This is a genomic window from Streptomyces nidicola, assembly GCF_050106155.1.
Lineage (GTDB): Bacteria > Actinomycetota > Actinomycetes > Streptomycetales > Streptomycetaceae > Streptomyces.
This window is the reverse complement of the sequence record NZ_JBNBPI010000001.1, coordinates 7,485,455-7,543,125: the sequence shown is the minus strand read 5'-3', so window position 1 is coordinate 7,543,125 and position 57,671 is coordinate 7,485,455. Positions and strand designations below refer to the sequence as shown.

The window sequence follows — 57,671 nt, the reverse complement described above, 5'->3', positions numbered from 1 at the left end:
TCGTGACCTGACTACGTACGTACGCGAAGAGGCGCCCCGCACCTTTCGTACGGGACGCCTCTTCCGCGCTCTGTGGCCTGTCCGGGCCCGCACGGGGCTCAGTCCTCGTCGGCGAGGATCAGGTACAGCTTCTTGCGCGCGTCGGTAATGACGGAGAGCGCCTTCTCGCGCTGCTCCTTGCTGCCGGTCTTCCAGACCTGGCCGAACGCCTCCATCAGGCCGAAACCGGCCTGCCGGATCTCGTTCATGGCCTCCCAGTCGACGCCGCGACCGGCCTCCTCCCAAGGGGCTTCGGGCCCCTCTTCGGCGGCGGTACGGCCGTCGTCGGTGAGCGAGAAGAGCTTCTTGCCACCCTCGCTCGCGCTGGCGATCAGACCCTCGTCCTCGAGCAGCTGCAGCGTCGGGTAGACCGAGCCGGGGCTCGGCTTCCACGCGCCGCCGCTGCGCTCGGCGATCTCCTGGATCATCTCGTAGCCGTGCATCGGGCGGTCCTTCAGCAGGGCCAGGATCGAGGCGCGCACGTCACCGCGCCGCGCCCGTCCGCGGGGCCCGCCACCGCGGCCGCCGCGCCCCCAGGGGCCGGGACCGCCGGGGCCGCCGAAGCCGGGCCCGAAAGGCCCGAACGCCGCACGCCGGCCCTCGAAGCCGCCGCGCTCGAATCCGCCCCTGCCGCGCTGGCCGGGGCCGAAGTCGCCATGTCCGTGTTCGTGTCCGTGGTTACGCATGGGAATCAGTCCTTTCACAACTGATCGCGGGTTTCATGGAACGCGATCATCAACCGATCGCGATGCCTCAACGATATATCGTGACTGTTCGGATGGCAAGCCCCCGGCGGCAAGCCCGGCGACAAGCCCGATGGCAAGCTCCGACGGCTCCCGGAAAACAGGCCAGCCACCCCGGATTGGCCTTGGGCCGTTGTCAGTGGGGGCAACTACCGTCTCTGACATGCGTATTCGTATCGTCGACGCCTTCACCGACCGGCCCTTCGGCGGCAACCCCGCCGGCGTCCTGCTCCTGGACGCCTTCCCCGACGACACCTGGCTTCAGAACGTCGCCCTGGAGGTCAATCACGCCGAGACCGCCTTCGCGCACCCGCTGCCCGAGGGCGGCGATGCCGACTGGGCGCTGCGCTGGTTCACGCCCGCCACCGAGGTCGACATGTGCGGGCACGCGACCCTGGCCACCGCCCACGTACTGCACTCCACCGGGGTGACCCGCGGCCCCGTGCGGTTCGCGACGCGCAGCGGCGTGCTCGTGGCGACGCCCGGCGAGGACGGTTCGCTCACGCTCGACTTCCCGACGGCGCCGCTCACCGAGGAGCCCGCCCCCGCGGGGCTCGCCGAGGCCCTCGGCGCCGAGCCGCTCTCCGTGCACGACACGGGCCCGTCCGTCGGCGACCTGGTCGTGGAGCTCGCCGACGAGAAGGCCGTGCGGGCGCTCACCCCCGACCACAAGGCGCTCGTGGGCCTCTCCCGGCGCGGCATCATCGCCACGGCCCGCGCAGAGGCCCCCTCCCGGAGCTACGACTTCGTGTCGCGCTGCTTTTTCCCGGGCGTCGGCATCGACGAGGACCCGGTGACCGGGAGCGCGCACACGGCGCTCGCCCCGTTCTGGGCGGCGCGCCTTGGCCGCGAGGAGCTGGCCGGACTGCAGGCCTCCGCCCGCAGCGGTCTCGTACGTGTCGCCCTGCGCGGCGAGCGCACACTCCTGATCGGCCGCGCGGTCACGACCATCGAAGGCGAACTGCACGCATGACCCGGGCTACGCGGTCGGCAGCCAGCCCACCTTGCCCGCCAGCACCGCGTATCCGACGAACGCACCGATGTCCAACAGGGAATGGGCCACCACCAGTGGCCCGACCCGCCCCCACCGCCGGTACAGGAAGGCGAAGACGACGCCCATCGCGAGGTTCCCGAAGAACCCACCGATGCCCTGGTACAGGTGGTACGAGCCGCGCAGTACGGACGACGCGACGAGTGCCGTACCCGGCGTCCATCCCAACTGCCCGAGCCTGCGCAGCAGATACCCGACGACGATGACCTCTTCCAGTACGGCGTTCTGCACCGCAGAGAGGATCAGCACCGGGTACTTCCACCACACGTCGGGCAGCGCCTCCGGCACCACCGTCAGGTTGAAGCCGAGGCCCCGTGCGGCGAGGTAGAAGGCGATCCCCGTGCTGCCGATGACGGCGGCGACCGCGGCGCCCCGGCCCGTGTCGAACCACGGCCGCCTGCGGTCGAAGCCGATCGTGCGCATCCCCTCGCCCTCCCTGAGCAGGAAGTGCGCGACGAGCGCGACCGGCACGAGGGCGCTCGCGATGCCGAACAGCTGCCAGGCGAGGTCGAGCCACGGACGGCCGGGCGCCGCCGAGGCGTTCAGGGTCGCCGCCTGGTCCTTGAGGCCGCCGGGTTTCGTGACGGAGCCGACGAAGCTGATGAGCGCGGACACACCGCTCGCACCGAGCGAAAGCCCCAGAACGAGCAGCGTCTCGTCCCGCAAGAAGCGCCGTGAGAGCCGCCCTTCGGGAGAAGAACCGGGCGTCGGTTCCGCCTCCACCTGCACACCTGCCTCCAGTTGATGAATCCAGCCGCATCCGTCACAGCGTCCCGCTAGGGTCTCGAATGCAGGTACGAAGATCGCGTGCGACAGGCCGAGGGGGCCAGGGCGACGCAATTCGGCGCACCGCTCCCCTCCACTGCTCCACCGCTTATACCGCAACTGCCTTTGTGGCTCAGGGAGGGGCTCCACCGCCATGGGACGTCACAGCAGCATGCCCGACGAGTACGGGACGGCCGCCGCCGCACCCCGTCCCCGCTCGCGCGGGCGCACCGTGGCCATCGCGACCGCCCTCGTCCTGGTCGTCGCCGCCGGCACGGCCGCCGTGTTCCGCCCCGAGCTGCTCGGCCTCGGCGGCGGATGCGAGGACGAGGTCCATCTCGACGTGGTCGCCTCCCCCGACATGGCCCCTGCGCTGCGGGAAGCGGCGGAGCACGCCCGCCGCGAGAAGCTCACCTCCGACGGCAACTGCCTCGATGTGGCCGTCACCGCCCGCGACGCGTACAAGGTCGCCGACTCCCTGCGCGCGGGCAAGGGCGCGGCGGACTACCAGGTCTGGGTGCCGGACTCGGACGTCTGGGTGCAGCGCGTCACCACGGGCACCGGGGACACCAAGGTCACGCCCGCCGGCAACGTCGCCTCTTCACCGATCGGCGTCGGCATGGTTCCCACGGCCGCGAAGTCCTTCGGCTGGCCACGGAAGACGTACACCTGGACCCAGTTGACGGGCGCCGCCATGCAGGACGACAAGCTGCGCCTGGGCGCCGCCGACCCCGCCCGCAGCGCCAGCGGACTGCTGGCGCTCACGAAGCTGGCGGCCGCGTCCGCGAAGGGGGACGGCACGCAGGCCGCCGCCATGGCCAAGACCCTCTCGCAGCGCACGTCCGACAGCGACGCACAGCTCATGGACACGGTGCCGCGCGACACCTCCGGCACCGAGCAGGGCAACCCGCGGCGCAACGAGGCGCTGATCCTGTCCGAGCAGGCCGCATACGCCCACAACAAGGAGGCGGGGGACGCGGGTTCGGTCGATCTCTTCTATCCGAAGGACGGCTCGCCCGCCCTCGACTACCCGTTCTCGCTGGTCGGCGAGGACAGGCTGAGCACCGACGAGAGCCGCGCGGCCGTCCGCTTCATGACGCTGCTCGGCGCGCCCGAGGGCCGCTCGATCCTGGAGCGGCACGGCTTCCGCACGGACAGCGGCCGCTCCCCCGCGACGGTCGTCTCACGGGCCGGCGGCCGCTCCCCGCAGCCGTACGCGCGCGTGGCGGCCAAGGCGCCCACCGAGGAGCAGCTCGAGGAGACCCTCGGCATGTGGACGATCACGGTGCAGAGCGCCCGGATCACGACGGTCGTGGACGCGTCGGCCTCGATGGGGAACATCGTGCCCAGCCGCGGCGAGTCCCGCATGGAGGTGACGAAGGCGTCGATGCTGGCGGCCCTCTCCACGTTCACGCCGGAGGACGAGATCGGCCTGTGGGAGTTCGCCACGTTCCTCGACGGCGACCGCGACTACAAGAAGCTCGTGCCGACCGAACGCCTCGGCGACCGTGTCGGCTCGGGCACCCGGCGCGACCGCCTGTCGGCCGCGTTCACCGGGCTGCAGCCGGTGCCCGGCGGGGCGACGGGCCTGTACGACACGACGCTCGCGGCCTACAAGGAGGCCACGTCCTCGTACAAGAGCGGCAGGTTCAACGCCGTCGTGGTGGTCACGGACGGTGTGAACGAGGACCCGGGGTCGATCTCCCGCGAGAACCTCATCAAGAAGCTGGGCGATCTCACCGACCGCGACCACCCCGTCCCGCTGATCGCCATCGCCGTGGGGCCCGACACCGACAAGCGGGAGGTCGAGCAGATCGCCGAGGCGACGGGCGGATCGGGACACCAGGTCAGCGACCCGGCGGACATCCAGAAAGTCATCCTGAAGGCCATCATCGAAGCGGGCGCCACAGGCAACTGAGTCGGCCGGGCCCCTCAGCCCAGCGGAACGGCCGGCTCCGGGAGCCCGACGGGCCAGCTGTGCACCGGCTCGCCCCCGTGCATCAGCTCGCAGTACCGGCGCGTGGTCGCCGCGAGCGCCGCGTCCCGCGCCAGACCGCTCTCCAGCGCCCGGTGATACGTCGCCGACTGCCACGCCGCGCCGTTCATCCGCAGCCGGCACCGCTCCTCGATCACCCCCAGGTACAGGTCCCGGTCGGCCGGCGCCACGCCCCACGCGTCGAGCCCGGCCGCCGCGAGCGGCAACAGCTCGTCCCGTACGAGGTTCACGGCCGGCACCCGCTCCGTGCCGCCGAACCGGCCCCTGCGCGGCCACTCCAGGCGCGCGTCGATGCCGTAGCGGCAGGCGGTGTCGAAGTTGCGGGCCGCCGCGGCGAAGGGGAGCCGCGACCACACCGGCCGGGACTCCTCGGCCAGGGCGCGGACGACGCCGTAGTAGAACGCGGTGTTGGCGATGACGTCCGTGACGGTGGGGCCCGCGGGCAGCACCCGGTTCTCGACGCGCAGGTGCGGCACGCCGTCCGCGACGCCGTACACGGGGCGGTTCCAGCGGTACACCGTGCCGTTGTGCAGGACGAGTTCGGCGAGGCGCGGGGTGCCGCCCTCGGCGATGACGTCGAGCGGCCGCTCGTCGTCGAGGATCGGCAGCAGCGGCGGGAAGTACTTCAGGTTCTCCTCGAAAAGGTCGTGCGCGGAATCGATCCAGCGCTCCCCGAACCAGGTGCGCGGCCGCACGCCCTGCGCCGCGAGCTCCGGCGGCCGGGTGTCGGTGGACTGCTGGAACAGCGGAGGCCGCGACTCGCGCCACAGCTCACGGCCGAACAGGAAGGGCGAGTTGGCGCCGAGGGCTGTCTGCACGGCGGCCACCGCCTGCGCCGCGTTCCACACATCGGCGAAGCGCCCCGGCGTCACCTGGAGGTGCAACTGCACGGACGTGCACGCGGCTTCGGGCGCTATGGAGGAGGACGTGCAGGTCAGCCGCTCGACACCGGCGATGTCGAGCGCGAAGTCCTCGCCCCGCGCGGCCACGATGCGGTCGTTGAGAAGGGTGTAGCGGTCGACGTCCGACAGGTTCGCCGAGACCAGGTCGTCCGCGCCGAGCGTCGGCAGAATGCCGATCATCACGATGCCCGCGTCGACCTCGTTCGCCTTCCGGTGCGCATATCCGAGCCCCGTGCGCAGTTCCTCGGCTAGCTGGTCGAGAACGCGGCCGCCGAGCCGGTGCGGGGCAATGTTCACTTCGAGATTGAACATCGCGAGTTCGGTCTGGAAATCGCGGCTCGCGATGCGCTCCAGAACTTCCGCATTCATCATTCTCGGCAGCCCGTCGGGCCCCGCGAGATTCAGCTCGATCTCCAGCCCCATGAGATTCTTCGGACGATCGAAGCGCTTCTCTTCCAGCAGTCGCCCGAACCCCTCCAGGCACTCCTTGAGCTTCTCCCGATAGCGCCGCGGATCGGCAAGACCGACCGTCCCCGCAACGACCTTCTCCCCCATGGAAGCGTCCCTCCTCGCACGGGCGACCCGTTGATGCTCCGTCACGGCCGCGTGTCACGGTGGATGATGCCCCGGCAATGTGATCCGTAACGCCCCCGCGCGCGACCACGGAGCAGTACGCTCAGGGCGGTTACCCGCAGGCACATTCCTCAGGCATGCGGCCGCCCGCAGATTCCGTCACTTGCGGCCCTGGTGAAAAACGCCGACAAGAACAAGCCGACCGCTCGACCGAAGGGCGTCGAGGTCACACACGGCGGCCCCAGCGGAAATGGGGAGGATAGCCACAAAACCGCAGGGGAACCGCGCCCGAATAGCACCTTGCGAAATCCGGGCGGCATGCTAGGTGAAACACTGCGTGAACACGCATCGTATAAACTCCGCTGGCGAGACAGGGAGTTGGCGCCCGCGGCCCGGATTCGGACCGGACCCCCGCCCTTTCCGTCCCGTGTACCCCTGTGCACCCGCAGCAGACAGCGCCGTCCGCTCGTCCCGCACCGCCCTCGCATCACATGCCTGTCGAATGAGAGGCGACCCACCATGCCGCTGCACGTCCCACCGGCTCCCGCGCCTGCCCTGCGCAGCGTTCTCACGGCCCTCGGTTCCCCCACCGCCGTCCGCGAGGCACGCACCCCGTCCCTGCGCTCCGCACAGGGACCCGCCACACCCGAACTCCCGCTGCCGCTCCATGTGTTGGACCACATCAACGGAACCACCGGGCCATCCAGGGCCCGTCTCACCGGCTGGCGCTTCCTGATCCGCTGCGGGGAGCGAGCGGTGGCAGCGGCCGACACCATGCTCACACCCGACGGCTGGGCCTTCTCGCACTTCTTCGAGGGCCCCTACATCAGGTCCACCGAACGGGCCCTCCGCCAGGCGGAGTCACTGCCCCAGGCCTACCAGCCGCGGCTGCTCTCGGTGCCCGAGCTCTATATGCTCACGCTGTGGCTGCACGGCGAGCGCACCGCCGACCCGGCGAGCGGCCAACCCGCGGCCGACGACATCCTCGTCCCGCTGGCACCCGCACCGCCCGGTATCGCCCCGCACCGCCCGCACCGGGTGGCGGAGCTCCTGCCGGTCCTCACGCACCGCCTGACGCCGACCCCGGCCACCGCCGGCCTGCTCGCCTGACCGACCGGGGCCCGCCGACGGCCCCTGTCGCGCACGCCTGTGCCCCGCACCGTCCGCCGTCCGGTCGCGGGGCACAGCCCTGCCCGGGCGGACTAGCCCGTACCGACCACTCCTAACCACCCGAAGGGAGAGTCGAGTTGAACTGAACCGTCCGCACGGGTGATGCGTCTGACACCCATAAGGACCGCTGCAAGGAAATCCCTGCGGATTGACGCCCACAGGGCAACACTGGGTTCCAGAAACTCACGAAATCGGGGGGCGGCCATGAACAAGCCTTCAAGCCGCAGCACGACAGGCACCACCAGCACAGCCCACGTCATCGAGATCACTTCGCAGCGAAAGATCCCATCCATGTGCCAGCACCAGCCACTCTGCCCGACAGCGGAATCCGAGGACAGGGAAGCAGCACTCCCTGTGGCTCACCACCCCGAGCAGGGGTGGAGCCTCCTCTGCAACGGGGTCCTGCTCTTCGAGGACACCGGCGAGCTGCTGCCCAGTGGCAGGATCATCGCCCCGCACCGCCCACTGGGCACGGTGGTGACGGCGGCGTAGGGATCAGCTGAGCAGGACTGCGCGACCGACGGCCGCGCAGTCCCGAGTGGATCAGCCCTCGTAGGCGTCGAGCGGCGGGCAGGAACACACCAGGTTCCGGTCGCCGAACGCCTGGTCGATACGCCGCACCGGCGGCCAGTACTTGTCCGAAGCGACCACCCCGGCCGGGAAGACACCTTCTTCCCGGCGGTACGCGTGCTCCCAGTCACCGCCGAGCATCCCGGCCGTGTGCGGAGCGTTCCGCAGCGGGTTGTCGTCGGCGGCCCACTCGCCGGAGGCGACCCGCTCGATCTCGCCGCGAATCGCGATCATCGCGTCACAGAACCGGTCGAGCTCCTCGATGTCCTCGCTCTCGGTGGGCTCGATCATGAACGTCCCGGCGACCGGGAACGACATGGTCGGCGCGTGGAACCCGTAGTCGATGAGCCGCTTGGCGACGTCGTCGATGCTCACGCCCGTCGCCTTGCTGAGCGGCCGCAGGTCGATGATGCACTCGTGCGCGACGAGCCCGCCCGGGCCGTTGTAGAGCACCGGGAAGTGCGGCTCGAGCCGCTTGGCGATGTAGTTCGCGGAGAGCACGGCGACCTGCGTGGCCCGCTTCAGCCCCTCGCCGCCCATGAGCCGTACGTACGCCCAGGAGATCGGCAGGATCCCGGCGGAGCCCCACGGCGCCGCGGAGATCGGGCCGACGCCCGTCTCGGGGCCCGCGGCCGGCTGCAGCGGGTGGTTCGGCAGGTACGGCGCCAGATGCTCGCGCACACCCACCGGGCCGACGCCGGGACCACCGCCGCCGTGCGGGATGCAGAACGTCTTGTGCAGGTTCAGGTGCGAGACGTCGCCGCCGAAGCGGCCCGGCTTGGCGAGGCCCACAAGCGCGTTGAGGTTGGCGCCGTCGACGTAGACCTGACCGCCCGCGTCGTGCACGGCGGCGCAGATGTCGGCGACGTGCTCCTCGAAGACACCGTGCGTCGACGGGTACGTGATCATGAGGACGGACAGCTGGTCGGCGTACTGCTCGATCTTGGCGCGCAGGTCCTCGATGTCGACCTCGCCGTCGTCGGCGGTCTTCACGACGACGACCTTCATGCCGGCCATCACGGCGCTCGCCGCGTTCGTGCCGTGCGCGGAGGACGGGATGAGGCAGACGGTGCGCTGCTCGTCCCCGTTGGCCCGGTGGTAGCCGCGGACGGCGAGCAGACCGGCGAGCTCACCCTGCGAGCCGGCGTTCGGCTGCAGCGACACCTTGTCGTAGCCGGTGACCTCGGCGAGCCGCTCCTCCAGCTCACGGATGAGCGTCAGGTAGCCCTGCGCCTGCTCGGCGGGGGCGAAGGGGTGCAGCTGGCCGAACTCGGGCCAGGTGACCGGCTCCATCTCCGTCGTCGCATTGAGCTTCATCGTGCAGGAGCCCAGCGGGATCATGCCGCGATCCAGCGCGTAGTCGCGGTCGGCGAGCGTCCGCAGGTAACGCAGCATCGCCGTCTCGGAGCGGTGCTGGTGGAAGACGGGGTGCGTCAGGTAGTCGTCCTCGCGCAGCAGCCCGCCCGGCAGCGTGTCCGCCGCCTCGGCGTCCAGCGCCTCGACGTCCCCCTCGACACCGAACGCGCTCCACACGGCGCCCAGTTGGGCCCGTGTGGTGGTCTCGTCACAGGAGAGCGAGACGTGATCGGCGTCCACGAGACGCAGGTTGACGCCGGCCTCGCGCGCCGCGGAGACGACCTCGGCGGCCCGGCTCGGCACCCGCACGGTGAGGGTGTCGAAGTACGCGCCGTGCACGACCTCGACGCCGCCCGCAGTGAGCCCCGCGGCGAGCACGGTGGCGTAGCGGTGGGTGCGCCGGGCGATGGACTTCAGGCCCTCGGGCCCGTGGTACACGGCGTACATGCCGGCCATGACGGCGAGCAGCACCTGCGCGGTACAGATGTTGCTGGTCGCCTTCTCGCGGCGGATGTGCTGCTCACGGGTCTGCAGGGCGAGGCGGTACGCCTTGTTCCCGTCGGCGTCGACGGACACACCGACCAGGCGGCCCGGCAGCGAGCGCGCGAACTTCTCGCGCACGGCCATGTATCCGGCGTGCGGACCACCGAAGCCCATCGGGACACCGAAGCGCTGCGTCGTACCGACGGCGATGTCCGCGCCGAGGTCACCGGGCGAGGTCAGCAACGTAAGAGCAAGAAGATCGGCGGCGACGGTGACGATGGCGCCCAGCTCGTGCGCCTGGTCGATCACGGGCTTGATGTCCCGCACGACACCCGAGGCACCGGGGTACTGCACGAGCACGCCCACGACACCGCGCTCGGCGACCTCGGCGGGAATCCCCTCGCTCAGGTCGGCGACGACGATCTCGACGCCGGTCGGCTCGGCACGCGTCTCGATGACGGCGATGGTCTGCGGAAGGGCGTCGGCGTCGACGACGTAGACGCCGTTCTTGACCTTGCCGACGCGGCGCGACAGCGCCATGGCCTCCGCGGCGGCCGTGCCCTCGTCGAGCAGCGAGGCGCCGGAGGTCGGCAGTCCTGTCAGCTCGGCGACCATGGTCTGGAAGTTGAGCAGCGCCTCGAGACGGCCCTGCGAGATCTCCGGCTGGTAGGGCGTGTACGCCGTGTACCAGGACGGGTTCTCCATCACATTGCGCAGGATGACGGGCGGCGTGAACGTCCCGTAGTAGCCGAGGCCGATCATCGAGCCGAGCACCTGGTTGCGCTCGGCGAGCGACTTCAGCTCGGCGAGCACCTCGGCCTCGCTGCGGGCGGCCGGAAGGTCGAGCGCCTCGGCGCTCTTGATCACATCGGGCACCGCGGCCGCGGTCAGCTCGTCCAGCGAGCCGTAGCCGACCTGCGCGAGCATCTTGGCCTGAGCGGCGTCATCGGGGCCGATGTGGCGCTGCTCGAAGGGGATTCCTCGCTCCAGCTGCGAGAGCGGAATACGGTTGGCGGTCATTGGCGGAGGCCTCCTGGTCATTGCGACCTACGAGGGGCACCACGGCGCGGGTACCCGGACGGCCTCCCCCTCTGTCATCTCAACCTGAGAGCTTCACCGGCCCACCCCGCGAGAACACGGAACACACCGGCTTGCACCGTCGGTGAGAGCGGAAACCGTGCACCCCGCCCTGCTTTCCAGAGTGACCTCGTCCGTGCGGTACAGGGGCCTGAGAGATTCCGGGGAGGATTTGCTCCTTCGGCGCCCCCGACTACTGTCGGAAGACTCTCCCGCACGGGGTCAGCAGCCACTCGCCAGCCTACCAGCGGCTACTTGGCCGCAGCCCCCGAGTGGCCGCCTTCCGCAATGTGCTCTTTCGTAGTGCTTACAGACGAGTTGCGATCATCGCGATCAGTTGGAGGGCCCGTGCAGACCGATGTTGATCCGCGCAATCTGATCGGCCGCAAGGCGTTCGACCGCAACGGAGCCAAGATCGGCACCATCGACGAGGTGTACCTCGACGACGCCACGGGCGTGCCGGAGTGGGCCGCGATACGAACCGGCCTGTTCAGCCGCGATGCCTTCGTCCCACTCGAACCCAGCGACTTCACGGACGGCACACTGCACGTGCCCTTCGAGCGCTCCCTGATCAAGGACTCCCCCGACTTCGGCGTCGGCCGCCACCTCTCCCCCGAGCAGGAGCTCCAGCTCTACGACCACTACGGTCTGGACATCACGGCCCCTCAGTCCCCCGACGTCACGTTCGGCAAGGTCGCGGGAGCGGAGGACGACCCGACCTGAACCTCGGCGCCCTCCACCAGCGGCAGCGGGTCCGCCGACTCCAGCTCGGGATCATCGACCCGGAAGGTCCGCACCCGCCCCGGCACCACCGCATACGGCGTCTCGAACCGCACGGTCACCCGCCCCAACCCGCTCCCCTGCACCCACCCGGGCCCGAACTCGGCATGCCGCACATCGTGCCCGGCCAGCCATCGCCGCTCGATGGGCTCGGCGGCCTCCACGGGCTCGGCCGCGACCGCATCCCCCTCCGGCTCCTCGGCCGCCGCCTCCTCCGCGGCCGCTTCCTCGGCGGCGGCGAACTGCGCGAACAGGTCCTCCTGCGTGAAGTCGGCGAGCCCGCTGACGCCGACCCCCAGCAATCGCACGCCGCCGGTCGTGTCCACGCTCTCCAGCAACCGCGCCGCGGCCTCCCGCACCACCCCGGGATCGTCCGTCGGCCCCCGCAGCGTCTCTGAGCGCGTCAGCGTCGAGAAGTCGTAGCGCCGCACCTTGAGCACCACGGTCCGCCCCGAGCGCTCGGCCGCTCTCAGCCGCTCCACGCACCGGCCGGCGAGCCTGCGCACCTCCATCCGGACCCGCACCCGGTCATGGATGTCCACGTCGTACGTGTCCTCGACCGATACCGACTTGGAGTCCCGCTCGGCGACGACCGGCCGCTCGTCACGGGCCAGCGCCATCTCGTACAGATGGCTGCCGTGCGCCTTCCCGAGGAGACGCACCAGCTCGTCCTCGCCGGCCCCCGCGATCTCCTCCACGGTCAGGATCCCGGCCCGCCGCAGGTGATCCGCCGTCGCGGGCCCGACGCCGGGCAGGATCCGCACGGACCGCGGCCCGAGCAGCGCCCGCTCGGTACCGGGGCGTATGAGCACGAGCCCGTCCGGCTTCGCCTCCTCCGAGCCGATCTTCGCGAGCATCTTGGACGCGGCGAGCCCCACCGACCCGGTCAGTCCGGTCACACGCCGGATGTCTGCCCGCAGCCGATGCCCCACGGCCTCCGCCGAAGCGGCGTCCCAGGCCGCCTCACCGGCCTCCAGATCGACGAACGCCTCGTCCAGGCTCAGCGGCTCCACGAGCGGCGAAAGGGCGGCCAGGAGCCCCATCACCTGCTCGCTGATCTCCCGGTAGAGCCGGAAGCGCGGCACAAGATAGGCGGCATGCGGGGCGAGCCTGCGCGCCTGCCCCATCGGCATCGCCGAGTGCACCCCGAACTTCCGCGCCTCGTACGACGCCGTGGCCACGACACCACGCGGACCGAGCCCGCCCACGACGACCGCTTTCCCGCGCAGGCTCGGCTTCGCCGCCTGCTCCGCAGAGGCGTAGAAGGCATCCATGTCGAGATGCAGGATGGTGGGCGCGGTTCTCACATCACTGATGCTGCCCTACGCCACTGACAACGCGGCCGTACGGACCTCACACGGCCCTGCCCCGCCGCCTCGCGAGCTCGTCCGTGGGGTTCGGCGGCACGATGGTCTCGCCGGTGTCCACGCGCTCACCGTGCAGCTGCGAGAGCGCGGCCTCCACGTCCCGCCAGACCACGCCCACGGCGATCCCGAAGACCCCCTGGCCGCCCTGGAGCAGATCGTGCACCTCGTCCGGCGACGTGCACTCGTACACGGTCGCGCCGTCGCTCATGAGCGTCATCCGCTCCAGGTCCCGGAAGCCGCTCTCGCGCAGGTGCTGCACGGCCGTCCGGATGTTCTGCAAGGAGACGCCCGTGTCCAGGAACCGCTTGACGACCTTGAGGACGACGACGTCCCGGAAGCTGTAGAGCCGCTGTGTCCCCGATCCGTACGCGGAGCGCACACTGGGTTCGACAAGGCCGGTCCTGGCCCAGTAGTCGAGCTGCCGGTAGGTGATGCCGGCCGCCGCACATGCCGTCGGCCCCCGGTATCCCACCTGCTCGGAAGCGGCCTCGCCGCTGTTCCCCGCCACCACAGGCACGGCCTGCGGGCGCTGCGGAGTGTGATCGGCCGCGCTGCCGTGAAACAAGTACGGACCGCCCGTCGCCGTACCGTCGCCGCTGCTTCTCACGCCGACCTCCTCATTGACCTGCCTTGTCGACGGTAGGCAGTCACAGGGGGTGCGTCAACGAACGCCACACTAGGCACGCCGAGTGATAATCACCCTAAGAGTGGTTTCCCGTGACCCACCGCCGGGAAAGGCTAGCCGAATGTCCCGAGGGCGCCGCCGGTCGTCGGCCGGGCCCGGCCCTCGGCCGGACGGTCACTGGCTGTTGGTGCCGAAGTCCTCGGGAGAGATCTGGTCGAGGAACTCGCGGAACTTCTCCACCTCGTCCTCCTGCTCGTCGGGGATCGCGATCCCCGCATCGTCCAGGACCCCGTCACTGCCGTAGATCGGCGTGCCGGTGCGCAGCGCGAGGGCTATGGCGTCCGACGGGCGGGCGCTGACCTCGACCCCGCTCGCGAACACCAGCTCCGCGTAGAAGACGCCTTCGCGCAGGTCCGTGATGCGCACTTCCGTGAGCTCCTGGCCGACCGCCTCAAGGACATCCTTGAAAAGGTCGTGCGTCAGCGGACGCGCGGGCGCCATGCCCTGCTGGGCGAAGGCGATCGCGGTCGCCTCCCCCGGTCCGATCCAGATGGGGAGGTACCGGTCGCCTCCCACTTCACGCAGGAGCACGATCGGCTGGTTGGAGGGCATTTCGACCCGGACACCTACGACGTCGAGCTCGTTCACACAGCAACCCTAGGACGTGCCCGGTCGGTTTGGGTAGTCGGGCATCCACCGAGGACCGGGCCATCGGTGCTCACCCGCGCCCACGATCAGGGCAGACGCACCCCGAGCGCGGTCTGCACAAGTGCCGAGTGCAGCTTCACGGTGAGGCCGGCGAGCTCCTTGGCACGGGCCTCGGCATGCGCCCGCGTCTGCGGGTTGCGGTGCACCTTCAGGGGGGCCACCACCTGGTCCACCAGGCCGGCCTCCCGGTCCGCGGCCGCCCGCATGACCCGCAGGTGCCGCGGACCGATCCCGAACCGGGCCAGCTCACCGATGAGCTCGGCGACCGACACGGCGGACGCGTCGTAGCCCCCGTCGGGCAGCGGCGTGAGGAGCCCGTACGACTCCCATTCGTCGAGCTCGTGCTCCTCGACGCCTACGGCGGCCAGCAATTCGTCCCGGCCGACCCGCGCGGCCGTCGGCACGTCGCTGCCGTCCTCCGCGTCGCCGGGGCGTCCCGGCGCGGGCACGGGCAGCGTCTCGCCCGGCTCCAGGGCGTCGAGCTGCTCCTTGATGACCTTCAGCGGCAGGTAGTGGTCCCGCTGCATGCGCAGCACATGGGCGAGCCGCTCGACGTCGTCCGGGCTGAACTTCCGGTAGCCCGAGGGCGTGCGCCGGGGCTCGACGAGGCCCTCGGACTCCAGGAACCTGATCTTGGAGATGGTGACTTCGGGAAACTCTTCTCGGAGCACGTTCAGTACGGTGCCGATGCTCATCAGCCGACTGTCCGTGGTGGCGGTGCCCCCGGGGGCACCGCCACTCGTCGTGTGCAGCATGGACCTTCCTGAAGGGTCGCGGACGGTTCAGATACCGCGCTGGCTCGCGTAGAACACCAGCCGGTACTTGCCGATCTGCACCTCGTCCCCGTTGTTCAGCGTCACCGAGTCGATGCGCTCACGGTTCACATACGTGCCGTTGAGGCTGCCGACATCGGCGACGGTGAACGAGCCGTCCTGCAGGCGACGGAACTCCACGTGGCGGCGCGACACGGTCACGTCGTCCAGGAAGATGTCGCTCTGCGGGTGGCGCCCCGCGGTGGTCAGTTCGCCGTCCAGGAGGAAGCGGCTGCCCGAGTTCGGACCGCGCCGCACCACCAGGAGCGCCGAGCCCAGCGGCAGCGCGTCGACCGCCGCCTGCGCCTCGGGAGAGAGGGCCGGAAGCTGCGTCTGGCCCGTCGCCTCCGGGTCGTAGGACTCGAGGCCGGAGATGGAGATTGTGGACGTCGTCTCGGACGGCCCCTCCGGCGCCGCACCGCCGCGCAGCGGCGCACCGCAGTTGGAGCAGAACCGGCTGTTCTCCCCGTTCCGGTTTCCGCACCTCGTACACACCAGGGCCGACATGGACGGATCCTCCTGCCGCGGCTGCCCCGCGGGGGCGTGGGACGCGTACGGGTCGGGGGCAAACTCTCCACCCGTACTTGAGGTTGACGGTTCTCCGAAACCTATGCGGCCGGAACCGGCAGGGTCAACAGACGACGCGCCCTGTCCGCCCGAATTGTCTCCGGCGACCTGGTCCCGGAACAGGGGGCGCTCGCCCACCTGCGTCTCCGGCACGTCTCCTTGCCGCGGCGCACGGTGACGCGCGTCCTCACGGCTCTTGCCGAACAACTTCGCAAACAACTTCACGGGCGATTCCCCTTGACCGAAACAGACCCGCCCGTGGGGCAGGACGAACCCTGACTGCACACATCGGCGTACATCGCGTACATCAATGACACGGACACCCTCACAACGTCCGTATCCGCCAAACAGTTTCCACCACGCGCACCACCCTTGCTGCGGCGACCCCCCGCAACCTCATGCCCTCGCACGGTATCCACCATGCACCCCCGGCTTCACTCCGAGGACGACCGAGCGTAATCAGGCCGTTGCGCCGATCGCAAGGCATCCACGACGATCTTGTTCGAGCGGCTCACGGCCACCGTGGCCTGCTCCTTCTCCAGCGTCTGCACCACACCCCCGGGGATGTTCAGGGCCGGCTCCAGGTCCTGCGGCTTGCCGATGACCTTGAACCGGTAGGGGCGGCCGATCTCGTGCCCGTCCACGCTGATCCCCTTCCCTCCACTGCCGTCCGTCAGATACGTGTTGGCCACGATGCGGACATCATTCACCTGGATCGCCTCCGCGCCGGCGGCGCGCAGCTCCTGGACCGCGTCGAGCAGCATGTCCGCCTCCACGGCCCCCTTCGTGTCGGTGACGGTCATGGTGATCCCGGGGCCCTGCGCGGCCGTCGTGCCCGCCAGAATGCCGAGCTGCTTCTGCTTCTCGGCCGTCTGCTTGCGGGCCTCGTCGGCCTGGTCCGAACTGTTCTCCAACTCGGTGCGCTGGTCCACGAGACCTTGCTTCTCATCCTCAAGACGCTGAGTTCGATCATCCAGTTCATCGAGAATGCGAACGAGATCTTCCTGACGCGCACCGCGCAGCGCGCTGTTGTCGCTGGTGGACCGCACCTGGATGGCGAGCCCGAGCCCCAGGACGAACAGCAGCACGGCCATGATGAGTTGGGCACGTGACGCGCGCGGCGGCCACAGACCCTTCACGAGCCGCTGCCGCCCGGTCAGTTCGGGCTCGACGACGCCCGGACCAGCGTCCGGACCGGCGTCCGGGCGGTCATCCGGGCCGGCCGGCTCCGGTTCGGGCGCCCGGGGTTCCGGCGCCTCGGGTTCGGCCGCACCCGCCTCCGCCTCGCGCTCCGCCGCACGGTTCGCCGGCGGCACCTCGGGGGGCAGCTCCTTGGAGGGCTCCTTGCGCAACTGGCCGGCCCCGCCGTCCGGTTGCACGCCCCGCGGGTTCTCGCGGTTCTCGCGGTTCTCTGCGGTCTCTTCGTTCTCGTTCTGACTCATCGGCCTCACGCCCGGAACACATGCCGCCGGATCGCGGCCGCGTTGGAGAAGATGCGGATGCCGAGCACCACGACGACACCGGTCGACAGCTGCGCGCCGACGCCCAACTTGTCGCCCAGGAAGACGATCAGCGCGGCCACGACGACGTTCGACAGGAACGAGACGACGAACACCTTGTCGTCGAAGATCCCGTCCAACATGGCGCGCAGCGCCCCGAACACCGCGTCCAGCGCCGCGACGACGGCGATGGGGAGGTAAGGCTCGACGACCGCCGGAACCTCGGGCCGGACGAAAAGACCGACCACGACTCCCACGACGAGGCCCAGTACGGCGATCACGATGTGCCCTTCTGCTCTGCTCTCGGCTGTGCTGTACGTACGATCACGCTGGGTGCGGCGGGAAGCTCGATGTCGTCCTGAGCCGAAATACTGGTCCTGACCCCGAAGTTCTCCTGCAGCGCGTGCAGATAGAGGCCGTCGGGGCTGTTCTGGAACCGGGTGCTCAGCCGTTGCCCGTCCCCCACCGCGAGCACCGTGTACGGCGGCACCAGCGGCTTGTTGTCGACCAGTATCGCGTCACCCGCGGCCCTGATCGCGGACAGCGAGGTGAGGCGCTGCCCGTTGATGCTGATGGCCTCGGCGCCGGACTGCCAGAGACCGTTCATGACGCGCTGCATGTCCCGGTCGCGTACGCGGCCCGTGTCGGAGAAACCGTTGCTCTCGCGCGGACCGCTGCCGTCGCCCGTGGTGGCCGACTTGGCGTCGTCGACGACGAGCTTCACGCCGGGGCCGTGCACGGCGACGGCGCCGGAGAGCACTCCCGCCAACTCGGCCTGCTCACCACCGTGCTTCTTCAACGCCTCGCGCTGCATCTCCCCCACGCGCCCGCGCAGCGAGTCGACCTGCCCCTCCAGTTGGTCGGCGGACTCGGTCTCCTTGTCGATGCGGTCGATGAGCTCCTCGCGCTCCTTGGCCACCACCGGCGCGGTGACACGGGCCTGCGCCGCTCCCACCGTCACCACGAGCGCGGCGAGCACAAGTCCCGCCGCGAGCCCCAGCTTCGCCCGCAGCGTCTTCGGCAAACCGCTCTGCCCCAGCGCCTCTTTGCGCGCGGTGGCCTCCGCATACCCGTCGTCAAGGCTGTGATCCATGACGTTGGTCAGCAGCGACATGGAGGCGTCGGGGCGCGAGGGGCGCTCTGGGGTGCTCCGTTCGGGGGGCTGCTGCGGCATGCCGCACATCGTCGCACGTCGCGGCCACTGTCACCCAACGACCCCACTGCCCTGCTGCCCGACGCCCGAAATGGGCGCCGGGCAGCAGGGATCCGGGTCAGCGCCCGGCGCTGTCCACGACGGCCGACCACTCGTCGAGCAACTGCTGCGCCGAGGCGTCGTCCGGCCCCTCGGCCCACAGGTGGGTGACCGCCTCGGCCGGGTCGGGCAGCACCATCACCCAGCGCCCGTCGGCCTCCACGACCCGCACGCCGTCGGTCGTGTCCACGGACCGCTCGCCCGCCTCCTCCACGACACGGCGCATGACGAGGCCCTTGACGGCCCACGGCGTCGCCAGATCCCGCTTGAGCACATGCGCCCGCGGAATCCGCGCGTCGATCTGGCTGAGGGTCAACTGCGTACGGGCGACGAGTCCGATGAGCCGCACGAACGCCGCGGCCCCGTCGAAAACGCTGCTGAACTCGGGAATGATGAACCCGGCCCGCCCGTCCCCACCGAAGATCGTCCCGTCCTCACGCCCCACGCGCGTCAGGTCGTCGGGAGACGTGGTCGTCCACTCGACCTGCGTCCCGTGATACGCGGCGACCTGCTCAGCGATCCGGGTCGTGGTCACGGGCAGCGCCACCCGCCCGCTCCTGCGCTCCGCGGCGACAAGGTCGAGCATCACCAGCAACGCCCGGTCGTCCTCGACGATCCGCCCCTTCTCGTCGACCAGCGAAAGGCGCTCGCCGACCGGGTCGAACCGCACGCCGAACGCGGCCCGCGCCGAGGCCACGATCTCCCCCAGCCGTACGAGCCCGGACCTGCGGGCGTCCGCGGTCTCCGTGGGCCGCGACTCGTCGAGCCCGGGATTGATTGTCAGCGAGTCGACACCGAGCCGCCCGAGAAGGCTGGGCAGCACGAGCCCGGCGCTTCCGTTCGACGCGTCGACGACCACCTTGAGCCCGGCCTCCGCGACCCCCGTCGTATCGACGTTCCGCAGCAGGGACCCCGTGTACGAGTCGAAGACGCTCGACGGGAAGTGCAGATCACCGATCTCCCCGGGGAACGCCCTGCGGTACTCCTGCCGTGCGTACACCCGGTCCAACTTGCGCTGGCTGCCCTGCGACAGATCGGCCCCGCGCTCGTCGAAGAACATGATGTCGACGGAGTCCGGCACCCCGGGCGTCGTACGGATCATGATCCCGCCGGCACTGCCCCGAGCCGTCTGCTGCCGCGCCACGGGCAACGGCACGTTCTCCAGATCCCTTACGTCCATGGCGCTGGCCTGGAGCGCGGAGATGACCGCCCTCTTGAGCGCACGCGCACCACGGGAGTGGTCACGCGCCGTCGTGACGGTCGACCCCTTCTTGAGCGTCGTCGCGTACGCCCCCGCGAGCCGCACGGCCAGTTCGGGCGTGATCTCGACATTCAGGATCCCGGAGACGCCCCTCGCCCCGAACAGATGGGCCTGCCCGCGCGACTCCCAGATGACCGACGTGTTGACGAAGGCGCCGGCCTCGACGGTCTTGAACGGGTAGACCCGCACATTGCCCTGGACAATCGATTCCTCACCGACGAGACACTCGTCGCCGATGACGGCGCCGTCCTCGATCCGCGCGGCCCGCATGATGTCGGTGTTCTTGCCGACCACACAGCCCCGCAGATTGCAGTGCTCCCCGATGTAGACGTTGTCGTGCACGACGGCCTTGTGCAGGAAGGCCCCGCTCTTCACGACGACGTTCGAACCGACGACCGTGTGCTCCCGGATCTCCACGTCCGCTTCGACCTTGGCGTAGTCGCCGATGTAGAGCGGCCCACGCAGCACTGCGTCCGGGTGCACCTCGGCACCTTCGGCCACCCAGACACCGGGCGAGATCTCGAACCCGTCGAGTTCGACGTCGACTTTCCCTTCGAGGACGTCGGCCTGGGCCTTCACATAGCTCTCGTGTGTGCCGACGTCCTCCCAGTAGCCCTCGGCGACATAGCCGTAGATGGGCTTGCCTTCCTTCATCAGCTGCGGGAAGACATCCCCGGACCAGTCCACCGGGACATCGGCCTCGACGTAGTCGAAGACTTCGGGCTCCATCACGTAGATGCCCGTGTTCACCGTGTCCGAGAAGACCTGCCCCCAGGTCGGCTTCTCGAGGAAGCGCTCGACCTTCCCCTCCTCGTCCACGATGGTGATACCGAATTCCAGCGGATTGGGCACACGCGTCAGACAGACGGTGACGAGCGCACCCTTTTCCTTGTGGAATTCGATGAGCTCGGTGAGGTCGAAATCGGTGAGGGCGTCACCCGAGATGACAAGGAAAGAGTCATCCTTCAGCGCTTCCTCAGCGTTTTTCACGCTGCCGGCAGTGCCGAGTGGCTTCTCCTCATTGGCATAGGTGAGCTCCATTCCAAGCTCTTCGCCGTCCCCGAAGTAGTTCTTGACGAGTGAAGCCAAGAACTGCACGGTGACCACGGTCTCGCTGAGCCCATGCCGCTTGAGCAACCTGAGCACATGCTCCATGATCGGCCGATTGGCCACTGGCAGGAGCGGCTTGGGCATACTCGAGGTCATGGGGCGAAGGCGTGTGCCTTCGCCTCCGGCCATCACGACGGCCTTCATGTCGGAAGCGTCCTCCTTGAAGAGACGACGGTCTAGCCGACTTCACCCGCCCTGAATGGCCCGCACTTCTCGCGGCGGGCCATCTGGCCTCTGCCAACGCGCAATGGCGAGTTCAATCGGCCATGGAGTCCGCCCGGACAAGCCGGCGGACTTGAACCACGTAGAGGATCCCTGCCCACCAGTACAGCGTCGTACCCCATCCGGCGAACGCCCATCCGAAAATAGCAGCGAGTTCGTGGATCCAGCCCGTTCCGTCACTCAGAAGCAGCAAGGGGAACGCGTACATCAGGTTGAAGGTCGCTGCCTTCCCGAGGAAGTTCACCTGGGGCGGCGGATAGCCGTGGCGCCTGAGGATCCCCACCATCACCAGGAGAAGCAGTTCACGCGCCAAAAGTACGGCGGTCAACCAAATGGGCAGAATGTCACGCCAGGTCAAACCCACCAACGTGGACAAAATGTAGAGCCGGTCGGCGGCCGGGTCGAGCAGCCGGCCGAGGCTGCTGATCTGATTCCAGCGGCGCGCGAGCTTCCCGTCGAGATAGTCGCTGATGCCGCTGAGCGCCAGCACGAGCAGTGCCCAGCCGTCACTCTTGGGGCCCCCGAACTCAGGGCGCAGGATGAGCCACAGGAAGAGGGGCACGCCGACGAGACGCGCCATGCTGAGGATGTTCGGGATGGTGAGGACCCTGTCCGTCTGAACACGGGTCTCCTGGACCTCCACCCGGGGGCCTCCTGTGGGGAACGAACCAACGATGCCCCCTGACTTTACCCTCAGTGTCGGGAGGCCTGAGCTATGGGGGCGTCGTAACGCAGTACACGCCCACACCCTAAACGCAGAAAAGCCCGGGCCGTATCCCGGCCCGGGCTTTTCCATAAAAGGAGTTCGGCGGCGTCCTACTCTCCCACAGGGTCCCCCCTGCAGTACCATCGGCGCTGTGAGGCTTAGCTTCCGGGTTCGGAATGTAACCGGGCGTTTCCCTCACGCTATGACCACCGAAACACTATGAAACTGTCAACCGCACCGCAGTCGTGGCCCGACATACGGGGTTGTTCGTGGTTTCAGAACCAACACAGTGGACGCGAGCAACTGAGGACAAGCCCTCGGCCTATTAGTACCGGTCACCTCCACACCTTACGGTGCTTCCAGATCCGGCCTATCAACCCAGTCGTCTACTGGGAGCCTTAACCCCTCAAAGGGGGTGGGAATACTCATCTCGAAGCAGGCTTCCCGCTTAGATGCTTTCAGCGGTTATCCTTTCCGAACGTAGCCAACCAGCCATGCCCTTGGCAGGACAACTGGCACACCAGAGGTTCGTCCGTCCCGGTCCTCTCGTACTAGGGACAGCCCTTCTCAATATTCCTACGCGCACAGAGGATAGGGACCGAACTGTCTCACGACGTTCTAAACCCAGCTCGCGTACCGCTTTAATGGGCGAACAGCCCAACCCTTGGGACCGACTCCAGCCCCAGGATGCGACGAGCCGACATCGAGGTGCCAAACCATCCCGTCGATATGGACTCTTGGGGAAGATCAGCCTGTTATCCCCGGGGTACCTTTTATCCGTTGAGCGACGGCGCTTCCACAAGCCACCGCCGGATCACTAGTCCCGACTTTCGTCCCTGCTCGACCCGTCGGTCTCACAGTCAAGCTCCCTTGTGCACTTACACTCAACACCTGATTACCAACCAGGCTGAGGGAACCTTTGGGCGCCTCCGTTACTCTTTGGGAGGCAACCGCCCCAGTTAAACTACCCATCAGACACTGTCCCTGATCCGGATCACGGACCCAGGTTAGACATCCAGCACGACCAGAGTGGTATTTCAACGACGACTCCACAACCACTGGCGTGGCCGCTTCAAAGTCTCCCACCTATCCTACACAAGCCGAACCGAACACCAATATCAAACTGTAGTAAAGGTCCCGGGGTCTTTCCGTCCTTCTGCGCGAAACGAGCATCTTTACTCGTAGTGCAATTTCACCGGGCCTATGGTTGAGACAGTCGAGAAGTCGTTACGCCATTCGTGCAGGTCGGAACTTACCCGACAAGGAATTTCGCTACCTTAGGATGGTTATAGTTACCACCGCCGTTTACTGGCGCTTAAGTTCTCAGCTTCGCCACACCGAAATGTGACTAACCGGTCCCCTTAACGTTCCAGCACCGGGCAGGCGTCAGTCCGTATACATCGCCTTACGGCTTCGCACGGACCTGTGTTTTTAGTAAACAGTCGCTTCTCGCTGGTCTCTGCGGCCACCCCCAGCTCATGGAGCAAGTCCAATCACCAGTGATGGCCCCCCTTCTCCCGAAGTTACGGGGGCATTTTGCCGAGTTCCTTAACCATAGTTCACCCGAACGCCTCGGTATTCTCTACCTGACCACCTGAGTCGGTTTAGGGTACGGGCCGCCATGAAACTCGCTAGAGGCTTTTCTCGACAGCATAGGATCATCCACTTCACCACAATCGGCTCGGCATCAGGTCTCACCCTCATGTCTCCCGGATTTACCTGGAAGACGGGCTACACCCTTACCCCGGGACTACCATCGCCCGGGCTGGACTACCTTCCTGCGTCACCCCATCGCTCACCTACTACCAGCTTGGGCCGGCGGCTCCACCACTTTCCATTCCCCGAAGGGTCCGGAACGGCTTCACGGCCTTAGCATCACTGGATTCGATGTCTTTCGCGTCACAGCGGGTACCGGAATATCAACCGGTTATCCATCGACTACGCCTGTCGGCCTCGCCTTAGGTCCCGACTTACCCTGGGCAGATCAGCTTGACCCAGGAACCCTTAGTCAATCGGCGCACACGTTTCTCACGTGTGTATCGCTACTCATGCCTGCATTCTCACTCGTGAACCGTCCACAACTACCTTCCGGTGCTGCTTCACCCGGCACACGACGCTCCCCTACCCATCCATACAGGCGTTGGCCCTGTTGTATGAATGACACGACTTCGGCGGTACGCTTGAGCCCCGCTACATTGTCGGCGCGGAATCACTTGACCAGTGAGCTATTACGCACTCTTTCAAGGGTGGCTGCTTCTAAGCCAACCTCCTGGTTGTCTCTGCGACTCCACATCCTTTCCCACTTAGCGTACGCTTAGGGGCCTTAGTCGATGCTCTGGGCTGTTTCCCTCTCGACCATGGAGCTTATCCCCCACAGTCTCACTGCCGTGCTCTCACTTACCGGCATTCGGAGTTTGGCTAAGGTCAGTAACCCGGTAGGGCCCATCGCCTATCCAGTGCTCTACCTCCGGCAAGAAACACACGACGCTGCACCTAAATGCATTTCGGGGAGAACCAGCTATCACGGAGTTTGATTGGCCTTTCACCCCTAACCACAGGTCATCCCCCAGGTTTTCAACCCTGGTGGGTTCGGTCCTCCACGAAGTCTTACCTCCGCTTCAACCTGCCCATGGCTAGATCACTCCGCTTCGGGTCTTGAGCGCGCTACTAAATCGCCCTATTCGGACTCGCTTTCGCTACGGATTCCCCACACGGGTTAACCTCGCAACACACCGCAAACTCGCAGGCTCATTCTTCAAAAGGCACGCAGTCACGACGCAAGGAACAAGTTCCTTGCGCGACGCTCCCACGGCTTGTAGGCACACGGTTTCAGGTACTATTTCACTCCGCTCCCGCGGTACTTTTCACCATTCCCTCACGGTACTATCCGCTATCGGTCACCAGGGAATATTTAGGCTTAACGGGTGGTCCCGCCAGATTCACACAGGATTTCTCGGGCCCCGTGCTACTTGGGTGTCTCTCAAACGAGCCGCTGATGTTTCGACTACGGGGGTCTTACCCTCTACGCCGGACCTTTCGCATGTCCTTCGCCTACATCAACGGTTTCTTACTCGTCTTACGGCCGGCAGACCGTAAAAGAGAGATCCCACAACCCCGTACACGCAACCCCTGCCGGGTCTCACACGTATACGGTTTAGCCTCATCCAGTTTCGCTCGCCACTACTCCCGGAATCACGGTTGTTTTCTCTTCCTGCGGGTACTGAGATGTTTCACTTCCCCGCGTTCCCTCCACACTGCCTATATATTCAGCAGCGGGTGACAGCCCATGACGACTGCCGGGTTTCCCCATTCGGAAACCCCCGGATCAAAGCCTGGTTGACGACTCCCCGGGGACTATCGTGGCCTCCCACGTCCTTCATCGGTTCCTGGTGCCAAGGCATCCACCGTGCGCCCTTAAAAACTTGGCCACAGATGCTCGCGTCCACTGTGCAGTTCTCAAACAACGACCAACCACCCATCACCCCGAACCCTTCGGTTCGAGTGCACTGGGGCCGGCACTGAAGGCGACCATCACGGCCGTACCTTCAGATACCCAACAGCGTGCCCGACACGTTCAGTTGAAGCTCTGTGTTCCACGCCGAAGCAGTACTAACAGTCCTCATCCTGATCGTGCCGAATAATCAACGTTCCACCCATGAGCAACCACCGTCGAACGTTTGCCGACGTAGTGGCCTCTGACCGTGTCCCGAAGGACTCGGTAAGAAGTGCTCCTTAGAAAGGAGGTGATCCAGCCGCACCTTCCGGTACGGCTACCTTGTTACGACTTCGTCCCAATCGCCAGTCCCACCTTCGACAGCTCCCTCCCACAAGGGGTTGGGCCACCGGCTTCGGGTGTTACCGACTTTCGTGACGTGACGGGCGGTGTGTACAAGGCCCGGGAACGTATTCACCGCAGCAATGCTGATCTGCGATTACTAGCAACTCCAACTTCATGGGGTCGAGTTGCAGACCCCAATCCGAACTGAGACCGACTTTTTGAGATTCGCTCCACCTTGCGGTATCGCAGCTCATTGTATCGGCCATTGTAGCACGTGTGCAGCCCAAGACATAAGGGGCATGATGACTTGACGTCGTCCCCACCTTCCTCCGAGTTGACCCCGGCGGTCTCCTGTGAGTCCCCATCACCCCGAAGGGCATGCTGGCAACACAGAACAAGGGTTGCGCTCGTTGCGGGACTTAACCCAACATCTCACGACACGAGCTGACGACAGCCATGCACCACCTGTACACCGACCACAAGGGGGCGCCCATCTCTGGACGTTTCCGGTGTATGTCAAGCCTTGGTAAGGTTCTTCGCGTTGCGTCGAATTAAGCCACATGCTCCGCTGCTTGTGCGGGCCCCCGTCAATTCCTTTGAGTTTTAGCCTTGCGGCCGTACTCCCCAGGCGGGGCACTTAATGCGTTAGCTGCGGCGCGGACAACGTGGAATGTTGCCCACACCTAGTGCCCACCGTTTACGGCGTGGACTACCAGGGTATCTAATCCTGTTCGCTCCCCACGCTTTCGCTCCTCAGCGTCAGTAATGGCCCAGAGATCCGCCTTCGCCACCGGTGTTCCTCCTGATATCTGCGCATTTCACCGCTACACCAGGAATTCCGATCTCCCCTACCACACTCTAGCTAGCCCGTATCGACTGCAGACTCGGGGTTAAGCCCCGAGCTTTCACAATCGACGTGACAAGCCGCCTACGAGCTCTTTACGCCCAATAATTCCGGACAACGCTTGCGCCCTACGTATTACCGCGGCTGCTGGCACGTAGTTAGCCGGCGCTTCTTCTGCAGGTACCGTCACTTTCGCTTCTTCCCTGCTGAAAGAGGTTTACAACCCGAAGGCCGTCATCCCTCACGCGGCGTCGCTGCATCAGGCTTTCGCCCATTGTGCAATATTCCCCACTGCTGCCTCCCGTAGGAGTCTGGGCCGTGTCTCAGTCCCAGTGTGGCCGGTCGCCCTCTCAGGCCGGCTACCCGTCGTCGCCTTGGTGAGCCATTACCTCACCAACAAGCTGATAGGCCGCGGGCTCATCCTTCACCGCCGGAGCTTTTAACCCCCATCCAGGAGAATGGGAGTGTTATCCGGTATTAGACCTCGTTTCCAAGGCTTGTCCCAGAGTGAAGGGCAGATTGCCCACGTGTTACTCACCCGTTCGCCACTAATCCACCCCGAAGGGCTTCATCGTTCGACTTGCATGTGTTAAGCACGCCGCCAGCGTTCGTCCTGAGCCAGGATCAAACTCTCCGTGAATGTTTCCCCGTCATCGGGGTGACACCACGAGAGCGGAACCAGGAGAGGAATAATCTCCCGGTTCACAGCGTCCTCGCTGTGCGCCTGCCGACCCGAAGGCCTGCAGGACTTTTCAAAGGAACCTCGCCCCAGCAGATGCTGGAGACGGGGTATCAACATATCTGGCGTTGATTTTTGGCACGCTGTTGAGTTCTCAAGGAACGGACGCTTCCTTTGTACTCACCCTCTCGGGCTTTCCTCCGGGCGCTTCCCTTCGGTCTTGCTGTTTTGCGTTTCTGACTCTATCAGACCGTTTCACCGGCCGATTTCCTCGGATTGACGTCCGCCTTATAGGAAGTCCGCTTTCGCGGCCCTTTCGGCGAGGTCAAACACTATCAGTCTTTTTTCGACCCGCTTGCCATGCCTCTGCAGACATGCAGAAATACGGTTCGCAATGCGACTTAGGACTTGATAGATGCTGCCGGGGTGTTGGACGCTCGATGGCGTCGCTTGCCTCCCTGGCAGGTGTACGACGGTACAACGGGCCCGAGCTTCGACGCAAATCGTTTGCCCGCGGCCCCTACGTCCGCCAACCGGTACCTGTCGTAGGGAACCGGGACTTTTTATGACTTACGCTTCTGAACAGTACGCCGTCCAGGACAGGCAGTGACGGCGACCCTGAATCTCCGCCCCCTGGGAGGCTTGCCATGACCAGTGTGACGTCCCCGCTCACCGGACGCGCCATCGGGCTCTCCGCCGTTCCTGACCCGGTGTTCTCCGGTGCGATGGTCGGCCCCGGCTCCGCCATTGACCCCGCGCGCGAGGCGTCCGACGCCGTGGCCCCGGTGGACGGCATCGTGGTGTCCCTTCACCCGCACGCCTTCGTCGTCGTGGATGAGGAAGGCCACGGTGTGCTGACGCACCTGGGCATCGACACCGTCCAGCTCAACGGCGAGGGCTTCGAGCTGCTCGTCAACAAGGGCGACACTGTGCAGCGCGGGCAGTCCGTGGTCCGCTGGGACCCGGCTGCCGTCGAGGCTGCCGGCAAGTCGCCGATCTGCCCGGTCGTCGCCCTCGAGGCCACGGCCGAGTCCCTTTCCGGTGTCGTCGAGGACGGGGACATCAAGGCCGGCGACGCGCTGTTCGGCTGGAAGTGACGCACCCCGTCACTGACGGTCGGCAAGAAACCAACGCGGCGGCTGCGCTCGCCGCACTATCGGAGACGGGTGAGATGGAGACAACGCTGCGAGGCGTCGGCGTGAGCCACGGTGTGGCGATCGGCGAGGTTCGGCACATGGGGACGGCGGTGCTTGAGCCGCCGGCCAAGCAGATTCCGGCTGAGGATGCCGAGCGCGAACAGGGGCGCGCCCGCCAGGCCGTCGAAGCTGTCGCTGCCGACCTGATGGCGCGCGGCAATCTGGCCGGTGGCGAGGCCCAGGCGGTGCTCGAGGCTCAGGCCATGATCGCCCAGGACCCCGAGCTGATGGCCGACGTCGACCGTCGTGTCGCCGTCGGGAGCACGGCCGAGCGCGGTATCTACGACGCGTTCTCGCACTATCGCGAGCTCCTCGCCGGTGCTGGTGAGTACATGGCGGGCCGCGTCGCGGACCTCGACGACGTACGGAACCGCATCGTGGCCCGGCTCCTCGGCGTGCCCATGCCCGGCGTTCCGGACAGCGACAAGCCCTACGTGCTCATCGCCCGTGACCTTGCGCCCGCGGACACCGCGCTCCTGGACCCGGCGCTCGTGCTCGGTTTCGTCACCGAGGAGGGCGGGCCGACCAGCCACAGCGCGATCCTGGCCCGCGCCCTGGGGGTGCCGGCCGTGGTGGCGCTTCCCGGTGCGGGTGAGCTCGCCGAGGGCACCGTGGTCGCCGTCGACGGCAGCACCGGTGAGATCTTCGTGGACCCGAGTGCGGAGAAGCGGGCCGCGATGGAGGCCGCTGCCGCCGAGCGCAAGGCGGCGCTGGCCGCCTCGACCGGTCCCGGTGCCACCTCTGACGGGCACAAGGTGCCGCTGCTCGCCAACATCGGCGGCCCGGCGGACGTGCCCGCGGCGGTCGAGGCGGGTGCCGAGGGTGTCGGTCTCTTCCGTACCGAGTTCCTCTTCCTGGACGACAGCAAGAACGCTCCGTCCGAGGAGAAGCAGGTCGAGGCGTACCGGCAGGTGCTCGAGGCGTTCCCCGAGGGCCGTGTCGTGGTGCGGGTGCTCGACGCCGGCGCCGACAAGCCGCTGGACTTCCTGACGCCCGGCGACGAGCCCAACCCGGCTCTGGGCGTGCGCGGTCTGCGGACGCTGCTGGACCACCCGGAGGTGCTGCGCACGCAGCTGACCGCGCTGGCGAAGGCGTCCGAGGGCCTCCCGGTCTACCTCGAGGTCATGGCGCCGATGGTGGCCGACCGTGCCGACGCCAAGGCGTTCGCCGATGCCTGCCGTGAGGCCGGTCTGCAGGCGAAGTTCGGTGCGATGGTGGAGATTCCGTCCGCCGCGCTGCGTGCCCGGTCGGTGTTGCAGGAGGTCGAGTTCCTGTCGCTCGGCACCAACGACCTGGCCCAGTACACGTTCGCCGCGGACCGTCAGGTCGGCGCCGTCTCGCGTCTGCAGGACCCGTGGCAGCCCGCGCTGCTCGACCTGGTCTCGCTGTCCGCCGAGGCGGCGAAGGCCGAGGGCAAGAGCTGCGGCGTCTGCGGTGAGGCCGCGTCCGACCCGCTGCTCGCGTGCGTCCTGACCGGTCTGGGGGTCACCTCCCTCTCCATGGGTGCCGCTTCGATTCCGTACGTGCGGGCGACGCTCGGCAAGTACACGCTGGCCCAGTGCGAGCGCGCGGCCGCTGCCGCGCGTGCCGCGGAGTCGGCGGAGGAAGCGCGCAACGCCGCTCAGGCCGTGCTGTCCGGCGAGTAACCGAGCTCGGCCGGTGCATTACCGGTGCCTTTTGGAGGGCGCTCCGCCTTTGGGCGGGGCGCCCTTCGCGCTTGTCCGCAGGGATCAGCGGCTCGCGGCGATCAGTGCAGATGCCTGCCTTCCGGTTTCGCGTCGTCCACCTTTGGTGCGGTGCAGTAGTTCACGCCGGGTTCCGGAGCGGACAGGTCGCCGGAGTCCGCGTCGGTGCAGTAGGCGTCGAAGACTCGTCCCCCGGGGATCGGCTGGAAGCCCTCGTCCTTCAGGTGCCAGCCGCAGACGCGGTCTTCCTCGCCGGGGACCGTACTGCGCACGATGACCGCGCAGGCGCGCCGGCTGACGATCGCCAGCGCCAGTACGGCCGTGACCTCCATGGCCGCGGACTCATCGACCTTGACCGTGTCGGGTTCCGTGGCGTCCACGTGCAGGACGGCATGCAGCGACTCCCTGTCGGTGAGCACACTGCAAACCCAGTGGTGGGCTCCCTCGCCGAGCGCGTCGATCACTCGGGAGACCAGGTAGGAGGCCCTGGCGAAGGCCATGCGTCCGACGTCCTGTCCGCACACGGCACAGGCCCCTGTCCTGGACAGGACGGATGTCGCGAACTCCCAGGTCGCTTGGCGGACAGCCTCCTCCACGAGTTCGGGGACGAGGTCGGCCATGGGCTGTCCCTCGTAGGCGATCGCGGGGCCCGACGCGGCGAGTTCCGCGGTGAATCGGGTACGGCTGATGGCGCTGTCCGGGTCGAGGCCCTCCGCACGGCAGAATTCCGTGAACTCGGCCGGGTCGAAGAGCGTGACCGTGGTGTACCCGCCGGCCGCAGCCTGGGATTTGAGCAGTCCTTCCACTTGGCGCAGGTACGTCGTGTGGTCGTCGAAGGTGAAGCTGCGGTAGAGCCGCATCGCCTCGAAGTCCTGCTCATCGGCCAACAGGCCGATGGTTCCCGCCACTTCACGGCGCAAGCCGCGCCGGGCGCCGACCGTCCGGCTTTGTTGAGTGTGCCCCATGATTCCCCCTGAGTGCGCTTGAACGATGCTCACTCAGAGTAATCGGGGGCACTGACAACGCCACGTTCGGTGACGGACCACCATCGGTTTAGGGCGGTCGGTCAGGCTCGCTTGCGGGCGATCTCCTCGTAGAACTTGAGGAGTTCGAGGTTGTCGATCGAGCCGGGGTTGACCGCCTTCTCCAGCGGCGTGCCCGCGAGCAGGCGCTTGACGGGCACCTCGATGCGCTTGCCGGTGAGGGTGTGCGGGACGCCGGGGGCTTCGATGATCTCGTCGGGCACGTGGCGCGGCGAGAGCTGTTCGCGGATGACCTGCTTGATGCGGGAGCGGAGCGCGTCGTCGAGGGCGGCGCCCGGCGCGAGGTGGACGAAGAGGGGCATCCAGTAGCCGCCGTCGGGCTGTTCCAGGCCGATGACGAGCGATTCGCGGATCTCGGGGAGGCGCTCCACGGCCTCGTAGATGTCCGCCGATCCCATCCGGACGCCCTGGCGGTTGAGGGTGGAGTCGGAGCGGCCGTGGATGACGACGGAGCCGCGCGAGGTCAGCGTGATCCAGTCGCCGTGGCGCCAGACGCCGGGGTAGGTGTCGAAGTAGCTGTCGTGGTACCTGGTGCCGTCGGGGTCGTTCCAGAAGCGGATCGGCATGGACGGCATCGGGTTGGTGACGACGAGCTCGCCGACCTCGTCGGTCAGGGGTTCGCCCGCCGGGTCCCATGCCTGCAGGTCCGTGCCGAGGCTGGGTGCCTGGAGCTCGCCGATGTGGACGGGCAGCGTCGGCACGGCTCCGGCGAAACAGGAGCAGACGTCGGTGCCGCCGCTGACGGAGGCGATCCACAGGTCGTCCCGCACCTCGTCGTGGAGCCAGCGGAAGCCGTCCGGCGGGAGCGGGGAGCCCGTGGTGGCGACGCACTTGACGCGCGAGAGGTCGTGGTCGCGCGCCGGGTGCACGTCGGCCTTGCGACAGGCCATGACGTATGCGGCGGAGGTGCCGAAGAGGGTCGCGCCGGTGCGTTCGGCGATCGCCCACTGGGCGCCGGTCTCGGGGTATCCGGGGCTGCCGTCGTAGGTGACGATCGTGGTGCCGGTGAGCAGGCCGCCGACGAGGAAGTTCCACATCATCCAGCCGGTGGACGTGTACCAGAAGAAGCGGTCGTCGGGGCCGAGGTCGCAGTGCAGGCCGATCTGCTTGAGGTGCTCGACGAGGATGCCACCCTGCGACTGCACGATGGCCTTGGGCAGGCCTGTGGTGCCGGAGGAGTAGAGCACCCACAGAGGATGGTCGAAGGGCACTTCTTCGTAGACGGGTGTGACGTCCGCGGAGGTGAGGGCCGACCATTCCAGGGCGCCTTCGGGTGCCTCGGTCCCCAGGAGCGGGATGTGCACCACCGCGCGCAGGGACGGCAGTTCGTTGCGGAGTTCCTGGACGGTGTCGCGGCGGTCGTGCTCCTTGCCGCCGTAGCGGTAGCCGTCGACCGTGAACAGGACGACGGGCTCCACCTGCTGGAAGCGGTCCAGGACGCTGCGCGCGCCGAAGTCGGGGGCGCAGGACGTCCACACGGCTCCTACGGCCGCCGTGGCGAGGAGGGCGGCGACGGCCTCGGGGATGTTGGGCAGATAGCCGCTGACGCGGTCGCCGGGGCGTACTCCGAGGGCGCGCAGTTCCGCGGCGAGGGAGCCGACCTGGCCGCGCAGCTCGGACCAGGTGACGGGACGGGGTTCGTGTGTCTCGTCGACGTGGAGGATCGCGGGGGTGTCCGCGCGCGTGGGGTCGTCCGCCGTGCGCAGGGCGTGGGCGGCGTAGTTGAGCGTGGCACCGGGGAACCACTCGGCGCCGGGCATGTCACGGTTGCCGAGCACGCGCGTGTACGGGTGCGTGAAGCGCACGTCGAACCACTCGGTGACGGCCTTCCAGAAGGTTTCGAGTTCGGTGACCGACCAGCGGTGCAGCGCCTCGTAGCCGCCGTCGGCGGGCGCGCCGTGCTGTTCGGCCGCCCAGGCCTGGAACCGTGTGATCTGCGCGTCGGCGATCTGCTGCCGATCGGGCTGCCAGAGCGGTGACGGGTTCACGGTGGGCATGATGCGGCTCCAGGAAGTGCGTGCGCGGCGTGTGCGTCCTCGGCGCGCTCCGCGGAGTGTGCGCCTGACGCGGCTCACTGGACGATGCCACGTGATCGACTTCGACACCAGGGTGTATCCCACATAGTCGGCCCGGCGAAGATGTGCTGGCACCACGGATGAACGGCAGTTGAACGCGGCACGCACGCGTGCGCCTCGGTGGCAGGGTGAGCAGCATGGATGGTCGTGACCTGGTGCGCTTGGCGAAGGCGATTTCGTCCGTGGGGTCGGCCCATGGGCTGCGCTCGGTTCGGGCGTCGTGGCGGCATCGTCGCGCGGACTCCGTTGGCCTGCCCCGGCGGGGAAGCGAGCGGGCCCGGGTCCCGGGCTCGGTGGTCGGTGTGACGCCCGAGCCGGGTGGTGGCCTGGTGCGGTTCACGCGGTCCCGGTTGCGCATCGTCGTCACCGTGAGCGGTGCTCTCTTCTGGGGCTGGGACGGGGCCGAACCCGAGCCTTCGTACGCGTTGGCCGGGCACTGCCCGGAGGCGGACCCGCGGGCGGTCCTCGAGCCGGACAAGGACGGCGGCTGGCGGGTGGTGTCCGAGCGGGTGACCGCGGTGGTCTCGCGGCATGGCGCCGTGGAGGTGCGTACGCCGGGCGGGGTGTTGCTGCGCCGCGATCTGCCGCCCCGGTGGTGGGAGCCCGAGGGTGGCGGTGAGGCGCGCTGGGCGCAGCGGAGCGAGGTCTCGGCCGACGCGCGCTTCTTCGGTCTCGGAGGCCGTGCGTCGGGCCCGCGGTTGCGTGACGCGACGTACCGGTTGTGGAACACGGATCCCGGCGGTTCGTTCGGCCGGCAGGACGATCCGTTGTCGCTCACGATGCCGGTGCAGGTGGTGGTCGCGGATGCGGGCACGCACCTGGTGTTCCACGACAACACGTGGGACGGCACCGTCAGTCTTCGTGAGGGCAGCGAGGGTGCGGGCTCCGGGCATGACCACGCCGGGACGTCCGAACTGCGCATGGAGGGTGGCCCGTTGCGCTGTTGGGTGGTGGTGGGCACACCCGCGCGCGTGCTCCACGTCTGGTCCCAGCTGACCGGCGCTCCGGCCGTGCCGCCGGGCTGGGCGCTGGGCCACCAGCACGCGCGTCGGGGTTTCGAGAGCGAGCAGGAGGTGCGTCGTGTCGTCGCGGGCTACAGGGAGCGCGAGTTGCCCCTGGAGGCGGTCCATCTGGGCATCGATCACTTCACGGCGGGACAGGCCTTCACCGTCGATCGCGAGCGGTTTCCGTCCTTGCCGCGGCTGGCCGAACAGTTGCGCGGTGAGGGCGTCAGGCTGGTGTCGATCGTCGGCCCTGCGGTCAAGGCCCAGCGTGGCAACGCCCAGTACGACGGTGGGCAGGCGATCGACGCCTTCGTGCGGGACGCGGCGGGCCGGCCCGTGCGCGGGGTCGTGTGGCCGGGTGAGTCGATGTATCCGGACTTCACCGCGGAGCGGGTGCGCAAGTGGTGGGGCGGCCTGTACGAGGAGCGTCTCGAGCAGGGTTTCTCGGGGTTCTGGCACGACATGAACGAGCCGGTGTCCTTCGCCGCCTTCGGTGAGCCCACGCTCCCCCGTTCGTCCCGTCACGCGGTCGAGGGACGGGGCGGCGACCATCGGGAGGCGCACAACGTGTACGCGCTGTGCATGGCGCGGGCCGGCTACGAGGGGCTGCGCGAACTGCAGCCGCAGGAACGGCCCTTCCTGTTCTCCCGGTCCGGCTGGGTGGGTCTGCAGCGCTACGGAGGGACGTGGTCCGGTGACGTCGCCACCGGGTGGGCCGGCCTTCACTCCTCGCTCTCGTTGGTGATGGGGCTCGGCTTGTGCGGGGTGCCGTATTCCGGACCTGATGTGGGCGGGTTCGACGGGAAGCCGTCACCGGAACTGTTCTTGCGCTGGTTCCAACTGGGCGCCCATATGCCGCTGTTCCGTACGCATTCGGCGCTGCGGGCGGGGCGGCGCGAGCCCTGGATGTTCGGCGAGGAGGTGCTCGCGCACGCGCGCGTGGCGCTGGAGGAGCGGCGACGCCTCCTTCCGTACTTCATGACCCTCGCGCATCTCGCCCGGCGTACCGGCTCTCCGTACGTGCGACCTCTGTGGTGGGGTGCTCCGGAGGACCGTGCTTTGCGTGACTGTGAGGACGCCTTCTTGTTGGGCGACTGCCTGTTGGTCGCGCCCGTCCTGGAGCAGGGAGCCGTCCGCCGCACCGTTCAGCTGCCGCCCGGGCGCTGGTACGACACGGTGACCGGCGAAGTCTTCGAGGGACCCGGTCAGGTCACGGTGGACGCCCCCTTGTCGCGTATTCCGGTGCTCGCGCGTGGCGGGTCGGTACTTCCTGTGCGCGATCCGGGCGGGGGCGTCGCGCTGGAGGCGTGGGCGCCGGCACCGGGTCGTACGGGCGGCGGGTACGCGGCGCGGGACACCGGGGACGGCTGGGAGGAGCCGGAGATCGAGCGGTTCCGGGTGCGCTGGGGCGAGGGGCGCGTGGTCGTCGAGCGGGACGGGGAGGACGGCGAGGTCGAACCGCGGTACCCGGTGCGTGTGCGCGGCCTGTGATCGCCATACGGCAGAGTCACGCCGGCCGCTCACGGGAACCTGGCCCCTACAGGTAGCGGCCCTCGAACCAGGCTTTCACCGCCAACGTGTGGAGGGGAAACGCCAGTTCGGTCGGGCGGCGCAGGAGGTGCCAGCCGTCCGTCTCGTCCGTGGGCGCGCTGGTGGGCAGGAAGCCCGCCGGGCGTTCGGGCAGGAGGCCGAAGAGCAGGAGGTGGCCGTCCGGGGCGCTCATGGCGTCCACGAGGCGTACGTCGCGCGCCGCGGCGACGATGCCCGTCTCCTCCTGGAGTTCACGGACGACGGCTCGCCGCCAGTCCTCCCGGTCGTCGATGAAGCCGCCGGGCAGGGCGGGTTCCCCGCGCGCGGGGGCGATGGTGCGCGTGATCGCGACGAGGGCGGTACCCACCGTGTCGTACACCGGTTGCAGGGCGATGGCCACGGGGAGCGGGTTGCGGTAGGCGACGGAGTCACAGGCCCGGCAGGTGCGGGGCCAGCCGTGTACCTCGGCCCCGTAGGCGGCCCCACAGCTCGAACAGTGGGAATCCGGAACGGGGTTGAGCGTGGAGTGGGTCGATGCGGGCACGGCGCGGACTGTATCCGATCACTCGGCCGCGGTCTTCCCCGGTGGGCCCGGCTCCTGATAGACGCTGATCCATGACTCGAGCCTCCACCGCTCTGCGGAAACTCGCTGCCCTGGCCGCCGCCGCGCTGCTCGGCGTGGCCGCCGCCCCTTCGACTGCCCATGCGACGCCCGACCCGAAGGCACCCAAGGCCTTCGTGGCGCTCCATGACGTGGACCCCACGATCATCCAGGAAATGCGCTACTACACGGAGCACGACTTCATGGGTGAGCCGGTCGACGGCTACAAGAAGCCGATGTGTCTCCTCACGAGACCTGCCGCGCAGGCGCTCCACAAGGCTCAGATCGGCCTCCTGAAGGCGGGCTACTCCCTGAAGGTGTACGACTGTTACCGCCCGCAGCGCGCGGTCGATCATTTCGTCCGTTGGGCGAAGGATCTCGACGACCAGAAGATGAAGGCGGAGTTCTATCCACGTGTCGACAAGACGCGCCTGTTCGCGGACGGCTACATCGCGGAGAAGTCGGGCCACAGCCGTGGCTCCACCCTGGATCTGACCGTCGTGAAGCTGCCCGCCCGGCCCACGCGCCCCTACGTGCCCGGGGAGCGGCTCACGCCCTGCTACGGGCCGAAGGCGGAGCGCTTCCCGGACAACTCGCTGGACATGGGGACCGGGTTCGACTGCTTCGACACGCTCGCCCACACGGACGATCCGCGCGTCCAGGGCGTGCAGCGGGCCAACCGGGACCTGCTGCGGAACGCGCTCGGCGCGCAGGGGTTCGTCAATCTTCCTGAGGAGTGGTGGCACTACACGTACAAGCCCGAGCTCTACCCGGACACGTACTTCGACTTCCCGGTCTCCAGGCGTTCGCTGACGGGGCGGTGAGGTGGCGGGCGCGACCGGAAGCACCCCCGTGGATTCCGGTCGCGCCCTCACCCGTCACGGACGCCGGTAGGCCGCGGGCGGTTCTGCGGGACCCCTGACGTCATTCGGCTCCCCGTGGCACACTTCTGACGTTCCGTCAGATTCATTGCCGGGGAGGAACTGTGGCGCGTACGCGTACACCTGTCGTGGCCGACTGGTTCAGCGGAGAGGGGGACGACTTCCGCCTGCTGGGCACGCGCTGCTCCGCGTGTGCGTCGGTGTTCTTTCCGCGCGAGGACGGGGCGTGCCGCAATCCCGCCTGCGCGGGCGGCGAGCTGTCGGAAGTGCCCCTGTCGCGGCGCGGACGCGTCTGGTCGTACACGGACGCCAGGTACCGGCCACCGGAACCGTATGTGTCGGATCGGGAACTTCCCTGGCAGCCCTACGCGTTGATCGCTGTGGAGCTTGCGGCCGAGCGATTGGTCGTGCTGGGGCAGGGGGCTCCGGGCGTCTCCGTGGCCGATCTCGCGGTCGGCATGGAGGTGGAGGTCGTACCGGGCGTGCTCAACGAGGAGGGGGACGACGAGACCGGGACGACATGGACGACGTGGCACTGGCGGCCGACGGGGGTGGCGGCATGACGGGGGACGTGGCGGTTCTCGGCGTGGGCATGCACCCGTGGGGGAAGTGGGGGCGCAGCTTCGTCGAGTACGGGGTGGCGGCGGCGCGGACCGCGCTCGCCGACGCCGGGGTCGACTGGCGCGACGTGGGCTCGATCGTCGGCGCGGACACGGTGCGCGGCGGCTATCCCGGCTACGTGGCGGGAGCGACGTTCGCGAAGGCTCTCGGGTGGCAGGGCGCGCGCGTGGCCAGCGTCTACGCGGCCTGCGCTTCGGGCGCCCAGGCGGTCAACACGGCACGGGCGCAGATCCTTTCGGGGCTCGCGGACGTCGTACTGGTGGTGGGGGCCGACGCCGCACCCAAGGGATTCTTCAAGCCCGCCGGCGGCGACCGGCCCGACGACCCCGACTGGTTGCGCTTCCGCGCACTGGGGGCGACCAACCCGACGTACTTCGGCCTGTACGCGCGCCGGCGCATGGCCGTGCACGGGGACACGCTCGAGGACTTCGCCCAGGTCAAGGTGAAGAACGCCGCCTCCGGCGCGCTGAACCCGAACGCACGCTACCGCAAGACGGTGACGGCCGAGGAGGTCGCCGCGTCCGCCGTGGTCGCCGATCCGCTGCGGCTGCTCGACATCTGTGCCACGTCGGACGGCGGTGCGGCGCTGGTGCTGTCCAGCATGGAGTTCGCACGCCGGCACGGAGCCGCGGATCCCGTCCGCATACGGGCCGTGTCGACGGTGACTCCGACGTACCCGAACACCGTGCTCGACCTCCCGGACATCGCCACGGACTCGGCCGCCGGGGTCGCGTCCGAAGGCCCCACGTTCCGCGCCTCGATCGCCCGCGCCGCCTACGAAGAGGCCGGGATCGGCCCCGAGGACCTGTCCCTTGCGGAGGTCTACGACCTGTCCACTGCCCTGGAGTTGCAGTGGTACGAGGACCTCGGGCTGTGCGGCGAGGGTGAGGGCGCGAAACTGCTCAGGGACGGCGCGACCGCTCCCGGAGGGCGAATACCCGTGAACAGCAGCGGTGGACTCGCGTCCTTCGGGGAGGCGGTTCCGGCGCAGGCGATCGCCCAGGTCTGCGAGCTGACGTGGCAGTTGCGGGGTACGGCGGGCGACCGGCAGGTGGCCGGGGCGCGGGCCGGGATCACGGCCAACCAGGGCCTGTTCGGCCACGGTTCGTCGGTCGTGGCGGTGCGCTGACCGCCGCGTGCGTACGCTGCGTGGCCGTTCGGGAATGCTGCGTGAACAGCGCGTGAACCGGCCCTCGTGGTGTCCGTGTGACGCCATGATGCTGCCGTGCACACCTGGCCGGACAGCCTCCGCTTCGCCTTCCAGCCCGTGGTCAATCTGGCCACGGGGTCGGCCGCGGCTCTGGAGATACTCGCCCGCCCCGAGTCGGGTGATGTGCTCGCGCGGGCGCATCGCGAGCCCGAGCTCGACGGTGACCTGGCCGCGTTGGCGATCCGCGACGCCGCACGCCGGGAGACGCTGCTGCCGCTGCACGTGAACGTGTTCGCGGGCACGCTGGCCGACCTGGGCGGTCTTGATGCGCTGCGGCGCGCGGTGCAGGACGCGGGCCGCCTGCCGTGGGAGGTGACCGTCGATGTGGGGCCACCGTTCACGCATGTGCCGCACCGCGCCCTCCTGGAGGGCGTCGCAGTGCTGCGCAAGGAGGGCTTCCGGGTCTGTGCCGACGGCGTGGGCGACGGCGACGTACCCCTGCGGCTGCTCGACGAGCTCGCGCCGGACCTGATCAAGCTCGACGCCTCGCTGCTGTCGCGCGGGGCGACGGTGCGGGCCATGCGGACGCTGTGCGAGGAGATCGGTGCGCTGCTCGCGGTCGAGGGCGTGGAGACCGAGACCCAGTGCTTGGCGGCCCGTGACGCCGGGGCGCAGCTCGCGCAGGGCAATCTGTTCGCGCCGCCGGCCCGGCTGCCGATCTCCGAGGTGTACGTGCCCGAACTGCCCCCGGCCGTCGGCTCGTCGCGGCGGACCGGGCCGCCGGTGCGGGACTTCGTGCGCCCCGCGGCGCTGCTGCCCGATTCGGCGTCCGCGGAGCAGGTGCGGCGCCGGCTCACCGGTGCGGCCGAGGTGTCCGGGGTGCTGCTCGTCGACGCCGCCGGGGTGCCGGTGCGGTCGGTGCAGCGGGACCGCTTCCTGCTGTCGCTGTCGACGCGCTACGGGCACGCGCTGTACGCCGACCGGCCCGCCGCGCGGCTCGGCGACCGGCCGCGCACGGTGGGCGTCACCGCGACCGCCTGGGAGGTGCTCGACGTGGTCGCGGACGGCGAGCACGCCCGCACCGCCGACGACGTCGCCGTGGTGGACGACGGCGGACGCTGTGTCGGCGTCGTACGCCTCACCGACCTCGTACGGGCGCTCGCCGAGAGCCGGGTCGAGGAGGCCGCCGGGCTCAACCCGCTGACGCGGTTGCCGGGTTCGGACGCCGTGACGGCCGAGCTGGACCGCTGGGTGGCGCAGGGCCGCGGCTTCGCCCTGAGCTGGCTGGACATCGACGGGTTCAAGCAGGTCAACGACGGTGCAGGGTTCGCGGCGGGCGACGAGCTGATCCGTTCGGTGGGGCGGGCCCTCGCGCGTACGGAGTCGGACGGCGTGCGAGTGGGGCACATCGGGGGTGACGACTTCCTGGTCCTGGCCGATCCGGAGCGGCTCGGTCCGCTCGCGGCCGCCGTGCTCGACGCTCCCTGGTCGGCGGGCGGCAGGGCGGTGACACTGTCGCTGGCCACGGTGGTGTGCCCGCCCGGCAGCGTGCCCGATCACCGGCAGGCCGCCGCGCTGCTCGCCCCGCTCAAGAAGGCCGCGAAGGCGCTCTCCGGGGCGAGTTGGGTCTGCGGCCAGGCGGGGCGCGAAGGTTTCGACGTGCGCCGCGGCGCGCGAGCCACGACCGGCGCGCGCGACCGGAGGGGAGCATCAACCGCCGGTTAACCGTTGCCGTCCACGACCTTGACGCTCCAGTACGGCCGGTGAACACTTCCGGGTGTCAGTCGGCATCGGCGCAAATCGGCCCACCGCTGCTCGGGGCCCTGCCTGCCCCAGGTGCGCTTTCCTGCCGGGTTGCGGCAGGTCAGGGCCGCTCCCCCACGTGTGGTTCCGACTGTTCGGGCACGCTCGTCACGGACGCCGGGCGGGGCGCGGGACTTCCCTGCCTACGGCAGCCGTAGTTCAGAACCAGCCATGGGAAACGCACCCTGCACGGAGGACCGGGGAGCACTGCTCCCCCGGGCGAGGGCCTAGGAGCCGCCATGAGCAACGGAGACATCTTCATCGGTGAGGTCATCGGCACCGCGATCCTGATCCTTTTCGGCGCGGGAGTCTGCGCCGCCGTCACCCTGAAACACTCCAAGGCGAAGGCCTCCGGGTGGGTCGTCATCGCGTTCGGCTGGGGCTTCGGCGTGCTGGCCGGCGCCTATACTGCCGCCCCGCTGTCGGGCGGTCACCTCAACCCCGCGGTCACCATCGGCATCGCGGTCGACACCGGGAAGTGGGACAAGGTCTGGGTCTATCTGCTCGGCCAGATGGTCGGCGCGATGATCGGCGCCGTCCTCGCGTACCTGGTGTATCTCGCGCAGTTCAACGCGAACGTCGCTTCGGATGAGGAGTCCGCGGAGGACGGTCCGACGCCGACGCTCGGCATCTTCTCGACGATCCCCGAGATCCGGAACGTGGTCGCGAACCTGCTCACCGAGGTCATCGCGACGATCGGCCTGGTCCTGCCCATCCTCGCGTTCGGACTCACCAAGGGACTCGGCGAGTCCGGCACCCAGGTGCTGATCGTTGCGCTCCTGGTCGTCGGCATCGGTCTGTCGCTCGGCGGGCCGACGGGTTACGCGATCAACCCCGCCCGCGACCTGGGCCCGCGCATCGTGCACCACTTCCTGCCGATCCCCAACAAGGGGACGTCCGACTGGGGTTACGCTCTCGTCCCGGTCGTCGGGCCGCTCATCGGCGGCGCGCTGGCGGGGGTCATCTACAACGCGGCGTTCTGAAGCAACGCAGCGTTCTGAAGCGCAGAACACTCTCGTACGTCTTCTTACGAAGGGGTAGCCATGCCCGACACTTCCGTGAAGTACGTCGCCGCCATCGACCAGGGCACCACCTCGAGCCGCTGCATCATCTTCAACCAGGACGGCGAGATCGTCGCCGTCGACCAGCGCGAACATCGTCAGATCTTCCCGAAGCCGGGCTGGGTGGAGCACGATGCCACCGAGATCTGGTCCAAGGTCCAGGCCGTGGTCGCGGGGGCGATCGCCAAGGCGGGACTGCGTGCGGACCAGCTCAGCGCCCTCGGTATCACCAACCAGCGGGAGACGACGGTCCTTTGGGACCGGGCGACCGGCAAGCCCGTGCACAACGCGATCGTCTGGCAGGACACGCGGACCTCCGCGCTCTGCAACGAGCTGGGCGGCGCCGACGGACAGGACCGTTTCCGCGAGACGACAGGCCTGCCCCTGGCGAGCTACTTCTCCGGGCCCAAGGCGGCCTGGCTGCTCGACAACGTGCCGGGGCTGCGGGCGAGGGCCGAGCGCGGGGAGCTCGCCTTCGGCACGATCGACTCGTGGCTGATCTGGAATCTCACCGGTGGCACCGACGGCGGCGTGCACGTCACCGACGTCACGAATGCCGGGCGCACCATGCTGATGAGCCTGGAGACCCTCCAGTGGGACCAGTCGATCCTGTCGGCGATGAATGTCCCGGAGTCGCTGCTTCCGGAGATCCGTTCGTCCGCCGAGGTGTACGGGACGGCCGTCGGCCAGCTGGCCGGCGTACCGGTGGCCTCGGCGCTCGGCGACCAGCAGGCGGCCGTGTTCGGGCAGGCCTGCTACGACACCGGTACCGCGAAGAACACCTACGGGACGGGCAGCTTCCTCCTGCTCAACACCGGTAATCGGCCCGTGCCTTCGAAGAACGGCCTGCTCACCACCATGGGGTACAAGATCGGCTCCGAGGCGCCCGTGTACTGCCTCGAAGGGTCGATCGCGATCACGGGCGCCCTGGTGCAGTGGTTCCGCGACCAGCTCGGCATCATCAAGACCGCCGACGAGATCGAGACGCTCGCGGCGAGCGTGGACGACAACGGCGGTGCCTACATCGTGCCCGCGTTCTCCGGTCTGTTCGCGCCCTACTGGCGTTCCGACGCGCGCGGTGTCGTCACCGGCCTCACCAGGTATGTCACCAAGGCGCACCTGGCGCGTGCCGTCCTGGAGGCGACGAGCTGGCAGACCCGCGAGGTCGTCGACGCGATGTACCAGGACTCCGGGGTGCAGATCACGACCCTGAAGGTCGACGGCGGCATGACCAAGAACAACCTGCTGATGCAGCATCAGGCCGACGTCCTGGGCGTGCCCGTGATCCGGCCCAGGGTCTCCGAGACGACGTGTCTGGGCGCCGCGTACGCCGCGGGGCTCGCGACGGGCGTGTGGAACGACCTGGACGAGCTCAAGGCGCACTGGCAGCGCGACGCCGAGTGGACTCCCGCGATGGACGCGGGCGTCCGGGACCGCGAGTACCAGAACTGGCGCAAGGCCGTGGAGAAGAGCTTCGGCTGGCACGCGGACGGAGACGGCGCATAGGCGCATAAGGCCATGTCCCTGCGCGCGTGGTGACGTACAGCCGTCCACGCGCGCGTACGCGGCGGTTCGGACCCCGGTCGGCGGGGGTACGGGCCGCCGCCGTGCGTGCTCAGGTCGCCGCGGGCTGCCTGCGCTCGGCGGCTTCCGCGGCATGGCCGACGACGCCGATCAGCACGTCCTTCACGGACTCCTTGTCGCGCGCGTCGCACAGGACCACGGGGACGTCCGGGTCGAGGTCGAGCGCCTGGCGGACCGCGTCGGCCGGGTGGCGTGCGGCGCCGTCGAAGCAGTTGACGCCGACGATGAACGGTATGGAGCGCCGCTCGAAGTAGTCGACCGCGGCGAAGCAGTCCTCCAGGCGACGGGTGTCCGCGAGGACGACCGCTCCGAGCGCGCCGGTCGACAACTCGTCCCACAGGAACCAGAAGCGGTCCTGGCCCGGTGTGCCGAAGAGGTAGAGCACGAGGTCGTCGCGGAGCGTGATCCGGCCGAAGTCCATCGCGACCGTGGTGGTGCTCTTGCGCTCGACCCCGTCGATGTCGTCCACGGGGCGGCCCGCCTCCGTCAGGAGTTCCTCCGTGCGCAGCGGCCGTATCTCGCTGACCGCGCCGACCAGCGTCGTCTTGCCCACGCCGAAGCCGCCGGCCACCAGGATCTTGAGCGTCACGGGCTCGACGGGGGCCTTTCGGCGCTCAGAACGCCCGAAGATCATGGCTGTGTCTCTCCTGCCTCGCTGGTGTCGCTGTCTCGGGTACTGCTGCTCGCCCCGGGCGGCCCGTAGCCGCCGCCTCCGGGCGTTTCGACGACGAGTACGTCGCCGGGGTCCACGTCGGCCGTGTCGCTGCCGTCGAGGCGGGTGACGGTGCCGTCCACGCGCTCCACGAAGTTGGCGCCGAGCGCTCCGGGGGCGCCACCCGCCATCCCGTAGGGCGGCACCCTGCGGTGCTGGGTCAGCGTGGAGACGGTCATCGGCTCTCGGAAGCGGATGCGTCGCACGGCTCCGTCGCCGCCCGGCCAGCGGCCCGCTCCCCCGCTGCCGCGCCGCACCGCGAACTCCTCCAGGAGGACGGGCAGCCGCCACTCGAGGACCTCGGGGTCGGTGAGCCGCGAGTTGGTCATGTGGGTCTGGACGACGGGCGCCCCGGGGAAGCCGTCTCCTGCGCCGGAGCCGGAGGCCACCGTCTCGTAGTACTGATGGCGCGCGTTCCCGAAGGTGATGTTGTTCATCGTCCCGGACCCCTCGGCCTGCACGCCCAGAGCCCCGTAGAGGGCTCCGGTGATGGCCTGTGACGTCTCCACGTTGCCCGCGACGACCGCGGCGGGCGGCTGGGGCGAGAGGAAGGACCCGGGCGGCACGACGATGTTCAGGGGGCGCAGGCAGCCGTCGTTGAGCGGGATGTCGTCGCCCACGAGCGTGCGGAATACGTACAGGACGGCGGCGTTGACGACGGCGAACGGGGCGTTGAAGTTCGTGGGGAGCTGGTCGGAGGTGCCGGTGAAGTCGACGGTGGCGCTGCGCTGTGCGCGGTCCACGCTCACGCGTACGCGGATGACCGCGCCCGAGTCGGTCTCGTAGCTGAACTCGCCGTCCTCCAGGGCGTCGATGACGCGTCGCACGGATTCCTCGGCGTTGTCCTGTACGTGCTTCATATAGGCGAGCACGACGTCCAGGCCGAAGTTCTCGATCATGCGGGCGACTTCGTCGACGCCCTTCTGGTTGGCCGCGATCTGGGCGCGCAGGTCGGCGAGGTTCGTCCGCGGGTTGCGGGAGGGGTGGGGCGCCTCGGTCAGCAGGCGCAGCGTCTCCTCCTCGCGGAACCGGCCGGCCTCCACGAGCAGCCAGTTGTCGAAGAGCACGCCTTCTTCGTCGATGGTGCGGCTGTTCGCGGGCATGGAGCCGGGGGCGATGCCGCCGATCTCGGCGTGGTGTCCGCGCGAGGCGACGTAGAACAGGATCCGGTCACCGTCCGTGTCGAAGACCGGGGTGATCACGGTGACGTCGGGCAGGTGCGTGCCGCCGTGGTACGGGTCGTTGACGGCGTAGGTGTCGCCGGGCCGCATGGTCGAGCCGCGGCGGCGGATGGCCTCCTTGACGCTGGTGCCCATCGAGCCCAAGTGCACGGGAATGTGCGGGGCGTTGGCGACCAGGCTGCCGTCGGGATCGAAGAGCGCGCAGGAGAAGTCCAGACGTTCCTTGATGTTGACGGACTGCGAGGTCGACTCGAGGCGGGCGCCCATCTGCTCCGCGATCGACATGAACAGGTTGTTGAAGACCTCGAGCCGAACCGGATCGATTTCCGTGCCGAGATCGGAACTCTCTGTAATCGCCGTCCGTTGCATGATCAGGTGGCCGTCGTCCGCGAGGGCCGCCCGCCATCCGTCGTCGACGACGGTCGTCGAGCCGTCCTCGGCGATGATCGCCGGCCCCTGGACGGGCTCGCCGGGCGGGAGTTGGTCCCGGTGGTGGAGGGGTACGTCGCACCAAATTCCGCCGGTGTGCAGGCGGACGGTCGGGGCGGTGGTCGGGGCGGTGGTGCGGGGTGCGAGGTGGGAGAGATCGGGGGGATCGGTCAGGCCAGTGGCTTCTACGGAGAGTGATTCGACGACGAGCGGTCGGTCCAGGGTGAAGGAGTAGTGAGCGCGATGACGTTCTTCGAAGGCGCGGGACATGGCGTCGGGTTCGGCGAGTTCCACGGTGAGCGCGGTGTCCGTGCCGTCATAGCGGAGCTGGGCCCTGCGCACGATCCGAATGCGCTGCTCCGGTACGTCCTCGGCGCGCAGTTCCTCGCGTGCGGCGCTCTCCAGGTCGTCGGCGGTCTTGAGGATGTGCGGCATCGAGGAGGCGTCCACGGTGGACTCGACGGACTGTTCCCGCATGGCCGTGGTGTCGGCGAGCCCGATCCCGAGCGCCGAGAGGACGCCTGCCATGGGCGGCACGAGGACCGTACGGATGCCGAGTTCGGCGGCGACCTTGCACGCGTGCTGCCCACCGGCACCACCGAAGGTGGTGAGCGCGTAGCCGGTGACGTCGTGGCCCTTCTGCACCGAGATGCGCTTCACGGCGTTGGCGATGTTGGCCACGGCGACCTGGAGGTAGCCCTCGGCCACCTGCTCCGGGGTGCGCGCGTCACCGGTCCTTTCGCGGATCTCGCCGGCGAGGGCGGTGAGGCGCTCGCGTACGAGGTCTTCGTCGAGCGGCTGGTCACCCTCGGGGCCGAACACGTGGGGGAAGTGGGCGGGTTGGACGCGTCCGAGGGCGACGTTGGCGTCGGTGACCGTGAGCGGGCCGCCGCCCCGGTAGCAGGCCGGTCCCGGCACCGCGCCGGCCGAGTCGGGTCCGACCCGGTAGCGGCTGCCGTCGAAGTGCAGCACGGAGCCGCCGCCCGCCGCGACGGTGTGGATGTCGAGCATGGGCGCGCGCAGCCGCACCCCGGCGATCTGCGTGGTGAGGACCCGCTCGTACTCGCCCGCGAAGTGCGAGACGTCCGTGGAGGTGCCGCCCATGTCGAAGCCGATGACGCGGTCGAAGCCCGCGCGCCCCGACATCCGGGCCATGCCCACGATGCCGCCTGCGGGCCCGGACAGGATGGCGTCCTTGCCGCGGAACTGCCCGGCCTCGGCGAGCCCTCCGTTGGACTGCATGAACATCAGCCGCACGTCGGGGAGTTGCTCGGCGACCTGGCGTACGTAGCGGCGCAGGACGGGCGACAGGTAGGCGTCGACGACGGCCGTGTCGCCCCGTGGCACCACCTTCATGAGCGGGCTTACCTCGCTGGACAGCGAGATCTGCGGGAAGCCGATGCGCTCGGCCAGGGCGCCGATCTGTCGCTCGTGATCCGGGTGGAGGTGACTGTGCAGGCAGACGACGGCCACCGCCCGAATGCCGTCTTCGTGGACCTGGCGCAGCGAGGCTTCGAGGGAGCCCAGATCGAGCGGGGTGAGCACCTCGCCCCGGGCGTCGACCCGTTCGTCCACCTCGATGACGCGCTCGTGGAGCAGTTCGGGCAGCTCGATACGGCGGGCGAAGATGCGGGGCCGGTTCTGGTAGGCGATCCGCAGAGCGTCGCGGAAACCGCGCGTGATGACGAGGGCGGTCGGCTCGCCGCGGCGCTCCAGGAGGGCGTTGGTGGCGACCGTGGTGCCCATGCGGACGGAGTCGACGAGGTCGCCGGGCCCGCCATCCGGCGCCGACTCCGCGCCCTCACCGAGGAGCTCACGGATCGCGAAGACGGCCGGGTCCCGGTAGCGCGCCGGATGGTCGGAGAGCAGCTTGTGCGTGAGCAGGCGGCCGTCGGGCCGCCGGGCCACGACATCCGTGAAGGTGCCGCCTCGGTCGATCCAGAACTGCCAGCCTGCCACGTGTGTCTCCCGCCGTCCGCCCCGCTCCTGTGCCCCGCAGGCTCCGCTGTCGGATCAGAGCGCTCTGAGGCCGTCGATCACGTCGCGGAGAATACTCGCGTCGGGCAGCTCGGCCGGTGGAACCGGCCGCGTCACGTGGACCAGTTCGTCGTCGACGAGATCCCCGATGAGGACGCGCACCACCCCTACCGGGAGGTCGAGCTCCGCGGCCAGTTCGGCCACGGACTGCGGGGCGTCCTGACAGAGCTCGACGATGTCGACGTGTTCCGGCGACAGCGTCTGGTCGGTCGTCGCGTCGCCTTGGTGCTGTTCGGCGACGACGACCGCGATCAGGTCGAGCCGGTGCTGGGCCGCGCTGCTGGTGCGGCCGCGCGTCATGGCGTACGGGCGAACGACGGGACCCGCGTCGTCGTCGAACCAGTGATGCGTCTCCTGACCGTCTGGTCTCATGCCAACCCACTACCCTCCGGCGGGCAGGTCCGTGCGCCTGGCCGTCCCCAGGTGCGCTCCGACGCGCTTGACCAGCAGGGTCATCTCGTAGGCGACGAGGCCGACGTCGGAGTCCGCTTCGGACAGCACGGCGAGGCAGCTGCCGTCGCCCGCCGCGGTGACGAACAGGAAGGCCTCGTCGAGTTCGACGACCGTCTGCCGGACGCCGCCTGCTTCGAAGTGCCGGCCCACCCCCTTGGCGAGGCTGTGGAATCCGGAGGCCACGGCGGCGAGGTGTTCGCTGTCCTCGCGGCTGAGCCCCTCGGAGACGCCCGTCGGCAGTCCGTCGCCGGAGAGCACCATCGCCTTGCGGATACCGGCGACGCGCTCGACCAGGTCGTCCAGGAGCCAGTTCAGCTCGCCGACAACCCCGTTGGTGGTCCCCGCATTGGCCTTCGGCGCGGTCATCGACCGTCCCCCTCAGAGTTCGTTCCTTGTGCTGTACCGTCGGCGCGCTCATCGCCCGCGGTGTTCTCCGCGCGTCCACGCCGCCAGCCGCGTTGGAGCGAGGCCATACGGCTGCGCACCTCGTCGGCGTCCCGGTCGGTGGGCTGTGCGGAGGGAGTCCTGTCTTCGGCCGGTGCCGCGCTGTCGCCGCGCAGGTCCGGGCCGTCCTTCAACTGCGGGGCCAGGTTGGCCTGCCGGACGCGGCGGGGCAGTCCGCCGGGAGTGGTGCTTGGCGCGGCGGGCTGCTGGGCGTCCGCTGCGGGCTCGGGGGTCTCGCGCGGGGCCTCCGTGTCCGCCACCGCACGGGTGCGGCGCCTGGGGAGGCCGACCGGGGTGGCCCGCTGCCCGTCGCCGACGCTGTTGCCGTCGCGGTTGCCGTCGCGGTTGCCGTTCCCGTTGCCATCGCCGTTGCCCCGGTCGTGCCGCTCGCCCGGTTCGGGCGCGGCGCGGTCGTCCGCGCCAGGTCGGCTGTGGGTCACGGGCCTGCCGTGCGAGCTGACGAGCTTGGGCACGCGCCGGCGCGGCAGCGGCCCCTCCTGGCCGGAGGCCGGGTCCTGCGCGTCGCGGTCCCCGGAGCGGCGCGGGCCGCCCATGTGGCGGGAGGCGGCCGTGCCGTCGGTCCCGGCGCCGTCGTCCTCGGCCTGCTGGTGCTGCTCACCGGGAGGCCCGGCCACGGCTCGGCGGGGGCGGAACAGGCCGCCGCGCTCGCTGTCGTCGTCGCCCAGGGCGCCGGGGAACCGGGTCATGTCGGAGGTCGTCAGCGGGGCCTCCAGCTCGACCGGCCCGTTGAGGACGGAGGCCGGCAGACCGGGCAGCCCGGCCACGGAGCCCGACTTCGGTTGGGTCACCGAAGGGGGCGTGCGGCGCAGCGCGTTGGGCCGGTCGAGACGGAAGCCGGCGCCCTCGGTGTCGGGGGCGTCCGTGAGCAGGGAGTCCGGGATGAAGACCACCGCGGTGGTGCCGCCGTAGGGCGACGGCTGGAGGGAGACGCGGATGTGCTGCCGCTGGGCGAGGCGGCTGACCACGAACAGGCCGAGCCGGTCGGTGTCGGAGAGTTCGAACTCCGGTGTCTCGGCAAGGCGCAGGTTGGCGTCGAGCAGCGCGTCGGGGGCCATGCCGAGGCCGCGGTCGTGGATCTCCAGAGTGAAGCCGTTCGCGACGCGCTCGCCGACCACCTGCACGGCGGTGTGCGGGGGCGAGAACACCGTGGCGTTCTCCAGGAGTTCGGCGACGAGGTGAGTGAGGTCGGCGACGGCCGGTCCCGTCACGGCGATCCGCGGCAGCCGCCGTACCTCGATGCGCTCGTAGTCCTCCACCTCGGCGACGGCTGCCCGCACGATGTCCATGAGCTGGACCGGTCTGCGCCACTGCCGGGACGGAGCGGCGCCGGAAAGGATCACCAGGCCCTCCGCGTGGCGGCGCATCCGGGTGGTGAGGTGGTCGAGGCGGAACAGGTCGGCGAGCTCGTCGGTGTCCTCGGTCCTGCGCTCCATCGTGTCGAGCAGGGTCAGCTGCTTGTGCAGCAGGACCTGGCTGCGCCGGGCGAGGTTGACGAACACCTCGGAGACGCCGCGGCGCAGCTCGGACTGCTTGACGGCTGCTTCGACGGCGGATCGCTGCAAGGTGTTGAGCGCTTGGCCGACCTGGCCTATCTCGTCCCGGTCGTATTCGAGGCGCGGCGCCTCGGTCTCCACGTCGACCTCGTCCCCCGCGGCGAGGCGGCGCATCACACCGGGGAGCCGCACACCGGAGGCCTCGTGCGCCTCGAGACGGAGCCGGCGCAGGTCGCGGACGAGCCCGCGGCCGATGCGTACGGAGAGATACAAGGAGACGAGGAGGGCAAGCAGACCGAGCACTCCGGCGACGCCCGCCCGCAGCAGGACGCCGACGGCCTCCGGGCGGGCGCGGTCCTGGTAGCGCTCGGTCGCGGCGGTGTCCCGGTCGACGAGTTCATCGAGCACGGGCTGCGAGGCCCTGTCCCAGCTCCGCGCGGTGACGCCCCTCGGTGTGCCGGGAGAGCCGTTCACGACCGCTTCCTCGGCGGTGCGCAGCGGGTTGGTGTCCGGGCTCTTCCAGTACCGCTGATAGCGGGAGCGCTCGGAGTCGGGCAGGAGCGCGAGATTGCTCTCGTAGAGGAGGGAACGCTGGGCGACGAGGTCGGAGACCTGCCGCAGTTCCTGCTGGGTGAACCGGCGGGCGACGAGACCCGAGCCGACCAGCGCGTCCTCCTGCGACAGGAGTTCGCGTGCCTTGAGTACGCCGACGAGGGCGCGCGCCTGGCGTTCCACCTTCGCGTCGTCGAGGGCGGTGAGGTCGAGCAGGAAGTCGTACGTGGGCGCGATGAGGCGGTTGTAGAACTCGAGGGCCTGGGCACGGGTCACGGTGCCTTCGTCGACGTTCCGACGGAGCGAAGCGATCCCTTCGAGGCCCTCGACGGCGTTGTCGAGGGAGACCCGGGCGTCGCCGTCCAGGCTGTCGCGGATGTCGCCGTCGCGCGCCCTCTCCTTGATCCGGGTGATCGACTCGTCGGCCGTGGTCCGCTTGGCCCGCAGCGCCGACTGGGCGTCGGAGGCGCGGGGGTCGGCGAGATAGACGAGCGTCTCGCGGCGTTCCGCCTGCAGCGTGCGGCTCGTGGCGACCAGCGGGTAGGCGACCGAGTCGATCGCCTGGCCCGCGGAGATCAGCTGGACGGCGGCGCGCCCCGTGATCACCGTGGCGAAGGCCCAGATGGCCGTCAGCGACAGCAACGGCACCAGCAACAACGCCACGATCTTCCGGCGGATGGACTTCCCGCGAAAGCGCATGGCCTCCCCCAGATCGACCCCTCTGCCTTCAGGGGCACACATGTGCGTCAACAAACGGCGCGAGCCTACTACTGAGACAGGAGCAACTCGAAGACCTGTCCGGATGATGTCCGAGTGAACTGTGGTGCTGACATCACGAGTTGTCCGGCATTACGGGAGATTCCCTCCGCCCCTGGCCCTCCTCGGCGAGGATCACCATCGGTCCGTCCTGTCGGAGAGTTGGCCGGAATCCTGCGCACCGCCCACCCGGAACAGGCGAGTTCCCCGAACCGGGAATCTCCCCGGCCCGCCGTTCGTCTTCATTGAGGGAGGGGCAACTCGACGGCGTAAAGCACGGCAATTCGGGCAGTCACTGTGCAGTGCCGATGCGAGGCATCGGCTTGAGGGTCGTTGAGGGCCCACGAGCGGTGGGGAGTGACGTGGCGATGGGCACGGCGGAGCAGAACGGACTGTGGGTCGAGGAGCCGGCGCGTCGACGCCGGATGCCCGATCCCGTACGGACGTCCGCGGTGCGGGCCGTCCTCATAGTCTCGCTCACCATGATCCAGGCCATGATCGCCGTGTTGTGCACGCTGACCGACTCCTGGCTGGCCTTCCCCATGGTGCTCAGCAGCGTGGGGAGCACGGTGGCGGCGACGTGGGGCGTCCTGGACGTCTGGGTGACGCGTCAGGTGTGGAACCAGCGGCACGGCGTCGTCTCGGTCCCGGCCAGCACGGCCCGGCAGTTGCGCAAGGAGCGCCGCCAGGCCCGCCGTGCCGCGAGGTCGCGGCGCAGCGTCGAGCGGCCCGACCCGGTCAACATACGCAGGCGCGGCGGGGCCGGGCAGCTGACCCACTCCTGAGCCGCCCCGCCGCACGGTCGGGCGTCAGCCGTCAACCGGCCGCTTGTACATCCGGGTGGCCGTGATCTCGCCGTGCACCGTCTCGCCTTCGGGATCCTGCTGCGGCAGACCCGGACGCAGGTGCTCCTCCACACTGATGTACTTCAGACCGGCCCGAAGGTCCGCGTCATTGCGCATCCGGATCACCAGGGGGAACTCGGCGAGCGCCGTCGTGTCGAACAGGCCGGTGGTGTACAGGAGTTGCACACCGAGCGCGTTGGACACCGCACGCTGCAGTTCGAGCAGATACGTGGCGTTGGCGCGGCCGATCGGATTGTCGAGGAACAGCGTGCCCGCGTGGCGGTGCTTGTCGCGGCCCCGGTCGTTGGAGCGCAGCGCGGCCATCGTGCAGTACAGGGCGATGGCCGCGGTGAGCAGCTGACCGCCGGAGAAGACGTCGCCCATCTGTCCGACGGGGACGCGCTCGGCGCGCAGCACCGCGTCCGGCTTCAGGATCTCGACGGCGATCCCCTTGGGCTGAAGTGCCGCACTGACGCCGCGCAGCAGCAGGGACATGCCGTCGCGGCGCAGGTCGGAGTTCTTCTTCACGGCCGCGCTGGTCGCCTCGTCGATGACCTCGCCGAGCCGCTCGATCAGCGTGGCCTGGTCGGGCTCCTCGAAGCGGATCCGCAGGAACTCCTGTCCGGACCACTCGCCGAGCCCCTCGGGCAGCCGGGACAGGCGCTGGGCGGAGCGGAGGGTCGCGAGCGAGGACTCCACGAGGCCGCGCAGCCGGTCCACGATCGAGTCGCGGTTGCGCTCCAGCTGAGCCAACTCGTCGGTGAGGACGCGCAGTCGGGGCGCGAACGCGTCGGCCCACTTCTGCGCGTGCTCGGGGAGGGCGGACGCGGGCAGTTCGCGGATCTGCTGACGTGCGGGCGTACGCACCTGCTCGTACCGCGTCGAGTTCGCGTGCCGGACGAGGATGTCGCTCGCCTCGCGGACCGCCGCCTCGGCCGCGGACAGGTCGGCGGCGCAGCCGCGCAGCGAGCGCCGGGTCTCGGCCGCCGACTGGCGTGCCTCCTCCAGGGTGCCGGGGTAGGGCTCCGGCTCGTCCTGCTCCTCGGCCGGGTCCGCGTGGTCGCGCAGCAGGTCGCGCAGGAGCGCCGCGGTCTCGTCGAAGCCCCCGGCCCCGTCCTCGGCGGCACGGTGCGCGTCCAACAGCTCGGCGTGGGCGGCGCGGGCGGTGCTCAACGCGTCGGTACGCACGGCGAGTTCGGTGGTGGCCGTGCGCAGCAGGGTCTGCGCGTGCTCGGTGTCGGAGGGGACGAGGTCCTCGGGCAGCTCCGTGTGCGCGTCGCCGTCCTCGGGCGCGTGCCGCTCGGCCTCGCCGCGCAGCCGGCCGAGCTGCTCGCTCGCGGTGGAGGCGCGGGTCTCCAGGAGCTGGACGAGCTCCTCGGCGCGGGCGGCGGCGGCCTGCCGGGAGGGGCCGTCCGCGCCTTCGGAGGTTTCCAGCAGGGCGGCGGCGCGGGTGCGCACCTTGTTGCTGAGCCGGTCCAGCTCGGCGAGCGCCGCGGACTCGTCGGACTCGGCGCGGGCCTGCTCGGCCCGCAGGTCGGCGCCGACGCCCACCTTTTCGTAGACCTGGGACGCGGCCCGGTACGCCTCGCGCAGCGCGGGCAGCGACGCCTGGGGCGCCTCTCCCTCCGGTACGTCGTCGGGGGCGCCGGCGATCTCGGCGCGCTCGGCGCGCAGGGTGCGGGCGGTGCGGCGGGCGTCGTCGGCGGAGCGCTGGGCGGCTCGGCGGTCCTCGTCGGCCGAACGCGCGTGCTCCAGGCAGGACTGGGCGCGGGCCTCCGACTCGACGGCCTCGTCGGCGAGTTCGCGGACCTTGGCCTGCCAGCCGGCGCGCTCGCGCAGGCGGAACGCGAGTCCGGCGAGCGCGTCGGCGGCACGGCGGGCCTTCTGCGCCGCCTCCTGTCGCTCGTCGCGCACGCGGGTCGCCTCGGCAGCCGACTCGTCGGCCTCGGCGCGCAGGGTGCGGGCCTCGGCGAGCTCGGCCTCGGACTCCTCGGCGAACGTACGGGCCTCACCGGCCGCGGCGGCGAGTTCGGCAAGGCGGCCCGTGGGGCAGCCGGAGCGCCAGGAAGTGAGGCGCGCCGCCAGTTCGCGGTCCTTGGCGAGGCGCCCGGCGAGCGTCCGGATCTCCTCGTCGCGCCGGGCCGCGCGCTCGCGCAGCGCCTGCCGCTCCTCGTCGGCGGCGTGCTCGTCGTGCATGGCCGGGTTCGGCGGGACGAGGAAGACGGCCGCGTCCCTGGAGGAGGACGCGTCCTCGGACGGGGTCGGGGCGAGCAGCGCGGCGGCGGTGCCGACGGCGACGGCGGAGCGGGGCAGCAGGGCCGCACCGGCGAGCGCCTCCCGGGCCCGCTCATGGGCCGCCGGGTCGGTGATCACGACGCCGTCGACCAGCTCGGGCCGGGCGGCGAGCACGCGCGCGTGGTCGGTCGGATCGACGGACTGAGCGAGGTAGCGCCAGCCAGGCAGGGCCGGGATGCCGTGCTCACCGAGGAACTCCACGGTGGCCAGCACGTCGGGGCCCGGCGGGAGCAGGCCGCCGTCACCCAGGGCGCCCAGGATCCGGGAGTCGTCGGCCGCGGCCGTACGCAGCTCGAACAGCTGCCGCTCGGCGGTGGTCACGGTGTCGTCGAGGAGCGCCTTCAGGTCGTCGGCGGCGCGGTCCAGGTCTTCGGCGGTGAGGGTGGCATCGGAGGTTCCGAATGCCTCATCAACGGCGGACCCGTCCTCCCCGGCCGTGGAGGACGCGGACCGCCCACCCACACCGAGGAGTTCGGCCAGCCGCTCCTCCCCCGCGAGGGAGGCGGCCGCTCGCTCCTCCGCCTGGTGGGCCTGTTCCGCGGCGCTCGCGGCGTCGGCGGCGCGGGCCGCCGTCAGCTCGGCTCGCGACTCGACGGCAGCGGCCTCGCGCGCGTGCTCGGACGCCCGGCGTGCGGCCTCGCGCGCGGTGTCCCACGCGGCGACGGTGGTCTTCTCCGCGTCGGCCGCTGCGAGCGCGGCGCGGGCCGGGTCGGCGTCGGGCGCGCTGTCGTCGATCCACCCGGCGCGCACGGCCTCGGTGGTCTCCTGCTCGACCTCGGTCAACCGCTGGCGCAGGTGCCCGAGTTCACTACGGGCACGCTGGGCCTCGGTGGCCGCTGCCGTCGCGTCGCGGTGCGCGGTCTCGCCCGCCTCCTGGAGGACGGCGGAGCGCTCCTCCTCCTCGTTCGCGTGCGTTTCGGCCTGCTCGGCGGCGCCGTGCAGCGCCCGGACGAGTTCCGACGCGGCCTTCGCGCGGGCCGCGAGCGCGGGGGCGGCGTCGCGCTCGGCCTCGCGGATGGCGACCGCCACGCGCGCGGAGCGGTCCGCGGCGGCGCGGTGGCGCAGGACGGCCTCGGCGGCCTGCCAGGCGGAGTGGAGCCCCCGCGCGTCGGCCAGCTCGCGCTTCTGCGCGGCGGCGGCCTTCTCGGCTCCGGCGAGCGCCAAGGAGGCGTGGCGGTAGGCGAGTTCGGCGGCGATCAGGGAGCTGCGCTCGCGCGCCGACTCCGCTTCGGTGACGGTGCCCGAGGCAGCGGTGACCTGCTGGGCCAACTCCCCGGTGCGACCGCGCTCGACGGCGGCGCGTGCGGACAGACGGCGGGCGAGCGTGCGCGTGCGGCGCTCGGCGGCGGTGTGGATGTCCCGCGCGCGTGCCCGCGTGTCGGCGGCCTCCACGATGCGGGTGAGCAGATCGACGGAGCCCGCGGTGAAATCGCGCTCGGCGATCAGCTCGGAGCGCCGCCCCAGCTTGTTCCCGAACCCGCTCACCAGGTCGGCGAGGCCGTCCGTGTCCCGCGTGTCGGTCACGGCGCGCAGCAGCAGGTCGGTGAAGTCGGAGTCCTTCTTGACGGCGAAGAGGCCCGCGGCCTCGCCCTCGTCCGCGTTCATCTCCCGCTGGTAGCGGAAGAGTTCGGGGTCGAGGCCCAGGTCACCGAGGTGCTCGTTCCACCGGTCGTGGATCTCCTCCCAGTGCACCTCCAGGTGCGGGTACGCCTTCACGGCGTCCATGAGGGCGTCGCGGAAGCCCTTCATGGTGCGGCGCCGCCCCTGCGCGCCCGAGGCGCCCTCGGAGACGGGACGTACGGCGCTGGCCTCGGCGACCGGCAGCGAGTCGAGGCTCAGACCGGGTCCTGGCCGGAACGAGTACCAGGCCTCGGCGAACTTCCGCGGGTCGTTGGAGACCTGCCGCCCCCGCCACTCGCTGACCTTGCCGACGACCACGCACTCGCCGGTGAGCGTGTGCTGCCACTCCAGGGCGACGTGTCCGCAGTCGTCGGCGAGGAGGAATTTGCGCAGCACACCGGAGCTGGCGCCGCCCAGCGTGTTCCGGTGGCCGGGCAGCATGACCGAGAAGATCAGCTTGAGCAGGACCGACTTGCCGCCGCCGTTCTCCAGGAAGAGCACTCCGGCCGGCGCGGGGCGGCGCGGCGGGCCGACGGGCTCGTCCTCGAAGAACTCCGCCTGGGTGGGTGCGGGGTCGGGCACGGGCTCGCCGACGCCCCGCAGGTCAAGCACGGTGTCGGCGTAGCGTGCACCGGCGGGCCCGATGGAGTAGAGGCGAACCCGGGACAGCTCGTACATGGCGGACTCTCGTGGTAGGTACGGAAGTTCAGAAGGTCAGGAGTGGAACGGCAGGCCCGCGTCGGCGGCGATCCCGGTCGCTTCCTCGTCCATCGGCGGCACCAGGCTCGCGGACCCGTCGGTGACGGGAACGACGCCCAGCTCGAGAAGTTCGGCCATGGCGGCCGTGCCGGCCATGTCGCGGACCTGGAGCTGGTAGCGGGCGGTGGTGCGGTACGTGCCGCCCGAGTCGTCGCCGGTTCTCTGCAGGAAGCCGGAGTCGGTGAGGAAGGCGACGGCCTTGCCGACGATGCCGGTGGTCGAACTGGCGAGGCGGCGCGTGTCCTTGGTGGCGCCCGTGGAGCTGCGCCGCGCCCAGATCCGCCAGGCCGCTTCGAGCCCGGGGGCCTCGGTCGCCGGGTCGGTGTTCTCGCCGGTCTCCTCGGCCCGCTCCTCCAGCTTGCGGCAGGCCTGCCGGACGAAGGCGTCCACGCCGTTGACACTCACGCGGCCGATGTAGCCGTCGTCGGCGAGGTCCTCGGGGCGCGGGAAGGCGAGCGCGGCGACCGCGAGATGGGCGAGGCCGTGCAGGAAGCGGTCGGTGGAGTCCGCGGTCGTCCGGCGCGCGTAGTCGCCCATGCGGACCGCGAACACGGAGTCCTCGGCGGCGGTCACGGCCATCCCCGCGCGCGGGGACACCTCCAGGACGACGAGGCCGAGCCCGGTGGCCACGGCGTCGGCGAGCCGGGCGAAGGGCGGGTCCTCGCGGTAACGGCGCAGCAGCTCCCCGTACTCCTGGTCACGGGAGGGCTGCAGCTTCGGCTGGAGGCCGAAGGAGACCAGACGCGCCGCGTCGGCGGCGTCGGCCGGGGTGACGGGCGCCTGGGCCTTGGCCGAGCCCGAAGCGTCGGGCTCGCCCCATTCGGCGTGCTCTTCGGCGTACTCGGTCACGGGTGGTGCTCCTTCATGGGTGCTGCGTAAGAGTTCATGCGCGCTACGTAGAAGTT

39 protein-coding genes, 3 rRNA genes, 1 pseudogene and 1 riboswitch (1 of these 44 cut by a window edge) are annotated in these 57,671 nt (G+C 69.4%); of the genes and pseudogenes, 16 read left to right on the top strand and 27 right to left on the bottom strand.

Annotated features, from left to right (window positions below; translation table 11 throughout):
- A protein-coding gene (locus tag ACOKM3_RS34065; RefSeq protein WP_426905071.1) for a type II toxin-antitoxin system Rv0910 family toxin crosses the window boundary here: on the top strand, positions 1 to 11 show its end. The gene continues 418 nt to the left of window position 1, outside the view; the window shows 11 of its 429 coding nt (coding positions 419-429); its start codon lies off the left edge, out of view; it ends in the stop codon at positions 9 to 11.
- 87 nt (positions 12 to 98) lie between these two features.
- Here ACOKM3_RS34065 and ACOKM3_RS34060 read toward each other — a convergent pair whose 3' ends face one another.
- Positions 99 to 725, bottom strand: a complete 627-nt coding sequence (locus ACOKM3_RS34060) for a PadR family transcriptional regulator (RefSeq protein WP_426905070.1) — start codon at positions 723 to 725, stop codon at positions 99 to 101.
- Positions 726 to 945: 220 nt separating this feature from the next.
- On the opposite strand from ACOKM3_RS34060, the gene ACOKM3_RS34055 reads away from it, so the two are divergent.
- Positions 946 to 1,755 (top strand): PhzF family phenazine biosynthesis protein, encoded by an 810-nt coding sequence (locus ACOKM3_RS34055; RefSeq protein WP_426905069.1) that lies wholly within the window; start codon positions 946 to 948, stop codon positions 1,753 to 1,755.
- 6 nt (positions 1,756 to 1,761) lie between these two features.
- On the opposite strand, the gene ACOKM3_RS34050 is transcribed toward ACOKM3_RS34055, so the two are convergent.
- Positions 1,762 to 2,562: a CPBP family intramembrane glutamic endopeptidase gene (locus ACOKM3_RS34050; protein WP_426905068.1), complete on the bottom strand. Its 801-nt coding sequence runs from the start codon at positions 2,560 to 2,562 to the stop codon at positions 1,762 to 1,764.
- 190 nt (positions 2,563 to 2,752) lie between these two features.
- Between ACOKM3_RS34050 and ACOKM3_RS34045 the strand changes: the two genes are divergently transcribed.
- Positions 2,753 to 4,516, top strand: coding sequence for a substrate-binding and VWA domain-containing protein (locus tag ACOKM3_RS34045; protein ID WP_426905067.1), 1,764 nt, complete (start codon positions 2,753 to 2,755; stop codon positions 4,514 to 4,516).
- 14 nt (positions 4,517 to 4,530) lie between these two features.
- Here the strand turns inward: ACOKM3_RS34045 and ACOKM3_RS34040 are convergent, their stop codons facing one another.
- Positions 4,531 to 6,051 carry a glutamate-cysteine ligase family protein gene (locus tag ACOKM3_RS34040; RefSeq protein ID WP_426905066.1) on the bottom strand — a complete coding sequence of 507 codons (1,521 nt, stop codon included), beginning with the start codon at positions 6,049 to 6,051 and terminating at the stop codon, positions 4,531 to 4,533.
- 537 nt (positions 6,052 to 6,588) lie between these two features.
- Here ACOKM3_RS34040 and ACOKM3_RS34035 point away from each other — a divergent pair.
- Both ACOKM3_RS34035 and ACOKM3_RS34030 read left to right on the top strand, forming a co-directional pair.
- Positions 6,589 to 7,179, top strand: coding sequence for a hypothetical protein (locus tag ACOKM3_RS34035; RefSeq protein ID WP_426905065.1), 591 nt, complete (start codon positions 6,589 to 6,591; stop codon positions 7,177 to 7,179).
- A 351-nt stretch (positions 7,180 to 7,530) separates the two neighbouring features.
- Complete coding sequence (locus ACOKM3_RS34030) at positions 7,531 to 7,731, top strand: DUF5999 family protein (RefSeq protein WP_426905064.1); 201 nt, start codon at positions 7,531 to 7,533, stop codon at positions 7,729 to 7,731.
- Positions 7,732 to 7,782: 51 nt separating this feature from the next.
- On the opposite strand, the gene gcvP is transcribed toward ACOKM3_RS34030, so the two are convergent.
- On the bottom strand, positions 7,783 to 10,668 hold the full coding sequence (gene gcvP, locus ACOKM3_RS34025; protein ID WP_426905063.1) for an aminomethyl-transferring glycine dehydrogenase: 2,886 nt from the start codon (positions 10,666 to 10,668) through the stop codon (positions 7,783 to 7,785).
- A 186-nt stretch (positions 10,669 to 10,854) separates the two neighbouring features.
- Positions 10,855 to 10,950: riboswitch (glycine riboswitch) on the bottom strand.
- 123 nt (positions 10,951 to 11,073) lie between these two features.
- Here gcvP and ACOKM3_RS34020 point away from each other — a divergent pair.
- On the top strand, positions 11,074 to 11,448 hold the full coding sequence (locus ACOKM3_RS34020; protein WP_426905062.1) for a PRC-barrel domain-containing protein: 375 nt from the start codon (positions 11,074 to 11,076) through the stop codon (positions 11,446 to 11,448).
- Here the strand turns inward: ACOKM3_RS34020 and ACOKM3_RS34015 are convergent.
- From ACOKM3_RS34015 to ACOKM3_RS33955, 13 genes are all read right to left on the bottom strand, one after another.
- Entirely contained in the window at positions 11,391 to 12,812 is a 1,422-nt protein-coding gene (locus ACOKM3_RS34015; RefSeq protein WP_426905061.1) for a DNA polymerase IV, read from the bottom strand. The two genes, ACOKM3_RS34020 and ACOKM3_RS34015, sit on opposite strands and share 58 nt — an antisense overlap.
- Positions 12,813 to 12,858: 46 nt before the next feature.
- Positions 12,859 to 13,479, bottom strand: coding sequence for a MerR family transcriptional regulator (locus ACOKM3_RS34010; RefSeq protein ID WP_426905060.1), 621 nt, complete (start codon positions 13,477 to 13,479; stop codon positions 12,859 to 12,861).
- Positions 13,480 to 13,671: 192 nt separating this feature from the next.
- The gene (locus ACOKM3_RS34005) at positions 13,672 to 14,145 is read right to left on the bottom strand and encodes a bifunctional nuclease family protein (protein ID WP_006123076.1); all 474 of its coding nucleotides are present in this window, start codon (positions 14,143 to 14,145) and stop codon (positions 13,672 to 13,674) included.
- 86 nt (positions 14,146 to 14,231) lie between these two features.
- Positions 14,232 to 14,960 (bottom strand): transcriptional regulator FtsR, encoded by a 729-nt coding sequence (gene ftsR, locus ACOKM3_RS34000; protein WP_426905059.1) that lies wholly within the window; start codon positions 14,958 to 14,960, stop codon positions 14,232 to 14,234.
- A 27-nt stretch (positions 14,961 to 14,987) separates the two neighbouring features.
- Positions 14,988 to 15,896, bottom strand: coding sequence for an FHA domain-containing protein (locus tag ACOKM3_RS33995; protein WP_426906967.1), 909 nt, complete (start codon positions 15,894 to 15,896; stop codon positions 14,988 to 14,990).
- A gap of 122 nt (positions 15,897 to 16,018) precedes the next feature.
- Positions 16,019 to 17,026: a DUF881 domain-containing protein gene (locus ACOKM3_RS33990; RefSeq protein WP_426905058.1), complete on the bottom strand. Its 1,008-nt coding sequence runs from the start codon at positions 17,024 to 17,026 to the stop codon at positions 16,019 to 16,021.
- Between the two features lie 5 nt (positions 17,027 to 17,031).
- Positions 17,032 to 17,364, bottom strand: a complete 333-nt coding sequence (locus ACOKM3_RS33985) for a small basic family protein (protein ID WP_266722032.1) — start codon at positions 17,362 to 17,364, stop codon at positions 17,032 to 17,034.
- Entirely contained in the window at positions 17,361 to 18,266 is a 906-nt protein-coding gene (locus tag ACOKM3_RS33980) for a DUF881 domain-containing protein (protein ID WP_426905057.1), read from the bottom strand. Before ACOKM3_RS33980 ends, ACOKM3_RS33985 begins: the two co-directional genes overlap by 4 nt.
- 88 nt (positions 18,267 to 18,354) lie before the next feature.
- Entirely contained in the window at positions 18,355 to 20,850 is a 2,496-nt protein-coding gene (locus tag ACOKM3_RS33975; protein WP_266722028.1) for a mannose-1-phosphate guanyltransferase, read from the bottom strand.
- Positions 20,851 to 20,962: 112 nt separating this feature from the next.
- The gene (locus tag ACOKM3_RS33970) at positions 20,963 to 21,571 is read right to left on the bottom strand and encodes a CDP-alcohol phosphatidyltransferase family protein (RefSeq protein WP_385768954.1); all 609 of its coding nucleotides are present in this window, start codon (positions 21,569 to 21,571) and stop codon (positions 20,963 to 20,965) included.
- 160 nt (positions 21,572 to 21,731) lie between these two features.
- Positions 21,732 to 21,848: ribosomal RNA gene (rrf, locus tag ACOKM3_RS33965) — 5S ribosomal RNA — on the bottom strand.
- A gap of 91 nt (positions 21,849 to 21,939) precedes the next feature.
- Positions 21,940 to 25,062: ribosomal RNA gene (locus ACOKM3_RS33960) — 23S ribosomal RNA — on the bottom strand.
- A 308-nt stretch (positions 25,063 to 25,370) separates the two neighbouring features.
- A 16S ribosomal RNA gene (locus ACOKM3_RS33955) occupies positions 25,371 to 26,896 on the bottom strand.
- The 16S, 23S and 5S rRNA genes sit together here, the layout of an rRNA operon.
- A 686-nt stretch (positions 26,897 to 27,582) precedes the next feature.
- Between ACOKM3_RS33955 and ACOKM3_RS33950 the strand changes: the two genes are divergently transcribed.
- Positions 27,583 to 28,032, top strand: coding sequence for a PTS sugar transporter subunit IIA (locus ACOKM3_RS33950; RefSeq protein WP_351339448.1), 450 nt, complete (start codon positions 27,583 to 27,585; stop codon positions 28,030 to 28,032).
- A 74-nt stretch (positions 28,033 to 28,106) separates the two neighbouring features.
- Positions 28,107 to 29,777: a phosphoenolpyruvate--protein phosphotransferase gene (ptsP, locus tag ACOKM3_RS33945; protein ID WP_426905056.1), complete on the top strand. Its 1,671-nt coding sequence runs from the start codon at positions 28,107 to 28,109 to the stop codon at positions 29,775 to 29,777.
- Positions 29,778 to 29,878: 101 nt separating this feature from the next.
- On the opposite strand, the gene ACOKM3_RS33940 is transcribed toward ptsP, so the two are convergent.
- The gene (locus tag ACOKM3_RS33940; protein ID WP_426905055.1) at positions 29,879 to 30,781 is read right to left on the bottom strand and encodes a hypothetical protein; all 903 of its coding nucleotides are present in this window, start codon (positions 30,779 to 30,781) and stop codon (positions 29,879 to 29,881) included.
- A gap of 101 nt (positions 30,782 to 30,882) precedes the next feature.
- Positions 30,883 to 32,856, bottom strand: a complete 1,974-nt coding sequence (locus tag ACOKM3_RS33935; RefSeq protein ID WP_426905054.1) for an acetoacetate--CoA ligase — start codon at positions 32,854 to 32,856, stop codon at positions 30,883 to 30,885.
- 215 nt (positions 32,857 to 33,071) lie between these two features.
- Here ACOKM3_RS33935 and ACOKM3_RS33930 point away from each other — a divergent pair, with 215 nt between their 5' ends.
- A complete protein-coding gene (locus tag ACOKM3_RS33930; protein WP_426905053.1) occupies positions 33,072 to 35,429 on the top strand; it encodes a glycoside hydrolase family 31 protein in 2,358 nt (785 codons plus the stop codon).
- 46 nt (positions 35,430 to 35,475) lie between these two features.
- On the opposite strand, the gene ACOKM3_RS33925 is transcribed toward ACOKM3_RS33930, so the two are convergent.
- Complete coding sequence (locus tag ACOKM3_RS33925; protein WP_426905052.1) at positions 35,476 to 36,012, bottom strand: NUDIX domain-containing protein; 537 nt, start codon at positions 36,010 to 36,012, stop codon at positions 35,476 to 35,478.
- A gap of 71 nt (positions 36,013 to 36,083) precedes the next feature.
- On the opposite strand from ACOKM3_RS33925, the gene ACOKM3_RS33920 reads away from it, so the two are divergent.
- The 6 genes from ACOKM3_RS33920 (at position 36,084) to glpK (ending at position 43,091) form a co-directional block, all read left to right on the top strand.
- Positions 36,084 to 36,893, top strand: coding sequence for a M15 family metallopeptidase (locus ACOKM3_RS33920; RefSeq protein ID WP_426905051.1), 810 nt, complete (start codon positions 36,084 to 36,086; stop codon positions 36,891 to 36,893).
- A gap of 161 nt (positions 36,894 to 37,054) precedes the next feature.
- Positions 37,055 to 37,513 carry a Zn-ribbon domain-containing OB-fold protein gene (locus ACOKM3_RS33915; RefSeq protein WP_426905050.1) on the top strand — a complete coding sequence of 153 codons (459 nt, stop codon included), beginning with the start codon at positions 37,055 to 37,057 and terminating at the stop codon, positions 37,511 to 37,513.
- Complete coding sequence (locus ACOKM3_RS33910; protein ID WP_426906966.1) at positions 37,510 to 38,700, top strand: lipid-transfer protein; 1,191 nt, start codon at positions 37,510 to 37,512, stop codon at positions 38,698 to 38,700. The genes ACOKM3_RS33915 and ACOKM3_RS33910 overlap by 4 nt, the downstream gene beginning before the upstream one ends.
- A gap of 96 nt (positions 38,701 to 38,796) precedes the next feature.
- Positions 38,797 to 40,446: an EAL domain-containing protein gene (locus ACOKM3_RS33905; RefSeq protein WP_426905049.1), complete on the top strand. Its 1,650-nt coding sequence runs from the start codon at positions 38,797 to 38,799 to the stop codon at positions 40,444 to 40,446.
- Between the two features lie 317 nt (positions 40,447 to 40,763).
- Positions 40,764 to 41,507, top strand: a complete 744-nt coding sequence (locus tag ACOKM3_RS33900; protein ID WP_426905048.1) for an MIP/aquaporin family protein — start codon at positions 40,764 to 40,766, stop codon at positions 41,505 to 41,507.
- A gap of 60 nt (positions 41,508 to 41,567) precedes the next feature.
- Positions 41,568 to 43,091, top strand: a complete 1,524-nt coding sequence (gene glpK, locus ACOKM3_RS33895) for a glycerol kinase GlpK (RefSeq protein ID WP_426905047.1) — start codon at positions 41,568 to 41,570, stop codon at positions 43,089 to 43,091.
- 109 nt (positions 43,092 to 43,200) lie between these two features.
- Here glpK and ACOKM3_RS33890 read toward each other — a convergent pair whose 3' ends face one another.
- The 5 genes and pseudogenes from ACOKM3_RS33890 to ACOKM3_RS33870 all read right to left on the bottom strand — a co-directional run bounded on the left by ACOKM3_RS33890 (position 43,201) and on the right by ACOKM3_RS33870 (position 51,190).
- Positions 43,201 to 43,803: a GTP-binding protein gene (locus tag ACOKM3_RS33890; protein WP_426905046.1), complete on the bottom strand. Its 603-nt coding sequence runs from the start codon at positions 43,801 to 43,803 to the stop codon at positions 43,201 to 43,203.
- A pseudogene (locus tag ACOKM3_RS33885) lies at positions 43,784 to 47,450 on the bottom strand (hydantoinase B/oxoprolinase family protein). Before ACOKM3_RS33885 ends, ACOKM3_RS33890 begins: the two are co-directional and overlap by 20 nt.
- Positions 47,451 to 47,504: 54 nt before the next feature.
- Complete coding sequence (locus tag ACOKM3_RS33880; RefSeq protein ID WP_426905045.1) at positions 47,505 to 47,900, bottom strand: DUF742 domain-containing protein; 396 nt, start codon at positions 47,898 to 47,900, stop codon at positions 47,505 to 47,507.
- A gap of 9 nt (positions 47,901 to 47,909) precedes the next feature.
- Positions 47,910 to 48,347: a roadblock/LC7 domain-containing protein gene (locus ACOKM3_RS33875; RefSeq protein ID WP_426905044.1), complete on the bottom strand. Its 438-nt coding sequence runs from the start codon at positions 48,345 to 48,347 to the stop codon at positions 47,910 to 47,912.
- Positions 48,344 to 51,190 carry a sensor histidine kinase gene (locus tag ACOKM3_RS33870; RefSeq protein ID WP_426905043.1) on the bottom strand — a complete coding sequence of 949 codons (2,847 nt, stop codon included), beginning with the start codon at positions 51,188 to 51,190 and terminating at the stop codon, positions 48,344 to 48,346. Before ACOKM3_RS33870 ends, ACOKM3_RS33875 begins: the two co-directional genes overlap by 4 nt.
- 365 nt (positions 51,191 to 51,555) lie before the next feature.
- Between ACOKM3_RS33870 and ACOKM3_RS33865 the strand changes: the two genes are divergently transcribed.
- Complete coding sequence (locus tag ACOKM3_RS33865) at positions 51,556 to 52,032, top strand: hypothetical protein (RefSeq protein ID WP_426905042.1); 477 nt, start codon at positions 51,556 to 51,558, stop codon at positions 52,030 to 52,032.
- Positions 52,033 to 52,056: 24 nt separating this feature from the next.
- Here the strand turns inward: ACOKM3_RS33865 and ACOKM3_RS33860 are convergent, their stop codons facing one another.
- Positions 52,057 to 56,685: a coiled-coil domain-containing protein gene (locus tag ACOKM3_RS33860; RefSeq protein ID WP_426905041.1), complete on the bottom strand. Its 4,629-nt coding sequence runs from the start codon at positions 56,683 to 56,685 to the stop codon at positions 52,057 to 52,059.
- 36 nt (positions 56,686 to 56,721) lie between these two features.
- Entirely contained in the window at positions 56,722 to 57,615 is an 894-nt protein-coding gene (locus ACOKM3_RS33855; protein WP_426905040.1) for a hypothetical protein, read from the bottom strand.
- Positions 57,616 to 57,671 lie beyond the last annotated feature (56 nt).

Coding starts and splice junctions, on each gene's coding strand:
- ACOKM3_RS34060 (WP_426905070.1), bottom strand. CDS start 725: ATGCGTAACCACGGACACGAACACGGACATGGCGACTTCGGCCCCGGC.
- ACOKM3_RS34055 (WP_426905069.1), top strand. CDS start 946: ATGCGTATTCGTATCGTCGACGCCTTCACCGACCGGCCCTTCGGCGGC.
- ACOKM3_RS34045 (WP_426905067.1), top strand. CDS start 2,753: ATGGGACGTCACAGCAGCATGCCCGACGAGTACGGGACGGCCGCCGCC.
- ACOKM3_RS34040 (WP_426905066.1), bottom strand. CDS start 6,051: ATGGGGGAGAAGGTCGTTGCGGGGACGGTCGGTCTTGCCGATCCGCGG.
- ACOKM3_RS34035 (WP_426905065.1), top strand. CDS start 6,589: ATGCCGCTGCACGTCCCACCGGCTCCCGCGCCTGCCCTGCGCAGCGTT.
- ACOKM3_RS34030 (WP_426905064.1), top strand. CDS start 7,531: ATGTGCCAGCACCAGCCACTCTGCCCGACAGCGGAATCCGAGGACAGG.
- gcvP (WP_426905063.1), bottom strand. CDS start 10,668: ATGACCGCCAACCGTATTCCGCTCTCGCAGCTGGAGCGAGGAATCCCC.
- ftsR (WP_426905059.1), bottom strand. CDS start 14,960: ATGCTGCACACGACGAGTGGCGGTGCCCCCGGGGGCACCGCCACCACG.
- ACOKM3_RS33990 (WP_426905058.1), bottom strand. CDS start 17,026: ATGAGTCAGAACGAGAACGAAGAGACCGCAGAGAACCGCGAGAACCGC.
- ACOKM3_RS33980 (WP_426905057.1), bottom strand. CDS start 18,266: ATGTGCGGCATGCCGCAGCAGCCCCCCGAACGGAGCACCCCAGAGCGC.
- ACOKM3_RS33975 (WP_266722028.1), bottom strand. CDS start 20,850: ATGAAGGCCGTCGTGATGGCCGGAGGCGAAGGCACACGCCTTCGCCCC.
- ACOKM3_RS33950 (WP_351339448.1), top strand. CDS start 27,583: ATGACCAGTGTGACGTCCCCGCTCACCGGACGCGCCATCGGGCTCTCC.
- ptsP (WP_426905056.1), top strand. CDS start 28,107: ATGGAGACAACGCTGCGAGGCGTCGGCGTGAGCCACGGTGTGGCGATC.
- ACOKM3_RS33940 (WP_426905055.1), bottom strand. CDS start 30,781: ATGGGGCACACTCAACAAAGCCGGACGGTCGGCGCCCGGCGCGGCTTG.
- ACOKM3_RS33935 (WP_426905054.1), bottom strand. CDS start 32,856: ATGCCCACCGTGAACCCGTCACCGCTCTGGCAGCCCGATCGGCAGCAG.
- ACOKM3_RS33930 (WP_426905053.1), top strand. CDS start 33,072: ATGGATGGTCGTGACCTGGTGCGCTTGGCGAAGGCGATTTCGTCCGTG.
- ACOKM3_RS33920 (WP_426905051.1), top strand. CDS start 36,084: ATGACTCGAGCCTCCACCGCTCTGCGGAAACTCGCTGCCCTGGCCGCC.
- ACOKM3_RS33910 (WP_426906966.1), top strand. CDS start 37,510: ATGACGGGGGACGTGGCGGTTCTCGGCGTGGGCATGCACCCGTGGGGG.
- ACOKM3_RS33900 (WP_426905048.1), top strand. CDS start 40,764: ATGAGCAACGGAGACATCTTCATCGGTGAGGTCATCGGCACCGCGATC.
- glpK (WP_426905047.1), top strand. CDS start 41,568: ATGCCCGACACTTCCGTGAAGTACGTCGCCGCCATCGACCAGGGCACC.
- ACOKM3_RS33890 (WP_426905046.1), bottom strand. CDS start 43,803: ATGATCTTCGGGCGTTCTGAGCGCCGAAAGGCCCCCGTCGAGCCCGTG.
- ACOKM3_RS33880 (WP_426905045.1), bottom strand. CDS start 47,900: ATGAGACCAGACGGTCAGGAGACGCATCACTGGTTCGACGACGACGCG.
- ACOKM3_RS33875 (WP_426905044.1), bottom strand. CDS start 48,347: ATGACCGCGCCGAAGGCCAATGCGGGGACCACCAACGGGGTTGTCGGC.
- ACOKM3_RS33870 (WP_426905043.1), bottom strand. CDS start 51,190: ATGCGCTTTCGCGGGAAGTCCATCCGCCGGAAGATCGTGGCGTTGTTG.
- ACOKM3_RS33865 (WP_426905042.1), top strand. CDS start 51,556: ATGCGAGGCATCGGCTTGAGGGTCGTTGAGGGCCCACGAGCGGTGGGG.
- ACOKM3_RS33860 (WP_426905041.1), bottom strand. CDS start 56,685: ATGTACGAGCTGTCCCGGGTTCGCCTCTACTCCATCGGGCCCGCCGGT.